This is a genomic window from Terribacillus sp. DMT04 (assembly GCF_019056395.1).
Taxonomy (GTDB): Bacteria; Bacillota; Bacilli; order Bacillales; family Amphibacillaceae; genus Terribacillus; species Terribacillus aidingensis_A.
Genome location: NZ_CP077639.1, coordinates 1,135,915 through 1,190,431, shown reverse-complemented (window position 1 = coordinate 1,190,431; position 54,517 = coordinate 1,135,915). Strand labels below are relative to the sequence as shown.

Genomic DNA, 54,517 nt, shown 5'->3' with positions numbered 1-54,517 from the left:
TAATCCATAGTTATCAAAGGGAGAAGATCCATCTCCTCTTTATCTTCTTTTAGATGTGAAAACTCAAGATATTCACTTCTATCATCAGGACCTAAGCTGTAACTTTCATCAACTATTATCATTCTTTCGGGGAAATTCATTGTAAAACTGTTCGACCCGGATTGGAAATGGTAGTATCCTTCTTTTACAGGCTCAGTGCTTTGTATAAAGTTACGAGTAAATTCATCTTGAAACGCAGGAACCTCCGGCAATTCATTTGGATACATTTCAGAAGGAGATAATGACTGATTATCGCCGCCCACACCGCACCCTCCTATAATCAATGTTGTTACGATAAGAACAATAACAAAATTTATTCTCACGCAGCCTAACCTCCAATGTTGGGTTATTGCTTATGTACTTGCAAATTATATAAGAAATATCCATTCATTCCCATTAATTTAAATGTTCAAAAACAAAAAAGCTCCTTTAGTCCAGGTACTTAAGTAATCATATTTTCTTGAAAAGTAGTATTTAAGACCTCTAAACATTGAAAACATAATATCGATTAGTTGGAAGAAGATTTTAAAAATCATTATCTTGTCCTTTATTTACTACTCCTTCCCAAATAAAAGAACTAGCAAAATATACAATAAATCCTGTATTTTAAAAAAGGATTGAACAACCCAATAATTATGTTTAACTTTAAGTTGATAGTACTAAAGGGGGACGCACATGAGGAGGGGTACAACCTGGAAAGAGCTTTAGAGTGGGATCACAGATTTCTAAGGTTTACAGAAGAAGAACGCAAGATGTTCGAAGAAATGTATATGGATCATGCAGCTCTAATCTTTGGAGATCACACTACCAAATAAAAAAAGCCTTCCAAGATAGACTAACCTAATCAAATGGGACATAAAAAAACACCCTTCAAGTGATACACTAAGATTAAGTGTAAATTTGGAGGGTATTTTTTATGGGGAAAAGTAGATATTCGGCAGAAACGAAATGGGCAGTGGTAAAAGATAAATTAAGTGGGCAGTATACCAACCAACAATTAATGGAGAAGTATGGGATTAAAAATGTTTCTCAGATTAAGACATGGATGAAATGGTACCGGGATAATCAGATGCATCGATTTGATCAGCCGATTGGAAAGCAATACAGCTATGGCCACGGCCCGGAGTATGCTTCTAAAGAGGAAAAAACGAACAGACAAATCGAGCACTTAAAAGTAGAAAATGAAATTCTAAAAAAGTACTTGGAGATCGAAAAGGAGTTGAAAAAGAAGTAGTCCTTCATTTAGTGGAGAGACTACGCAAGAAGCATACCGTTACAACGATCTTAAATGTCTTGGAGGTTGCCAGGTCAACGTATTATCGTTGGGCCTCCGAAGGCATTCCCCTAAGAACGGCAGTTGAGGAGGCAATCATTTCTTTGTGTACCGAAACCTCGTTTCGGTACGGGCATCGAAAGATACGGAAGCTGCTTCAGCGCCAATATGGTATCAAACGCAATCGAAACACGGTGCAGCGTATCATGCAGAAATTCCATCTCCAATGTAAAGTTAAACGTAAAAAGAGATGGAAATCGCAGGGAGAGTCTGTCATTATCGCCCCGAACCTTCTAAATCGGGACTTCACGGCTATAAAGCCTGATACAAAATGGGTGACAGATATAACGTATATTCAATACGGATCACGAACGTTGTATCTCTCTACCATCATGGACTTATACAACAATGAAATCGTCGCATACAGTTTGGATAATCATCAACAGACATCACTTGTCCTGGATACATTACGGAAAGCCATAGCGAGCCGACATAATCCAGAAGGAGTCATCGTGCATTCCGATCAGGGAAGTGTGTACACGTCTTATGCATACCAACAAGAATTGGCAGAACAGAAACTAACCAGCAGTATGTCTAGGCGTGGAAACTGTTGGGATAACGCAGTGATTGAATCGTTCCACTCGAGCTTAAAATCAGAGGAGTTTATGTATACAAGATTCAATTCCATAACAGAAAAAGAAGTTATCGAACGGATTCACCGATACATGAAGTATTATAATGAAGAGCGCATCCAAGAAAAATTAGGCTACCACCCACCAAAAGAATATGGTAGCATGGCAGCCTAATAAGGGTGTTTTCTTTGTGTCTCACATCGCTAGGTCAGTCTAGGTGCAGTTGACCCAGTAAATGGAGTGCTTGGTGAAGAGCAAACAGTAGAATTTGATTATTCTACTAAAGAAGAGGTTGAAGCAATGGAATAAAGCCCTATTCAGGGTTTTTATTTCAACCAAAAATAGAACACACGTTCCAATATTTAATGCTTGGGGGCTGCATCATGGGGAGAATCTATCATACTAGTCATCTGGAAGACTTTGTACAGGAGGTCTATCAGCGCATCGGAATCACAGAAGCTTCACATATCAGCAAGGAGACAATAGCCAATAGATTAGGAATATGGCTGCATTATTGGGATGGGAAAAGCAAAGGGATTGAGCGCAAAAATGGAATGAATTCTATTCTGATTGATGAACGACTGGACAGCACTGCTCAATGGCATGAGTTCGGACATGAATTATGTCATGTGCTCAGGCATGCGGGTAACCAGCTATATATGCCGGCAAGTTTCAAGAGATTGCAGGAGTCACAGGCGAATATCTTTGCATACCACTTCTGTGTACCTACATTTATGCTCCACAATTTAATGTTGCCGGGACAGTGTCACCAAGCAGCTATTATTATCTCTGACACTTTTAATGTTAGCTATAGCTTTGCTGCTGAGCGATATGAAATGTACATCAATAAAGTGAGGAGTGCTATTTATGCAATGTAACTGCCCTAGTCCCAACTATACAAAAGGAGTTGTTTGTAATGGGGTCATTTAAGCAGCGTACAGAAAAGTCCTGGACCTTATATGCAGAATTAGGTTATGACGCACGCGGAAAACGGATTAGAAAGACTAGGACAGTGCGTGTAGATGATAGCAAATTACTAAAGGCACCAACTAAATTAAAACGCCATCTAGAAGAAGAATTATTGAAATTCGAAACCGAAATACGGAACGGTGAATATGTTGATCCGGATAAATCGTCCTTCTCCGGCTTCGTAGAAATATGGAAAGATAGGCATGCTCAAAAAGCGTTGTCACCCACTACCTTAGAGGTTTTTGAAAGAAATCTAGATAATCATATTATCCCCTATTTTGGTGATAAGAAAATCTCTGCCATTAACACTGTCCAAATAACTGCCTTTCTAGATAAAAAAATGAAAGAGAAGTCTAAGAATAATCCAGAGAAAACACTCTCTCCTTCCACGGTAAAGTATCTGCATAGAATACTAAAGCATATATTCACTGTTGCTGCAGAATGGAAAGTAATTAAGGATAATCCAATGGTAGGCGTGAAAGCACCTACTTTAGAGCGCAAAGAAATGGAGTATTTCTCTGGTGATGAAATGCCGTTTGTATTAGAGATTCTGTACGGCCAGGAACCCATGTGGAAGATATTCTTTATCCTTGCGACATTTGCTGGACTCCGTCGCGGCGAGAATGTTGCTCTGCAATGGAAGCACATTAATATAGAAGAAAGTGAATTAACCGTCGAGGACAATCTAGTAATCGGTATTCGAGAAGATGGCACAAAAGGACCTGTTTATAAAAAACCTAAGTCAGCTGCGTCTGCAGCAACTATCCCCCTTCCCTACTTTGTGACTGATCTCTTAAAAGTTTATCGCAGAGAATGGATTAAGGAGAAATTGACAGCCGGCGATTACTGGGAAGGCGGAGATAAAGAGTATCTTTATCATGATGGTTTTGGAAATCACTTATATCCAGATACCCCATCAAAAAAATGGAGAAAAATTAGACAGAAACATGAAATGAAAGATGTTCGCCTGCATGATTTACGACATACAATGGTCGCGCTGTTAATGGAAGAAGATGATGTTAACTTGCTGGCCGTTTCGAAGCAGGCACGCCACACCAGCTCAAAATTTACTGCGGATGTTTATGGTCACATCTCTAAAAAACGTCAGCAAAAAACTATAAATCAGCTCCAAAAATACAAACCTTCATAAGTTGGTCAACAATTAGTCAACAATTCTTTAGTGTTCGTATTTTTACAAGAACAAATAAAAACCCTAGAACCGTTGCGGCTCTAGGGTTTATTTAGTGATTCCGATTGGACTCGAACCAACGACCCCTACCCTGTCAAGGTGATGATGGCTTTTATCTCCACTTATCAATATATGCTTTACCCCTTCTGTTATGCGGTTTTTAGTCTTTCTTCCATTCTTCTTTACACTCTCTTTTTCTCTCTCTTTCCTTCTTTTTATCCTAAGTTTCGTATCAAAAATCGTATCAATTGGTATCAAATAAAAAGCCCTTCATTACGAAGAGCTTCCTTGCAACCAAGCTATAAAGTTCTGTTTAGGTATCTTGAATCTGCGTCCTATCTTTATAAAGTGAAACGGTTTTGGTTCTTGATTAAGTAATTCATATGTCTGCTTTAATCCGATATCTAGTATTTCTTTTACATGCTTTGGATCAAGAACTTCCGGATATTTTTCAAATGGGTCATTACCATTCATGATTTCCCCTCCTGTTGAAGTACTGCAAAGTTCATATTCAGAGCCAGCTTATAAAATGCCTTCCACCTAATTTTTGCGTACGTTTTCTCACTAATTGGTGGCTGGAACACATGATTGTATATTTTTAAGTCAGTCATATACTCTGCGTCTTCAATCATGTACCTTTGCTCGATTAGAAATTTCTCCATCTTTGGAAGACGTTGTACTGATCTCTCTATATTCTCGCAATATCTTTTACGGTAAGCTTTAGCATCTGCATTATGGACGGCAATAGCTGCAGTCTGGTCGGAAGTACTATTGCTCTTTCCTCCGCCAATAGGATCATATGAAGCAGTTGTATTTGCTTCATGCTCGTCAAAGCTGATGTACTTATAAATGCGGTATTTCTCAAGCGCAGCTTCCACTCTTTTTTGAGTAGCTTTTCTATCTAACTCTGGTAATTCAAATTCCACTGTTCTACCCCCTTAAGAGGAGGCCCCATTGCTGGAGCCTAGCCCATTTAATTCAATGCATCGTCATCGTGAGCGGTATCGCCATCTTCACCAGTTGGGATATCCTCGAAGGATAGTTGCCCCTCTACATTGACTGATCCGTCATTTTCAACGGTATATTCGACACCCTCATGTTGCTCTGCTGCATCATGGAATTCCTCAATACTCATTTGTGAAGGCTGAATGTAAAGTGTTACGTTGCTGCCGGCAAATGGATATAACTTAATGACTTTGTCGTCACTTCCACCAGAGACATTAAATTTTAATGCCGTTTTCTTGCTATCGCGCTGAATGGATTTGAATTCTACATTGATAGGACCCGCTTCGCAGCCTTTTACTTCAATAAGTGCTATCGATCCTGCCAGCTGCACCAGCTCCTCAGAGTTAGGAAGCTCATCGCCTTGTACGTGATATTCAAGTACCTGCTTCTTATCGTCCTTCTGGATTTTCTTAAATAATACATTCAATTCAACTTTAGACATTTTTATTTCCCTCCAGTTATTCAATACTTACAACCTCGTAAGTTTTTCTGTAAAAATAATACCAATACAGCTGAAACGAATAACGCCTCTTAGATTGGCTCTATGGACTTCTGACGGACTATGCTAATTTTAGGTTTTCAACTACTGATAGTTGGTGCTCATATGCTACTTTCTTCGTGTGCATTGACTTGGCTATTTGCGCCATGATATATGCATCAACTACGTTATCGCTAGAATGGACAAATCCGTAATGTTCTTTTGCAGCATTCATAACTGCTTGCTTCTTTTCCTTACCCTTTAAGCGGCGCTTGTTTCCGGGCTCTCCTACCCATCCGGTAACAGCCACGAATTTCTTCACGGAGTTCGGCGCTACTTCGTAATAACGAATGCCCCGCTTCCACAGTTCGTTACGGATGCCGTGGTGCAGTCCACCTGCGAACATTGCGCGCTGCGTATCGAAAGGGAAACCTTCAATGCAGATGATGTCGTCTTTCTCGACCTGATAAATAATGTTATCAATTAATGTGGTCATGCGTTCAGGATCCTTGTCCGAGTTACCTGTAATCTCTTTTGACTTTACCGGCATTCCATCTGGACCAAGAGCTACAAATCCTGTTTTAGTTGCTGGGTCAATACCTACAAATCTCATAGCTGTTTACCCTTTCTATACATCTTGTCCAGTTGTTTTGATTTCTTGGTAACTGTAAGCCTTAAATCGACGATCGCATCAAGCATCTGATAAATCAATTGACGTAGTGATTTATTTGTCATTTCACCAAGAATCTTTTCACGGTTGTACGTATCCATGGCAGTAAGCTTGCGATAATGAATATTATTATGGAATCTACGCGGCATCCCTTTTAAGAAGCTAACAACTTTATCTGTTTGCTGTACGCTTAGCGTGGTTCCGTATTCTGGATCTATAAAGAGCCTTATAGTTTCAATGTCGCTTACCTTTTTCCCCTCATAAATCAAACGGGATTCTTTGGGATTATTACTGTTGTTCAATACAATAACATCATATTTAGCAGCCAGTTCACCTTCCATTGATTGCTTTTTCGATGCTGCAGCTGCTTCCAAATCAGCAACCATTTCAGCTAAATCTTGCTTTGTGTACTGAACACTCTCCAATTGTGCAATGCGATCTAATCTATTCACTTCGTTTCCCCTCCTAAATTCTATGAATAAAGAACATTCGTTCGTGTTATAATCTCCTAATAAGGAGTGATGAAATGGATGATCAAGTGAAACTCGTTCTTGAGTACATCGGCTTGTCCCTTGCATGTAAGAACTTTGAGAATGATATAAAGCTATATGAGAAATCCGAACTTCACGGAAAGCGTATCTACATAGCCAAAACTGAAGCTGTAATTGAAACAATCAAGCAACATCAGGAGCAGCTACGCCGTGCTAACCGCCTTTATGTCAAGGTTATACATTCAACTACTGTTTCTCGTGAATACCAGTGGCGTACCCGTTATGATAACGGTACTGTTCGTTTAACTAGCCAACAGCTGTATCGACTTACCGAGAAAGCTTGTCGCCTATACTGGGTAGATAAAAATATTGAATTTGAGCTTAAGCCGTTTTATTAATACTTCATTTCCTCCCCCTGATCCAGCTGCTCGTACTTGCGTAGCTGGTTTTCTTTTCTGATTGAGTACAGGTAAGTTGCTGCGACTGCGATAATGATTAATCTTTTCATTCGCACTCCTCACAACATCTTGGATATCCACTTTCTTCGCCGTCTATTACACCGCCACACGCTTCACACAGAACACCTTCAATAATTAATTCAGCTGCTTCTCCCATTGTTATTTCGTCCTTTCTGATATCTTTTGGTACAAATCCGCCATTATTATGCCTGTCTTTGTAAGCTCTGCATTATTGGAGAGCAAATCCTGTTTATTCAATGTAGCCAATTGTTTTCTTGATACAAGAAGTAAATTTTCAGCCACGACATTTTCCTTGTTCTGATCTGCAAAAAAGTATAACGTGGTTCGGCGGTATAGGGCCGTTGGCTTCTTCCCATACTATTTTGTGCTTATGTCTCCACCGCTTGTGCCACGGACCTTCATCATTTACTTTTACAAGGACGTAACCATAACAATCAGTACGCTCATAGCCTACAGGTTTGTAATTGTGCGCCTTCTGGCCTTTTTTGAAAGAAGTTTTATTTCCTCCCGAATTATATAAGCCCTTAGTCCCTTTATTTTTCGGGATATGCCCCTTGTTAAATGCGGTTGATATATTGCTGACTAACCGATGATTCTTTTTGTAGTAGTGAATTTGCTGTTTGCTCACAGATAAATTGAATTTGTTATTCATTATTTCTGCCAGCTCTTTCGTTGTTCTTCCTTCAACGTGTTCAACAAGGAATTCATGCTGCTCTTTAGTAAATAGCCTCATATTACTTTCCTTCTAGCATCTTGGGGACTGTTACATCTGCATTCATGCGGTCATCGGCTAACTTCTGCGCTTCTAGCACCAACGATCCATTTGAAATAATTCTTGCTGCAACATCGTTTATAGAGCGAGCTCTGTTAATTTCTTCTGACAGTTTCTCTCCTGTTAAATCCTCATCACTTAAACGCTCTAATTGAGCAAATAAATGATTGTTCAAGTCGCCAAGTGTATTTTTCATTTTACAAGCTCCTCCTATCGTCTCTTATCCAACTCGGCAAACTGCTGCTTCCAACCTCGGAAGAGTAACCGGAACTCGTTTATGCCGGTATCGCGCCCTTTGGCAAAAAGTTGCTGGATGACCTTTCCTTCCTGGACTCTGTCTTCTGGATCGTGCCAAAGGAACTCCACCACATCGGCGTCTTGCTCGATTGAAGATGATTCTTTCAGGTCGGCCAACGTCGGCTTTCGTGCAAACTTATCGCTTTCCCTATTCATCTGAGACAGCATCATGAAGCAGCATTTCAATTCTCTGGCGATTGACTTTGCTGTTGTTGTTACATTACCTATGGCAGTTGCACGGTTTTCGTTACCATGTTGAGGTATTTTCATGATCTGTAGATAGTCCACTACAACCATTCCCAAGTCTCCATATTTTCGTTTGTAACGCCGTGCGGTTGCCCTTACTTCCTCAATGGTGATACCTGCACTGTCCTGTATGAAGATTGGTAGTTTCTCAAGCTTCTTATATTCTTCTTCAACGATGCCGTACTGTTCAGGTGTCAGGTCTTTGTTCTTAATTCGGTTGTAAGGTATGCCGCTCATATTAGAAATAAGACGATCTGTCAGCTGTGTGTCGTCCATCTCCTGCGAGAACACAAGGACTGGAGCCGTCTGTGCTACGCCATGGATACGCTGTAAGGCTAATGCTGTTTTACCTACTGATGGTCTTCCGGCTGATATGAAAAGCCATCCCCGCCAAACTCCGTGCGCCCAGTCGTCAAACTGTGGGAAACCTGTCTCGATATACTCTACGTTTTTGGAAATGATGTGAGCAAAATATTTCTGTCTGTTATCAGCAAAGCTTTTCATTTTCCCTGAATCGCTAGGGCGAATTTCCGTTACCTTCGCTTCGACTGCAGCAAAGTATTCCTCATCAGTTTCAAAGTCTTCTCGAGCCAGTTCTTGAATCTGCTTCCCTACATTTGAGCCACGCCTGCGAAGAGCTTGAGATCGTACAAGGTTTGCGTGGTACACAACATTAGCTGTTGTCGGACATGATTCAGAAAGCTTTAGCAAATAAGTGGACGTCAATTCCTGCTGCTTATTTGCTTTCACATACAAGGACATTACGCTTACAAAGTCGATTGGTTCATGTTTATCTTCCAACCAACGCATTGCTTTATAGATGTCGGCATGTACCGGGTTGCTGAAATCTCTTGCTTCCAAAAAGCTGATGTCGTCCAGTACCTCTGCATCTAGGAAGACTGCCCCAAGCACTGATTGTTCTGCAGAGAGCTCAATATCTAATTCAATTCCATTTGAAGTCATTCGGGTCATTCCCTTCGTTTATCCATTTTTGAAGCGCGATTTCTGGATCACGCGGGTCAGGCTTTCTTGCTGCCGGCTGTGACTTGCTCTGCTCAGCTTTCATCTTAATTGCCAGCTCGGGAAACTTGTCGCGCAGCTTCTTTGCCGAAAGGATATTTGTCCTCCAGAATGAATCTGTAGTAACCCAATCCATCACTTCCCTAGCTTTTCGCTTGTCAACTCCACTAATCTCCACCAGTTTTCGCATATCATCAGCCCAGGTCTGCATATTCGACTTCCGCAGCAGGTGAGCAATGCCGGCCTCTTCCGCAACCTTCTCAACTCGTTTGAAGAAATAAACGGCCATTTTGTAATACTGGTTATCTTCGGTGTACTTTTGTTTCTTGGCAGGTTGCTCCTTGTCTGCAGCTGTCTTCTCTTTTTTAGGTGCCAATTTTATTTCCCCCTTGCTTGGTTCTTTTTCTAGCCAAGTTGTGTAATCCTTGTTGAATCCTATATTCCTGGTACCTCTGACGCTCGTTTCTCCGACAGCTACAATCTTTCTAGCTATCAAAACATCTAATTCTCTTCTGACTTGTGTTCTACCGGCCTCCGTGTTCTCCACAAAAAAGTTAATTGACATGGGATACATTTTTCTCTGGAAACCGTATGTGTAACGCCAGATCACAATCAGTAATCGAAACTGTGTGCCATTCAAATTAGTCTTGGCAATTTGTTGCATAATTTCATTGGCAACACCGGTATATCCATTTTCTCGCTGTGGTTTTGCCATGCCATATCATCCGTTCAATGTTGAAAGTGTTTGGTAATCACTCCGGCAAACTGCTCGATATCCTTGCGTTCATCATCCACGTACGGCTTGGCCATCCAAATTTCAATAACATTAGCCAAGTCTTTTTCATTTTCAATTCGTGGCTCGTAGCCGTAGAGAACTGCTTGCATGTATGTTTCAGGCTCTTTAATTGCATATTTTCTTAGTGTTTCAACTGCCGTTCCTTTCACTTCAGAGAAGGGCAAAGCCATGAACTGGAGTGCCTGCGTTTTAGATGAAGCCTTATCCCAAACTAACTTGTGTAAGTCCAACGCCTGAGCCACTTGCTTCGGTACAATTGCTTTTTCCATTTAGAACACCTCAATTTCATAATGTTTATCTTGCTTGAAACCCTTCTTCATCAGCTGCCGCACTGTTGTCATTAATGCCAGTGAAGGCATATTGTTGTTGCTGCTCAAGTGAGTAAGATAAATCTTTTCTCCCTCGCCCTGCACCAGCCGTGCAAGTGCTTCTGCTGTCTGCATATTGCTCAAGTGACCGACCTGCGAGACAATACGTGCTTTGACTGAATTCGGGTAATCGGAATGCTCGACCATGACTGGATCGTGATTGCTTTCAATGATGTACACTTGGCTACCTTTCATAGCTTGCAGCATGTCCTCATCAACGCGACCAGTGTCCAGGCAGATGGAGACCTTATGATTTTCCGTGTAGATTGCATAACCTTTCGGATCATATGCATCGTGATGCGTTTTGAATGGTTCAACACAAAACCAGTCATAATAACCTTCAAAGTCGAAAAGGATTTCTTCGTCATATACGTTTTCGCGTAACTCTTCCGGAACATTCTTAATCGACTTCCATTCCGCTTCACCGGCGTATACCGGAATATGATACTTCTCTGCGATTGGCAGCCCTTTGATATGGTCGTTATGGGCGTGAGTCACAAAGATGGCCAAGATGTTGCCTGGTTCGATGCCACATTCCATCAGGCGCTTCTCTATCTTTGTTTTAGCAATTCCGCAATCCACGAGAATAGTAGAGTTACCAGCTGTAAGAGCGATGCAGTTTCCTGATGAGCCGGATGCTAGGATGTCTACTTTCATATTCCTTTCACCACATTTAAAGAATAAGCGAGTTTATCAAGTTGCTTTTCTGCATTAATTAATTGACGTTTTAGATCATCTTTTTCTTTTGTAAGAAAGTATTTTTTTATGATTAGAAGTAGCAACGGATCATCAATCTTCTTAAACTCATCTTCATTCCACCAACATGAAGCACCACCACTTGCATTTAATGTTTGGGTTTCTTTGTTTACAGAAGCATAAGTGATACCGTATACCCACCCTCTAGATTCCGTGTAGGATCTGTGGTTTACTTGTACAAGCTCTGAGCCTTTTCTTGACACAAATTCTCCTACTTTGAATGCTGCGCCTGGCACTTCTCCCTTAATGCAGCCATCGATAAGGTTTAATTCATTCTTTATATATTTAAATCCATTTCCGAATTGATCTTCCATGAAGTTTTCATTGTCTAGGGTGTTATGAAGACCAGCGGTTATTTCAAGCGCGTAATTAGCAATATCTTCTTCCATCATTTCTCCCCCTCGTTGTCGTATAGCATCATGGCGTAGTTTCCAATGTCAGCACATAGCTCTGTTAATTCCTCACTATCGTCATACATATTTGCTGTGAGTAAATCAGATAATGCCATAACCTTTTGTCTCAGCTTTGTATCAATGTCTAATCTGTTTAATTTGTTCCATCCCAGCTTGCTGTCATTTAGACGAAGCTGCCATTCCATCTGTGTAGCAAATTGATACAATGGTTTCCTTAAGTGTGGCGCGCTTTTCAATTGTTCTGCGAAGAAGGCAACTTCCTCACCAAGATTTAGTACCTGAATGCAATCGCGTTCTACTCCGCGGCGTAGCGCAATTAAACCTAGTTCTTCGTTTCTGTATGTTGTTAAACCAATGTCATTATCAAAAGCTTGATTTGCTTCATTCAAAAAATCTAAATGCTCTTGCGTAATGTACGACATCTTTTCTCCCCCAATGTTTCCTGGCACCGCGGGCATATTCGGTACCCGCGGCTATAAGCTTCTTTACCAGGATTGATTTCATTTCCACAAATCTCGCAGTCAAGATCTCTCTCGATTACCTGCACCCTCGGTTTGTGCTTCCGATAAGGGTTATACATGGCTTAGTCCAACGCGTCATCATTAGATGCTTGCGCTTGTAGCATTTCCAAATTCGTCTCGAGCAACTGATTAATAGCAATTAACCCTTTCTGCGTGCCAGGGTTAGCATCCGGAGCATGCTTTTTAAGATAATCTTTGATTCCATCATTCGTTGTGATACCAAGCTGCGTGAAGAGCGTGCGCATCTGATCTTTTAACTGGTCAATCTTAGATGGCTTCTGTTCTTGCTGTGGTTCCGGATTATCATTTTGCTGTGAGCCGTGTTCGATAACGTCTTGATTCGGTGTAATATCCCTGCGATTTCGCTGGAACTCATCATTATCATTAGACCCTTGGCTTTCACCGACCGTTACCTCATCATCGTAATTAAGCTCGTATGCAGCCTTTAAAGCCCGACGTAGCATGTGTTTCTTGAACATGTCATTGAAATAATTCGTCCACATTGTCTTTTGCATGCCGATGTTAGACTTTTTGAAATGCTCAACCTCATCCACTTCCATAACAACTGTGAAAGGCTTCTTGTCTTCACGATAAGCAATGGCATAACCACCGATTACTTTGCCTCGAGGAAAAGCCCAAGAGTGTTCGTCGATTACAGCATAATAGCGACCTTCCTCATCCTGCTCTTGGTGCATCTTGAATTCGTCATTATCATGCACCAGCTGCACATCATGACCTGAGTATCCAGGTGATTCTTTCGCTTTACGTACAAAGTATTCGACAGCGAATTGTACCGTTAGCTGCCCGCTACGCACTGCTGGGTAGATCTCGTTCATAACCGGGTTAGCACCAGAACTCTTTGCGATTGACATGAAAAGCTTAAATTGAGAGTCGTTGCAATCCTTCGCCAGTGTCTGACGGATTGTTGTAATGTCTTCCTTTGTAAGTTCGCCGAATTCCATACCTTGTGTGATAAGTTGATTGTTATTTGCCATGTGTTGTTTCCTCCTCATATTTTTCAATTGTCGAGCTTCTATCTACAGAAACCGACTGTGTATAGCTAACACCTTTTCTGTGAAGCAATTCAGCTTCTCTGGCGTCTCTCGCCCGTACTCTAGCATTTATAGTGATTTCTTTGACCTCAGTGATTTCATATAAGCGCATCACTCATCCTCCTCGATTACGTACCATTTGTGGCTGTTGATATAAGCTATTTCTAGAGCACATCCCCGCCTGACTCAGTATGAGTTCCTCTGTTTAAGGAGGCAATCAGTCCCTCACTTCCAGGATTAATGATGATTGTTTCTTTCTTGTAATCACAGCCTATCTTCTTCCCATCAGCCAGATGCTGAATAGCCATGGCGAATGTGATGTACTGCTTGGCTGGTTTGATTTTGTCGATGATTTTCTGTACTTCAGTCCACATCTCAGCTTCTCTAAGAGAAGAAATCTCAGGCTTGTGAGCAGTGTTATAAACTTTATTTAGCTTCTTAAGCGATGCAGCCATTTCAGGTGCGGCAGCTATCAGCTTACGATCATCTTCGCGATGGATGCTTTCAGCAATAAGGTTGCCGCCGTAATGTTCTACTTGAAAACCTGAGTCCTCAATATCTCCCTCGATAGGAGAACTTGTTACAACGCAGCCTGCTTCTTTACCGATGTACCACGGACCTGGAGTGTGTGCCATTATTCATTCGCTCCTTTTATATTGAGTTCTTCTCCTGCAACAACCCGGCTAACAATAAGCTGGCCAAGTGGCTCTCTAAACTTCGTAATCGACTCCGCATTGTCCACAAATACAGGCGTGATAACATCACTCTGTTCCGACAGCACGTCTCGCAGTTCCAGACCGGCACGGATGCTCTCTGACAACGACAACTTGCGATAGTCCTTGCCGTCCATCTGAATCTCGAATGTTGTCTTAATCTCGCCATTCTTCAGCGTTTCAAATAGTTTGATAGATAGGTTGTCCAGCAAGTCGTCTACCTTAGCAGCTTGCAGCTCTGCTTCTTTCGCGTAGTAGGCTTTGACTGCATCGATAATGAAGATGGATTCGTTTAGGTCAGTTAGCGTCTGCTGCTCGGATTGCTCTGCATCTTTCACTTGCTGCTGTTTTCCTTCAAACAGCTTGTGATTCCGTATCTCTGCTTCAATTGGTGCTATTTTCTGCTGGAGCTCTTGGGCTTTAGCCATCTGTTCAGATACGTCGATGAATGTTAGTCCAGCAAGCTGTGCCTCTAATGCCTTACGGTCAGCGACAGTTTTGTCGTAAGTAGCCTTGAAGTTTGCCTTGCGATGTTCCTTATCTTCCTCGGCCGCTTTGACAGCATCACCTTTCAATGGCTGCTTACAGGTGCGACAAGTATCTTCGATCGTTTCTGCTTTCAATACCTTCCATTGCTCCTGCATGCGACTACGCTCGTCCAGTAATGCTTTAATGCGACCATTCAGCGTATTGATTTGATTGTTAGTGCTGCTGGCAGAATTAATCACTTCTTGCACTTCATTCAGCTGCTTTGTGAATATGCTTTTCTCAGCCTGCAGGGATTCCAGCGGCACTCTTGGCGCATCCTCTTCTAGTTGCTCTTTTAGTGTTTTTGTCTTGCTCTGTGCTGCGATGTATTGTTTATCAAGCTTCTTCTTTTTATCTCGATGTAGTTTGTCTATGTCGGAAAGAGAATGCTTTTTAACCAAGGCAGCCAGTTTATCTCCCTGCGCTTTCGGCAATGCTGCAAATACTTCTTTATTTGCAGGCGCTGTTACATACTGCAATACCATTGCTCGTTGGTCTGTCCATTTCATAGTGAAAAAGTAATTCGGGTTAAACAGACTAAGTAACAAGTCTTTATCGAACAAGTTATCCAGTAATTCGTTGTAATCACCGGCTTTGGACGGCACCTCGTTGATGTAGTAGGACGCCTTGCCTTTCTTTAATCCGCGTGATAAAAGAACATCTTTTTGACCATCGTTGAATAAAAGTGAAACCAATGTTTCATCAGCCTCGTATGTTACCGGTGTCGGGTCCAATTTGCTTCCGACCAAATCAATGCCGTATAATAGCCAAGATATAGCTTCGCCAATTGAGGACTTACCTCTGGCGTTGTCCGCCGTGATCTTTGTTACCTCGCCAAAGTTAACCGTAAGATCGCGGTGAGATTTAAAGTTTTGCAGTTTAAGAGATTTAAATTTTATTTGCATGTTACGACTCCTTTCGGTAAATGATTAGTGCATCGCTGCCCCAGTCTTCATGACTTGCACTAGATGAGAATTTAATATCGATGACATCGACATTTGGATTATCTTTAAGCCACTTATTTATGGATCCATCTACTGCTTCGCTACTGCTAAATTGCTCAACAGCGATTGATCCAGCTACTCCTAATTCCACTTCAATCACCTCCCTCAGTACTGGTTAATGTAGGTCTCATTTAAGCCGTCAATCGGTTCGTGGTCTCTTCGGTAATAACGAAAAGCTTCATGTAACTTATCATTTGCAGGCATTCCGATTCGGATATAACAGGATGTGCAGCAAAACAGTTTTGTTCGAGCATCATATGTGCCCTCACTACACCTGACTAACTCCTCCGGTGCTATCATTTCCTCCTTAGCTCTATTTACGAACTCTTGAATCTGATTTGGCGCCTTTTGGCAATATGGGCACTTCATTGATTTCACCCCCCTTCAGTAAGAATTGATAAGACCCCATGCCAGAAAGCCAGCTACAGCAACAAACAATATTCTGTAAGTCCAATTAGACTCCCTGATACGGTTAATCAAAACATGTGCCTCCTTATCGACTCAGCTTGTTCGATTTCAGAACGCTGGGTCTTTTTGTGATTCAGTGCATGCAATGTAGTGAGAGCTGTGTGCAATTTGATTTGAAGAGAAGCTTGCTGTTCGAAGTCGGCAGTTGTACCGATCTCAATAATCCTTAAGCATGTTTCGTGTAGCGCGCCCAGTGTTTCAGTTAGCAACTCGTAATCCTCAGTCAGATAATGTTCATACAATGACATCTTGTTCACCCCCTTAGCTAACTTCCGACTTGTGCCCTCGTAAGTTTTTTTCTAAAAAAAAGAATTGTTCAAACGGAGCGTCAAAAGCCGACATAACTCCTGCAATAAAAGCAGTGCCAGGTGCGTTGTAATTCGGGTGGTCTACTGGAAGAGTAGTCCGATAAAGCTGTGTGTAAGAAACACCGATTTTTGCAGCCATCTCAGTAACAGTGCCCAAATCAGCATCTATTGTTGCCTTCATGAACTCCTTTGTTCTTAACCTGATGACGGTTTTAGGCATAAATATCAACCTCCTTTCGTATACTACTTGCGAGGACGTAATTCGACTATAAAACATAACTTTCGAACTTGCAAGTAATATTTCAAATTAAATAAAACACCTTGCGCGCACGTAATAAAAGATATATTATTATGTGGAAATGAAATTTTAATAGATAACATTTATTTTTTAAAAAAATGAAAAACGGAGGAAAGAAATAAAAATGAGCAAAGATATAGGAAAATTCATAGCAAACAATAGAAAATTAAGCGGATTTAAAACAAAGAGAGAATTTGCAAATACAACAAATATTTCAGAAGCTACAATATCTAGAATTGAAAGAAATATACAAAAACCAAATGCAGAAACATTAAAAGTATTTGCTCGTTATTTAAAATCAACATCATTGGTTGAATTAATGGTTATATGTGATTATTGGGAAGAAGAAGATCTACTGGAGCCAATCAATTTTGAGGAAAAAATAAAAGAAACCCCTGTCTCATATGCAACTAATGAGAAGGAGTTCCTTAATAATTTAGAGCTATCCGATAAAGAACTTATGCAGCAATTTAATATTCAACTTGATGGAGAAATAATTACTGATGATGAAGCAAAGAATTTAATTACTTATCTTCGCTTTTTGCGTTCTCAACAAAAATAATTTTTTTAAGCATTTCTTTTTTTATGCCTAAAATTAAACAAACCTTATCTAGATCAACCACCTTTGCCATTCTATGAACCCACCTTTTTTGTAATTTAATTGTGTCGTATGAGTAGATTTATTACACGTATCGTGACATCATATTTAATTTGTTAATGCCCGCTTTATAATGTTTTAGAGAGCGGGTGTACATAGTGAAACTCAAAAGATTATATGAATTACGAAAGAATCATGATCTAACACAAGATGCGGTCGCTGAACTTCTAGGAGTGGGTAGGACAACTTATGCAATGTATGAACAGGGTAATCGCGAAATGGATTACACATCCTTGCTAAAGGTAGCTGACTACTACCAAGTTCCCCTGGATTACCTCTTTGAAAGAACAGACAACCCGATACACCTAGAATCTTACACACCTGATGAGGTTGAGTATCTGACTAATACTCTTGCTCTGTATAGATCAGTAAAGCAGAAATTTATGTAAGAGCACGTTTAAGTTCATCCTTGAATGTGCTTTTTTGTTTGGTTATATAGCGAACGCTTGTTCTTATATTAGCACACAATGCGAACACATGGAAATCCTTTTTTGGAAATTGGTAAAAATATTGTCATGACATATCTTAGGCGCCTGTTTTCATAATACAGGTATATCTTACCAATAATAAAGTGGTAATTTTGACCAATTAATCTGAGCCACAAAAAAAAGAGGAGCTGCAGTAGCCACTCTTTAGACAAATTATTGTTTTTCTATAATTTTTCCAATCAACATGGGTATTCCTGTTTCTTCTTCTTTTCCGTCATAAGACCCGTAAACTCTTAATTGATCATCTTCCTCTGGTAGTCCGTTCATTCTCATATCCCATATTAAGTACCACCCTGTGCTTCCATCACTTTCTTCGGTATTTAAGTAATACTTTGGAAAAGATTCGTTGGGGTCTTTGATCCTGGCTACAGTTCCATCTACATACAAGTTTTCATCGCTGCTAACTTCACCCAATTTAACTTTTTCATAATCGGCTTCTATAGATTTTTCTTTTAGCTGTTCATCTAATTCATCCTGCGTCAGCTCATCAATGCTTTCTTCCTCACCTGCTGGCTCTTCTTCTGAAACTTCTGTAGCAATCGGTTCGCTTTGTTTAGTCACATCTTCACCATCTGTAAAAGCCGTAACTATCCCAATAACAAGTAGTATAGGAGCGACAACAACCATTCCTGACGAAATCCAAATCCATGCTTTCTTCTTTAAGATAGCGAATGTAATTAATAGGCCGATGCCTGCAAGAAACAATAAAATGCTTAACAAAATCAACAAAGTCGCAAACATAATTTCCTCCTGATTCTATATTTCTTATTTTCCAATTCAACTAAATCATACCATCTAAAATGTATTCATCCCAGCTTGTATTTAATAGTTCCCTGCGCTGGCTTCTTAGATGGTTGCCTGCTTCTCTGTGCATTACGAATGAACTCATGAATAGATTCAGTTTGAAACACGCGAACATCTTGGCTCTTAATGTCATAACGCGTAGTGCTAATCATTAGGACGATTGGGAACTGCCTTGATCTAAACTCTTCAGAATACCGGAGCGCAGCATACCGCTCAATTTTCTGGTCCATAACTTTCTGTGAGTACACATTACGCTGCACCTCAACGAAGATTGACGTGCCGTTGAATTCTGTGTAGATGTCTGGCTCTGCTAATCCCTTTCTGAATTTCGGTTCTATCTGAAATTTACGAGGCGTGTAGTAGTGAGATATCTGTTTATATGCATCGACTAGGCTGAGAAAGTGGGGTATCTTAGTGGAGTTTCGCTTCATAATAGAGCCATATGGAAAATATACAAACGGGCTGAATGATTTGCTTACGTCAATTTGCCCGTCTCTAGCCAGCCGCTTCAAAACCATGTTTGCACTGGTGATGGGATTCTTCAGTTTGCCGAAGTGAATGGTTGCAATATCATCCCTGCTCATTACCCGGAATCGCTCTAAATCTTTTATAATAGCCATGTCACGCTTATTCATTATTAAACACTCCCGCATACTCGTCATGTTGTTCCTCTTCCTGCTGCTGCACTTCTTCCTTGCTTCGCTTATATGGAGCAAGCAGCTGCTTAGCCTTTTGGTTATCCAGCCACGGGCACTGTATCTCTTCTGCAGCTGAATTTACTTTCAGTATCATGCGCCCTGGTACACTGATATCTTCTGCACCCGGTGTCCCGATAATCCTTGAGTTAGTTGCATCCGCAGTCTGGAATCCCATACGCACAGTTAGGTTTACTTTTAGCTTTCCGTCCAGGAGCTTCGCATCCGGACGTTGCATCGATAAGATAAGGAACACGCCTAATGACCGGCCAATCGATGATATCTCCTCAAGAATATCCGTAACTGCAGTTTCGCCTTTGAGTAAGGCTACCTCATCTATGCAGACCACAATGTATGGCAGCTTCCTCTTCAACTCGCCTATACTGTTTACTTCTTCAGCATCAAGCATATCTCCGCGCTTTTGCATCTCTCTCTTCACTTTATATAACACTGGAATTAACTCTGCCGGTGAGTGGTAAACACCCTGCACATGGTCCAGCCGCTTAAATAAATGGAATTCAGATCGCTTCAAGTCACCAAGTATTAGCTGCAGTTCTTCTGGCCGCTTGTTCATAATCAAAGTCGTGAGTATGCTTCGCAATTCACTGGACTTACCAGAGCCCGTTTCGCCACTAATCAGCAAGTGCGGATTCTCCACCATGTCATATACCTTCAGTTCACCATCAAGGGACTGGCCGCATACAACAGGAACACGAATGTTTTGAATAGCTGCGGATGCTTCCTCCTTCTTGTATGTTAGCTTGTTTGGCAGTCCCTCTTTAAACACCTGGAGTATGCCACGCATAACGTCCAATTCTAATTTAATGTTTTTGCCAAAATGCTGTTTAAGGACGTAGTAACGCTTTTCAATGTCATCTGGATTCATACCCTTCGGAACGCTGAAAACAAGCGTCATCTTGTCTCCCTGCTCTTCTGCTTTTAAAACGTATGGGTATTCTCTTTTCTCCCCTCTGCTCTTGTACAATTCTCCATTCGTAAATGCCATTTCAAGATTCTCGCGCAGCTTCCTTTTCCGATACCTTTCCTTCAAACAATAGCGTTCAAATATAGGATAAGCCCCTCCTGCAACAGAACTGCCAATCAAAGCACAACCTATTAGTGTGATCACTTTAATCACTCCTCATACAAATTAGAAATTTATTTAAAAAATATTTGAATTCCATGTATAAAACTATCCAAGATGGGCACCAGTCTCCACTCTTCCCTCTCGCTCTGCTCGTCGTTCCGAACAAATGGATTGTGAGGTCTGATCTAACCAATGACGAAGTGGCAGCAAAGCTTTCTGTGTCCAGAGAGTCTGTTTCTAAGTGGTGTAATAACAAGGCAGTGCCATCTCTGGAGAATGCATATAAGCTTTCTGTCTTATTTAAATGTAAAGTGGAAGACTTATATTTCTACAATGCTGAGAATTTTTTTAAGTGATTGTAAAGATGGGAATATGTATCACACCTTTTAACTTCTAGATGCGATTATAGGGGTAAAAGGAGGAGATAATTATGTTAAGACCAATCAGAATTGAATTGTATGGAGAGTATGTGTTGGCAAGAATGGATATTTCACAGCAGGCTTTGCTGGACTTCTTGGATAGTGAGGATGATGACAAAGAGGTAATGCCTGAGTTGACGCCGCAGCACCCGAAGCTTACACAATTCACGCAGGACGAAATTGAGTCGTTTGAGTTTATTTATAAGAAGGATATGAAAGCACTGCACGGAAAAGGTATTGACCCATCTTATTAAAAGTATACACTTTTACAAGATTCTCCTATTAAGATAAGCTATAGCTAGAATACCAGTCTTGATTGGAGGATTAAATTTGAACGCATCGACGATATTCACTACGGTTTTCCCTATTGTTGTAGCAATATTAACGATTTACTTCAACAATGTTTTTTCTGAAAGAGCTAAAAAACTCGATTTCTTTAGAAATAAAAAGCATGAGCATATTCCTTACTTGTACAAAGAAGTAAACGTCATTTTAAACCAAACAAGAACCCTAACTTCAGGTAAAGTACACTTTAATTTACCTAATCCCAAAACCCCTTTTTTCCAAGTAGCAAAATACCTAGCTGATAAAGGTTTTGAACAAGACGAAATTGATTGGGCAGAAGAATTATGGGAAAAGGACTATGCTAGGCTTAAATCAAGTCTTCAAATCAGTTATAAAGACATCTTAATAACTGACTTACTCAATCGAGTTCAGAGTCTAGATGAATATTTCTTATCGGTTGAACTGTACTTAGAAGATGGTATTAGTGAGATACTAAAGCAAATATTGAATAAGAGTAAAGAAATTCTTTTCCATGAACACTTAATTCACTGGCTTGATGAAGAAGACCAAAACTCGAAGTTATATAAATCAAATAAAACCGATCGCGATAAAAAAATGGAGTCCTTACCCTCCTTACTTAGTGATTTCACTTTAAAATGTAAGGTTTATCTAAGGAAGAGTAAAGATTTAAAATTAAAAAGAAAATAGCCCCTCCTTAATTGGAGGGGCTATTTTTATGCTGCTTTGAACATTTCTGTAAATGTGTTAGGTCCAGTAATTCCATCATCTGTAATGCCTCTGGATCGCTGGAATGCACGCAGTGCTTTATCGGTATTCCTTCCAAAAATACCGTCCACCTTTAACTTATAACCATACAAGCAAAGCGTAGCCTGCAGCAATCGCGTCCAACCAGGAGTATGATTGTCCTTGTCCTGGATAACAGCTGCAGCACGACTCTTCGGACCCCATTCTCCATCGATGCCAGTCTTGCCAAAGTATTGATAGATACGAAGGAAAGCATCAAAAGATAATGGTCCAGGTAGGCCGTCCTCGTCCAATTCTTTGAAGCGCGCCTTACTTGGATAGTCACGGCTGTTTGCCCACTTCTGCGCATCTTTAACCCAGTCGGTACCTCCAGATGCAGGCTCGCTAACTACTTTACTCGGTGCTGCAGTCTTGGTTCCAGTCCGATCTTTAAGACTCGGACGTCTGCCAGCACGCAATTGCGCTGTAGACAATCCGCCCGTCATCTCAAGATGTGGATAGTCTTTAAAGCTTCTCCAATCCCCGCCCCACTCGAATCCAAGTGACTTACCAATAGCAGCAACTCGTCTCCAATCGCTGTTTACTGACCATGTAGCTTTACTGCCGTCCCATGTGGTGAGGAAGTAATCGACAGCCAAACCGAAATTATGATTTGATTGACCACCGCGGGCATTTGTAACGATGTTGCCTGGCTTCGTTCGTCCTTGCGCATACAGTGCGTTTTGCTCTGCATAAGTCCTCATTCCGTGTGAAATTTGTACGTTAATTCCTTCCTTGTATGCACGTCGAATAACCTCCAACGCGCTCTTCTTTACGATGGCATTCATGCCAGAACCTATGTTTCTTTCAGAACGGCTTAGCAACGTGTCTAATGATACTCTACTCATAATTATTTATCCCCCTTTGGTTTTCTGTAAGATAAAGCTTGCTTGCTATCGCTGAAACCTTTTGTGGTATTGTCCACCACTGAGTTATACAAACTGACTGCAACAGTAAACAGCACGTACGGGTTTCTGACAGCATCAGCGAACACGTTGAAAAGTGTTGGCCATGTTGTAAGGTCCTGTGCTGTAAGCCCGGCATAAGCTAAGATTGGAACGAGGATTGCTAGTGCCAGTTGAATGTAAAACTGTGGATTTTTGAAGCGAACTTTCCAGTTGATTTTCATGTGAACCTCTCCTTTTTTGTGCATAATAATAGCCCGCCGGCTAGTCCCGACAGGCCTTATTTGAACACGTATTCAATAACTAATTGGATAATCGAAACGCTACCTCCGACAGTTATAATTAACTGCCAGATGTTTTTTCTATCAAGCAGCTTAATGTCATGTTTTCTGTCTTGCGCCCTTGTGTTAATCTCGATGACCTTCTCAAGAAGCAAATTGTTTTGATCGCGAAGTATCTTGTTGTCCTGCTCTATTTTTGAGTTACCCTTTTCCACTGTTCCGGAAAGGTCATCAACCTTCGTCATTAACACTTCTTGATTTTGCTCAAGATTTTTTATTCGTTCTTCGTGATCCTGCCACAATGGTACCCCCTCCATTTCTTTTCTCGCCCCCTTTCAAAAGAAAAAGCACCCCTGTTGGGATGCTTTAACTATTTAACCTTAATCAATTTTATAACCAACTCTTTTATCAAGTTTTGGGTCTTCTATAACAGATACCCCTTGAATATACGCCCAAGGGATTAATACATGATATGGCATATCCTCTACGACTTCTTCCCCGTTCGGTAACGGCTTTAAATTCTCGTCAACAAACAAAGTTGTTGTTTTAAAACCATCAATCCAAATTCCTATACCATCTACTCCATGAAGTTTGTTCATTATCATACCCTTATCTTGCGATGAGGTATTGTAGAACATTTTCATCATCTTGTCCTCTCTTGCCTCATCATTTAAGTTTACGATAACATTATTACCGATATATTTTTCTAAATACATAGAGTTATTCCTCCTTTTCCGTCTTTATTCGACAGATTAAGAGTATATTCCTGCTACTATGCTTGCAATCTTGCAACCAACTTATCAGAAATAAGCGTACCCAGCGTAGCGATGTCAGATGCATCATACTCTTCCTTGGTTACTGGCGTAATTCCGTTACCGTAAAACTGCTGCGTCGGATCCACAAGAGTGAAGTTTACGTTCACTTTTTCAATGGCTGTGTTGTCCTCGTTGTACTCAAAATTCACACCAGTAACTCGTACAGTAATTTTGTCTTCCATGTTTACTCGCTCCCTTTGTTAGTTTCTTCTTCCTCAAATGCATCACACAAGTAGTCGTAGATAACAGCTTTTTGGCCACTTAGTTCTTCATCATAATTTAACAGTACTTCCTTTACAGTTTTCAGCATCCCCTGGGCATCACCCCCATCAATGACGTATTCTTCTTCGAAAAGCTCGTCCTGCTGCTGTCTGAACTCTTTCGGATTATCAATAGCAAAGCTACCATCTTCCTTACGTTTTGGGTTGCCTTCCTCATCCTCTCCAGCAAATTCTTTAATAAGATCCAGTTCCTGGTCGCCCACTTCTTTCAGTCGCTCCTGCAGCAGTTTAACCAGCTTGCTCCGATGACGCGACTTCTTCCCTTTTAATGGCATATTAAAGAGCAGGTCGATTGCCTGCCCCAGCTTTGCATTTTCAATTTTTACTTGCATGAACTATTCCTCCTGTTATGCTGCATTGTTTTTTAAGTCTTGAATTTGCTGTTCTAAAGTGCTCACTCTTAATCGTAAGAAGTTTATTTCTTTTGCGGCACTCTCATATTCCGAAGACAGTTCCTGAATAGCTTTCCAGCTTAGTGTGTTCATGGCATATTGGTCAATTGCATCTCCATCAGGATTAATAACTTCCTTAGGGGTACTATAATCTCCACCAATGATAAGACCAACTTTGTCTACAATATGTCCTTCTTCTAAATCAGCTTTCAGATTGTACTTTGTCAATGTGGTGCTGTTTATTAGGTCTAGCGCATCAACAGATAGCCTTTCGATATTAGTCTTATATTCAATTAAAGATACCTGATTAAATGCACTGGCCCATATAGGCTTATGGACTAACCCTCTGCCGTAATTGTAACCCGCGCCATTTGTAATTTTAGTACCGCCATCTGATCCGATATAGAAGTATTCAGCAGTTCCTCGCACACCATCAGCCATTAGAGGGGTTTGCGGGTTAGTGGTAAGCAGAGTTCCGCCACCTGTGCCGTTCCAATAGACACTAGCACTGCCGTCACGCTTATCAATACTGTTTGCTGAGATGTTACCTACATCAAACCATGTATTTCCACCACGCGCATAGTTTCTGTCAACGACAGCTATTCGTGGATCTCCGTCTCCTCTATAGAATCGTAAACCGACATTTGGCGCTCCTGTATTTCCATACATTAAATAACTATCGGCGCTATCACTTGATGGAGTGAATGCAAAAGTCATGTCATAAGGCTGTAAACCATGTCCTGCTCTGATGTATACAGGGGATATACGACTCTCAATTCTCGCTGATGCATGAGAATCAATAATGACGCTGTTATTCGCTGATTTAACACCCGTAATACCGTATTGACTACCTAACGTTATACCATGTGTATTACTCTCATATTCTTCAGAGAAGAATTCCAACATCCCTGAACTAGTACCATCACCATAACCATCTGCGAAAGTTGACAATCCGTAAGGCGTTAGGAAAATTGATCGTTCATCTGTCCAGTTCGCAACTCGAAAATTGCCATTAGCTAGGTACAGACTGGCATCAATTGTGCTTGACCTATTCTTCCATCTCATACTGTAACGACCACGAGACTCTAAATTAGAGCCTTGTATATCCATATAGTCAACCGAGCTGCCTCCCCGAATTTTAATCTTATTCGCATCAAGCGTACCAGCTCGTAATTTGTTAACTGATAGACTCGCTATCTTCGCATCATCGACAGCTAAGTTTGCAATCTTAGCATTGGTAATAGCGCCGTTCTCAATTTGCGCAGTTCCTATTGCCGCAGTTCCTATTTTCGCTTTTGTTATAGCAGCATTGGCTATTGCTGCATTGCCTACGGCAGCATTGGCAATATGCGCTGCTTTTATAACACTTCTGTCAATCAGGGTAGTGCCGGTGATATGGTGCAGTCTGCCGTCGATACGGATACCTTCAGACGAAACATTTAAAGCAGCTACGATACCATCTTTGCGGACACGCAGCTCGATGTTGTCGGCTTGCTGTTTAATCTCAGATTCGGCTGTAGAAAGCCTTTGTGTAACTTCACCGGAAGGAACACCATTTATATTTTCAGTATCTCCAGCAACCAAATTACGCTTAGCCCAAACATAATCACCTGGAACCGGGCTCACAAAACCGGTATTTTCATAAAAGTTAGGCGTAGTCTGACCAGCAATTGAAACAGGGCTAATGTAATAACTCTCGTATGAATTTGATATTTTCATATAAACAGTCATAACAGTTTTGCTTGAATCATTTTGCGTAACTACATAGACGAAATCATTTTCGCTAATGCCAGTTGATTCTCTAATTTCTAATTGACATAAAGGCGGGCTCCCCATGCTATTTTGCTGTTTTAACCTCGCAAAACCTGTTCCATATCTTGTCTTAGATCCACCATCTGCACCACCTATAAATGAAAAATCTAGCGAAACCCACGAGTATCGATTATATATGTCAAGATCAAATATCTTTGTCCATTTCCCATAATTACTCGAGCCAGTTCCTGATGTGATGTACTTCTTTGTAACACTATCAATAGCACTCTTCAACTCTGTACTAGTAATCCGCTGCGATATTTGAGTTGCCTGCTGCTTGATCTGGCTTGTGTGACTTTCCACTGTTCCTTTTAAGTTATTGAACATAGACGAATCAACCTTCTGTCTAATTAGCCCAGCCTGCTGTTCAATTGTGGCTGCCTGTTCGCTTACAGTTTGCTGCAAATTATTGAAGGTACTGGACTCAACCTTCGATTCAATCTTCTTCGCTGTCTGCTCAATCAAGGATGTGTGATCTGCCAACTGTTCGACGACTTTATCTTGGTCGGTTTTGTACACTGTTTGGCTTACCTTTTGGCTGATTAGCCCAGCTTGTTGCTTGATGTCGGACTCATTCCTCACAAACCTATCCAGGTAGTCCTCTGGAGCTGCCGACCAAGCAGAAGGTTTGTTTGCACGTTCTAACTTAATCCATTCAATTTCTAGATACCATCCATCCGGTCTTCCAGTTGAACTCGTTGCAAGCGTTAAATCACCATCATTTACAGGGGTAAATTGAGAAGTTAGTATCTCGAACACATCTGGTTGCGAAAAATCAGGAACATTCATAGAATCAAAAAATACCCCGCCATTTGAATCTGCTAATACAAATGATGGAGAGCCTATGTCACTTGACCTTGCTTTCATAGTTAAAGTGTAAGGAACACCTTTTTCTATATCCTCAGTTATTTTCGTCCAAAAATGATGCGCTGTAACGGGAGTGATAATCTCAACTAGAAGATTACCGTTAGCAGTAACAGATACAGGCATCTGAGTTGACCCTACCCAGCCCTCGACATTCTTAAAATAACGGGAATTCCGGATTAAATTTGTACCGCCAATCTCAATGCCCTCAATAGCCTGCCGCAGCCCGCTAATACCTTCGTTGTACTTCGTTTCCGTAACCCGCTGCTGAATTAATCCCGCTTGCTGGGAGAACTCACTGTTTACATTCTCGAATCTCCGATTTATAGTAGCTGCATCTTGTTGGTAGGTGTCCGTGCTGACCTTGCTACTGATGCCTTTTGCATTCTGCTTAATCTGCAGCTGCTGGTCTTTTACGGTATCATCAATGCCATTAACCTGCTGAATTGTTGTTTCAATGGAGCCTTTCACATCATCAACGCTCTGTTTTACTTCCACAAAGTCTTGATTATAAGCGATTGTCTTGTTTGTAAGCTCCACAATCTCGCCATCTAACTCCTGCAGCTTTTCATCCGAAAATTTGAACTTACCATTCACAAATTCCAAATCGGCTTTAGCAGCGATGTTCTGGATAAGAGCATTTCTTGCAGTAGTAATTTGCTCATCCGTATACTTGGTAGAATCCTGCTTAATCTGCTCCCTAGCCGTTTCCGATATCTGCTCAAAATTGATACTGCCATCAGCAAGCAGTTGGGCGGTCATACTCAGTTCCCGGAGTTGGGCTGCAATGTCTTCACCAAACAGAATATCGTCGCTGATAACACGCAAGGTGCTTGCTGATACTTCCTGGCTGTAGTCGCTTGCTCGCTCTTGGTGATTAGCTGCTCTTACTCGGTAATACCATTTCTGTTCTGTCTCTACAGCGTGCGAGAAAGATGAGACATTACCTCTATACAGCAAATGTTGCGGTTGTGGCACGAATCCTTGAACTTGAGACCCGTACACTTCGTAATGCTTTATATAAATCTCACCAGTATAGTCCCATTGCAGTAGGATGGACTTAAACAGCCCCTCCGCTTTTATATTTGAAGGTACTGCCGGCACAACATCCGGAAAATGGTCATTTGATATATGCTCCCATTTACCACGGTTGCCATCGATGGTCTCGATTACGCGTTGAAGCCGATTGTCCGAATTAACAGAAAGGAACTGCCCCATTTCTACGGTAGCAGTTCCTTCAATATCAACTAGATCATATTCCATTGCGATGATGCGTGCCTGTATTTCAATCGGTCGTGAAAAGTTACGGTCAATCGCTCGAGAAGTGTCGCCCAGCTGCACGTACTCATGTTCATAGCCCGCCAGATGCTCCAGCAGTTCCACAGACAGGCTGTAATTAACCTCTGGTTCCTTTGCTTCCTGCAGTGCCTGCCACGTTGCTTGCAGCAGTTCCTCCGCCGTCTCGTAATCTTGATTGCTAAAGATGCCTTCACGGTGTAGTAGCTTACCTTCATGGACACGGCCATACTCTTGCAAAGCCTCCGGGTCCCCAACCCATTTCTTTCCTTTCGGCTTATCTACCGGATCACCATTCTCTTTCTTCCATTCCACTTCTGCAAAATCGAGATAGCGCGTATATCCGCCGCCTTCTGTCTCGAGGGAAGCGCCGCGGCCGTACATTGCAGTAACCGGGTAAGACAAGACTGTTCGCTGAATTTCTGTGATGTTATGGTCAATTTCAAAGCGCTGGCCGCGATCAACGCCCCGTCGCTGCTGCAGCTTGATAACTCGCCGCTTAATCTGGTTGGTATCCTCCACAAATTCGACTACATCTTTAAAGTCGCCTCCCCATGTTTCGAGGATGTTCCAGATAGCGTCAATACTGGTCATGTAGTAGAAGTTCGTGGAATAGGTACCCAGCGATACTTCCACTTCTCCTGCCCAGCGCGAACCTTCCAGTGCAGCATCTAATGCGACCTGCGCCTCTTTGTCGGTGAAGCGTCTGTCTACAATGATGTGTTCTTTGAGTTCCATGAACGCCGGCTCGCAAATAGCTGTTGTTTCTGGACCATCCGCGCCGTCACTGTCATCTAGTTCCTTGATAACGCACAGCCGCAAGTCGCCATCCTTGTCTTTGAATACGACTTGATTCTCTTCTTTTACATGCTGGGATTCTTCCGTATCAGCCTCGACGGTAAAAGAAAAAGGCGTATCAGACACCTTGTTTAATTCCTCTCGGAAAGGTGCGCTGACAAGCCCTGTGGATTCTGTGATAACTGTAAGCAGCTGGTCATCTTGGCCGAAAATATATAGTTCTGTCAAACTATGTCCTCCTTTCTTGTAAAGTATTGAATTTTAGTAGACAAGAGCTCAATATGCCGAATAAGCGACCAAGGAAATTTATATAAACACATATAATAAAGGTGGTTTACAATTAATCACTTTTTAAGTGTTTACTGTAAAACTTAAGAACATTAAAAGGCCGTATGCCAATTTAAGCATACGGTCTTTTAATTAAAAGTTATTATTTAATTTGTAATCCTACACTTAAGTGCTACCCATGTAAGTGAACCGGCAATACCCCAAATGCTACCTTTTGCTCCAGCTTTCAACAAAGCTCTTGCTGTACCTGTATAATTTTTATCCAAGAAGTATTGATATGCTGTAGTTAATACCGTAGTTGGTACGAGATCCACAAAAAAGGAACTAAAACCATCTTGAACGCACTCAAATTCTTCCATATCATGAAATCCAATAGGCATAATTACACCGGATGTACTAAATGTACTAAATGTTGATGAAAATGCACATTGTTGAGAATCCAATTTTGGATTTTTGATATCTTGGACGGTTGCTTGCTGATCCTTTTTGATTTTTTCCAATACTGGAGAGCTGCCGTATTTTTGTTCGATTTTTTCAATATCTAAGCCAATTATGTTCCCATTTGAATCTTTTATAGTAGCTTCTTCGGCTACAAATTTTATTTGTTCAGCTGCTGCTTTTACCTTTTCTTCTTCTAATGATTCTGATGATTCTGATGACTTTGCTGCTACACTAAAGGGAGCTAATAGACACGTGAACAATGCTACTACAGTTACAAGCGACAATACTCTTACAAAATGATTCTTCATATTTCCATCTCCTTTTATATGTATTCAAGGAGTATGCTAACTTAGTATACTAGGAAATTCAATGGTTTTTATGGAATTTGTTACTATAAATGTAATATAAACACAAAAACTATCTCTTTAGTTTTTCTTTTTTAATTGTCCAGTTAACCATGTAACAATTTTTATAAATAGAACTATATAGATAGTTTGTAAGAGGTTCTCCCAAAAGAAAAGGGCACCATTTTTAAATAAATCGTATAGAGAAAGCCAACCAAAAAATAATATCCCTAAAATGATGAGTATTTTCACTTCTCTCTTCATATTTAGCCTCCATTTTATTTAACTTAGTTCGATTATATATGAATCTAAGTGTAAGGAAAACCGATACTGTATAGATATAGTTAGCGAGATTTAAGTTTATTAGTTTGTGAATTAACCTTTTCTCTTTAATGAAATCTCTCAACATAAGTCATAATCGTATTTTCAGTAGCATTTATGGTCATGGCGCCTGGACGCAACGGAAACCATACTGTATTGAGCGCAATGGCTGTTGCTAGACTCTTACCATTCAGCAACACTTTTCGTTTATGGTAATCAATCGCGAGGACATCGCCGGCAATAAAATTATAGTTAAGAACGATGCGACCACCGCCAGCCTCTTCAATGATGTATTTGCTAGTTGGTGCTTCGAATGTTGTTTTACTGGTCCAGTCCGTTTCGCGCTGCCCTGTTATGAAGTAAGAGCGTCGGTCAGGTAGTAAATTGAGCTCTATTTCTTTGCCGGCTGCGTGCAGCGCTGTAAAGCTGAGTGTGCCTTGCCGAAGCGTAGCCATCTTTTCAAAGTCGCTCATATCGTTCTGCAGTACAGCCGGATAAACTCTGCCTGGCTCGTCATCAAACTTTAGCGGGCACCAGTCTTCTATAATAAGCCAGTCTGTCATCCATTCCACAATCTGCATTTGCTCTTCATCATTCTTCACCTTGAATCCTACTGGCTGGCTGATTTCAATTAACCCTCGCGTTGTTTTCTTTAACCGATGCCCTCCAGGATACTTTACAATCTCTCTTTCTATCGAAGAGAACGGGGATTTACTGCGCCCCCGCAGCATGTGAATTTTGTCATTCCTCTGTCCGTTAAATTCAAATCCCTTTAGGGGCATAGCGTCCACCTCTTCCCTTTTTCCTGTTTTGCTGATCAGTTATATACTTTTCAAGCAACTGACCGGCTTTCTTGCCATCAATCTCTAAGATATGGCCGTTCATGATAGCTTGCAGTTGTTCCTGTTGGATACCTACCATTTCTCTTAGTAAATTGATGACATCTGCCATTACGCCGTCACCAGTACCGCCAGTGGGATTCGGTAGCTGATTAGGACGCTTATTCCCGGTTATCTCCCTGCCGGCAAGAGCAAGAAGCTTCATAGCCTCAGTACGTCTCTTTGGATCCGTAGGGATAACCCATTCCGGATGTCCTTCTTCAGACAACTCATACAAGCCATGCTGAGCAATACGCGCGCCTGTAGCATACCCAACATACGGACGTCCTTGCCGCAACGCCTTAATACCAGGCACATTAAACACATTACCGTATCTTCTCTTGATGTAATTGATAGCAGCTGCAGCATTGTGAACTGGATTCATAATGTCATTCCAGCCATTTTCCTTGAAAGCATTGAACGTTGGTCCAATTGTCTGCATGAGACCCATGGACGGAATTCCACGCTGCCAGTTAATATCCCACTTATTTATGGTAGATGGACCAGTACGGCCACCGGATTCTTTCATGGCAATTGTAGTCAAGGGACCGAGCCATGATGATGGTACACCCGTTCGAGCAATGGCTGCTGATATCCAGCTCTTTACGTTGCCGGGAGCATCGCTATCGAATGAACCAAAACTACTTATTTTTCCTTTAATGAAATTTGTAGCTCCTGAAAGCATCTTGTTAAGTGCCGGCATTGTTGCAGCTGCGAAACCACCCGGGAATTCCGGCATTTCAAATCCTGTAGTTTCCAACGCTTTCTTAAGCAATTCCTTTGGATCGGATACATAATCCCATACGTCTAACGCTGTATCTTTTAAAGAACTCGCTGCTTTCTTACCCTTTCCTACTAAATAATCTTTAGTGAGGCCTGCAGCTTTCTTTAAATCTCCAATTCCCCAAGCATATTTAGGAATATTGCTAAATAACCTTTTCGTGTCAGATGCTGAGAGGACGCTTGTTCCCTCTGGAAGGTTGACGAGAGTATCTTTTGCTGGACTCAATCCGACTTTTCCGTCTGGTGTCTGGATAAGTTCTTGACCGGCATTGGCGCCTTTTCCATCGCCAACGATTGCCAAGCCTCCAGGATGACCGTCTGTGCCATGCGCATATTCAGGAACCCACTTAGCCAGCCGATTCTCTTCTTTTACACCTACATGCTTCAGCACCCAGTTGATACCTTTTACGACTCCGTTGACGCCACCTTCCAGTCCGCCGAGCATTTTGCCTTTCAAAGTGTCAATTCCGCCAGTAACTTTCCCAGCCATCTTAGAAATTCCTGCGCCTATCTTGCCCGGTAAGTCCTTAGCACCTTGAACAACATCATCAAACACTCCGCTAATCCAACCGCCCCAACGCTTAAAAGTCCCGAAAGTATTTGACGCCATATCTGTAAATCTTTTAATCGCTCCGTTCTTCATATCAGAGAATTTACCAAGTGCGCGATCTTTTAGATTTGACGCAACGTTTTGTACTGAGTTCTTCCAGCGTGAGACGTTAGAAAGGGTATCGGCTGTCATCTCAGAGAATCTCCCAATTGTTGCACCTTTTAAGGCCGAAAATAAACTAGAACCCTTGTTTTTCAGGTCTAGGAACTTATCAATAGCCATGTCCTTCATTTCGCCAGCTTTACGAGGAACATATTCTTTCAGTAGATTCCAAGTATTAATTGCATTGGCATACATCTCAGCCTGCTTTAAACCAACATCGTTCTGCAATTTCTGCCATTTAGAGAGGACTTCTCCTGTTTCCCAATCGACTTCGCTTACATGCTCTTCCGCTTGCAACCTCGCTTCTGAGACCACGTTTTCATGCATATCCTCTGCATGTCCGACGGATTCATCTCTTTGACGTTTCGCTTCTTCAATAAGAGCATTAGCTTCCTCAGCTTTAATTTCTCCAGTTTCATCGCGCATCATTTCCCAAGTAGCAACAGTATCGCTGTATTGCTGCTCAGCATCAGCGATAACTTTATTTCTAGCCTCAGCCGAGTTCTTAACGGTATCTGCCGCTTGTCTAGCTGATATTTCTGATGACTGACTTTGCATGTTCCTTAAGATTGCTTCTTGTTCTTCTTGATTTTTGGTCAATGCTACTAACATTTGATCCTGAAATGACTGCTTGATTTTGTTCATTTCCTCATCTTCAGCAGCAGTTGTTTTCCGGTTTTCTTCATGAGCTGTACGAAGTATATCGTCGATTCGATCTTGACCCTCTCGAACCTTCTCTTCGCGTTTTTTATATCCTTCTTCCAGTTTTTGAATGAGATTTTGCTGATCCTCATCGGATATCCCTTCTGCTTCAGCGAAGAACTCATACAATGCTTGCAAACTTTCATCTTTCTTTTCTTTCAAACCCTCTACAATCTGTGTTCCCATCTCATCGAACGTAGCTACCAAACTATCACGCATATCCTCGCTTACAGATTTTCCGCTCCACGCTAGCTCGTTAAGTTGAACAGTCGCTTCGTCATTTAGCTTCATGAAGCCACCTACAGCCTGTTCAGTAGAACTGGAAACTTCATCACCAAATAAGTCTACTTCAGGAATAGCATCCTGTTTCAAGTGGTTATATAGCGCAATTCCTCCAGCTGTCAGCGCAGCTAAAGCTCCAATGGTTATACCAACTGGACCAGTTGCGAAGGCTGCTAAGGCTGCTCCTAATCCACCAGCGCCAGCAATCATTCCGGACAGTGACCCAGCAATAGTAACCACGCCTGCCACACTGGAGACAAGGCTACCAAGTGTCATGAGCACAGGCCCAGCTGCAGCTACAAAAGCACCAAATTTTAGAATGTTTTTCTTTGTGGAATCATCTAGGTTTCTTAACCAATCCGTAACACCAGCAATACCTTCTTTCACTTCCGGCATTACGTCTCGCGCGAATTCCAGAAGTGTTTTCCCTAGTGGAACCAGCGCAGCTTTCGCTTCACGCCAAGTAGACTTCCATTGTTGGGATAGGGATTGCTCTGCATTATTAATCATCTCATCCATCGTGCCATCAACGTCTTTTAATCCACCATCGATACCGCCCAGTGAATACATAGCATCTGCTTCTAGGTCTTCCCATTTGGTTCCGTAAAGATCTACGCCAATTTGGTTAGTAGCTACTTGGTCGTCCATTCCTTCTAACTCTGCGAGGACTGCGTTGGAAACATCCTTGACTGTCTTATCGCCTTTAAGAAATTCTTTCCAAACTTTTTGAGTAGACGAGGAAAGCTTCTCCATAGCCTCTGATGTTGTTTTTGAACCATCTTTTAAGCGAAGCTGATTCTCTTTCATAACATCGTTTATATAATCAAGATTGTAAACACCGGCTTCTGCCCCATTGATAAGCAACTCAAAATATTCTTCTGCCGAATAACCCATCTTACCGAATAAAGGCGCGTACTCGGAAAGGTTATCGAACATTTCATTAGAGAAGTTGAGACCTTTTTGAGCTCCTACAGCCATTAAATCGAACGCTTCGTCTGCTTCAAGACCAAATGCCTTCATGACATTGTTTCCAGCTCGTGTGACCTCGTTTACGTCCGCCTCGAAAGTGTCAGCCAATACAAGTGCTTTGTTGGTAATACGCTCAAGATCTGCTTCGTTTAAATCCCGTATATTTTGACGCGTTTGTATAAGTGCAGTGTCTATTTCCTGAGTGGATTCACTGAATCCTTTTTTGTAGATGTTACGTGAGGCTTCAGTTAGATTCTTCGCTTCACCAGTGGTTAGACCTAATGAATTCTTCATCCGGACAGTCGAATCTTCATAACTAGACGCAGCCAACCCCATTGCAGTGCCAAGACCAACTGCTGATGTTGTAACAAATGCTGTCATGGAAGAACCTAGACCTTTAATACCATCGCCCATAGTTTTCATATGGCCGCCAGCAGTCTTCATATTACTACTCATCTTGCTCCAACCGTAATCTGCTTCTTGCTGCGACTTCTTGAGCTTTTTCATTTCTTCTCGCAGATTTTTTGTATATCTCTCCGTATTGTTGAGAGCTGCGACCTGATTGTTATAAGCTTTTGCCGCTTTGTCTGCTTGCTTGGAGCCTTCTCCGTATTCTTTGACCATCTTTTCATACTCGGCTTTATATTCGCTGACTAAGCGTTTTTGAATGGAGATCTTTTTATCGAGTCCACGAAGACTTGTTTCATATCTTTCGACTGACTGTTCACTCTTATCGAAAGCAGACATGTTTGCTTTCATCTCACTGTTTAATCCAACAAGCTTACTTTTTAATCCGGGAATGCCGCGCTCTAAGGCTGTTGCGTCCAAATTAAGCCCAATCGATAAACCCTCTATGCGTTCCATTTAGTTCCTCCTTTCCTCGAAAATTTAAAAAGCCCCTAACCGCCGAATGTGGCAATTAAGGACTTTTCTTCTTTTGGCTTTGCTTCTTCTGCTAATAGATCCAGTACAAAGTGATAAGGCATATTCAATATTTCGTTTATGTCCTTTCCACTTTTCATCATTTTTCTGATTAGGTTATTCAAGTATTCTTTTTGCTTCTCAAAAGTAAAATCTTCGTCAGTTAGCGTTTCTTCGCCAGGTACTTTTTTGTGAAATCATTCTGCACCCCGCGCGCAACAAATAGCACTTGGTCAAAAAGTACCTTGTTTACATCAGGTGCATGCAGCCCATTGAAAATATCATCTGGAGTGAATTGCTTGCCGTACACTTCATTCGCCACAAAGTTCATTACACGAGTATAAAGCTCAATCTCTTTCTTTGGATTAGTTCCTTCACTCGTTTCGTTCTTTTCGATTTCAGCGTATACTTCGATAGCTTCATAAACTACTTTCATTGGCAAAAATGCAGGAGTTAGATAAGTTTCCTTAACGATTTCCCCTTCTTTAACATCCTTGACCAGTTCGATTGCATGTCTTTTTAATTCACTCATTGTAATTCTCCTCTATTGATTTTTTCGATTTTTATTTATGCGCATAAATAAAAGGACGAGCCGTAGCTCATCCTCGGTTTTATTCCATTTCTTTAATGACAGATCGTTTTTGATTGTTGCTCGCAGTAAGAAGTTCTTGCAATCGTTCTTCACTTACGTTTTTATTAGCTGGCTTAGGGAAAGAGTCACCTTTGTGGTACACCTTTCCGCTATCCTGCAAATCCTTGAAATCTTGTACCGCAACAAATTTCCGTTTTTTCTGCTTAGGCGCTGAGTCCTCAGTAGGCTTTTGGGCTTCTTCTGTTTTCTCCGGTTCCTTTGCAGCCGCTGCAGTTACTTCACCGGCAGTTTCTTCTTTCAACTCGTCTTTCAATTCTTCTTTCTTAGCCATACATTACACTCCTTCCGGGGTAGTTTCTGTTCCGCTTTCTACAACGGAAGGATGAGCCTGTCCGAAAATGGCTTGGAACAGTGCATCTCGATTTGTAGTCTGTCCCTTAGCATCGCGACCAAAGATAGCTGACTTTTCGTTTTCGAATCCTTCTACGGTACGATCCATGAATTCAGCTGTTACCTCTTCGCTGCTGAATTCTACACCTTCACCTTTTGTCTGCCCGGTGATGTTCGAACGCATGAACATTCCTTTAGGCAAACCAACCCATTCTTTTGAACCGTCTTCATAAGTTTTAGCAAAAACAACCGCCACATAAGGCGGTGTATCTTCGGAGCCGTAAGCAATCAAACCTTCGTTCTCTTCCAAACCGAACAGGACCTTTTTATCCTGCTCAGGTACTTTATGAAAACCAGAGGTAACAGACGTGTTACCGCTAGATACAGCTAGTTCAGCAGTGATGTTATCCCCATATGCACGAACTGGCTCTTGAGGCATTTCTACTGTAATAGTTTGCAAGAATTTCACCCGTTCTACAGCAGCGGTTGTGTTTGTAATTTCGTCAAGTACACCGTAGTAAAATTCGTCAATACCAGTGGAAGCTCGGTAATTTTTTTCTTCAGCCATTCTTTATCACTCCTATTTTTGGGTATAAAAAAGACACCTTCTCAGGTGTCAAAATCAGTTGTGTATTCTTTTCCGCGGTATCTGCGGGCATCGCGATAAATGCCATAGTCACCGTCATATTCATCAGCGCCACCGCCATATTGAACTAGGCCTATCTCCTTTAGAACCTTGCGTATCCTTTTAGCCAGCTCATCCCGAATGCTTATGTCCTTTGACCAAATATCCACTTGATAAAGAAAATCATCAGTGAGGATTTCATTGTCACCATAGTCACCCGGCTTAGGAGCATCCAGGGGATCTATAACAATATGAGATTCTTCCATGTTCGCTGCTTCTGGATACTCATAATACTTAATTCGGCTGCCGGCATGCGTCACTATAAATGTATCGGCCATCATAGCTTGATAAATTTTATCCAGCATTATAGCCCTCTCCTAACAGCCTCAACGATTGCAGCACGATACGCATTTTCTGCATTACGCATAGCGCGAGCAATTGCTCCTTTACCTTTGGGGTTCGGATTTTTAACGGTACCGAATTCATTCAAGTGAATAATGCGGTACCGGTTATCCGGCCCTTTCCAGTGAACTTTAATTGCTCTTTCCTTGCCAATGGTCATTGGTTTAGAAACCGTGATCTCTCGCAGAGAAGCGCCAGTGTCTTTGAAAGATTCAAATTGACTTTTTAACTCTCTAACAAAGACTTCCGCACCTTTTTCCAAAGCTCGGTCGCTTACACGCTGCACGTTATCTTTTCCATAACGGCCTTCTATTTCTTTAAGTAATTTATTAAGCCCCGTTACTTCTACACTCATCCTGTCACCACTTCCGCCACAATATCAATAAAGCGCCGGTCTTTCAGGTTAGGCTGAGCCGTTCGGATGTTATATCTCAAATGCTCATATTCCGGCTCATGTACCTGTACATAATGCTTGTTCATTGGCCGGTAATCTGCGCCCGGATCACGGATAGTAATGGTCAAGTCTGACAATGTGCCATTGGCTTTTGCTTGCTCCATATCTCGCAGCCATACTTGGTCAACCGCCGCCCAACATTCAAATAAAGTACGTTTTTCACTCTCGCCCGGATATGGTCCAGGATTATCTTCGTATTCATAGAACGTAACAGCCGTTCTCAGCTCGCCCGAGTGCTTCCGAGGCTCTTTATACTTGTTCGGTCTCATCGACTGCCTCCTCGTCCGGAAGGTTGCTCAGAGCAAAGCTATTAATCTGTGACAAGAAATTGTCATTGAAATATTCAAGCGCATCGTTATACGCGTACCTTGAACGCTCGAGCACTAGCTCTTTGCCGGGATTTGCTGTCTCTAAGCTGAATGAACCGCACTTATCTGAAATATCCGCATAAGAAAAGGACAGCAACCTTTTAAGGTGACTGTCCTCGCTTTTATGAGATATATGAAGGCGATCTTTAAATTCCTGCAGCAATTCTTCTGTGACATTAGACATCTATGCCACCTCCTAGATTAGACGCCGGCTGGCTCCTCTGGTGTAGTTGGTGCAGCTGTATCTTCTTCAATTGCTAGATTCAAGTCATAGACCTGTGCAGCGTAGTTATCTACTGGTTTACCTGTAGCAAACTGCTTAGCGATATACAATGTCGCATCCTCCATGGCCATTGTTTCAGTGAACTTATTTACTGTCATAGCCCCACCAATTGCAGCGATGTACTGATCACGGACAAAGAACAGCACTTTATCTTTTGGAACGAATGATGATGTTGTAACAGTTGGATTAAATGGCAAGCTTTGTACATAAGCACCGGCAGAGTTTTGGATAGTGGAATTCGCTTGAATTCCAAAACTATCAAATGGGTTAACAACCATGACAACCTTGCCCGCAATATTACGCACTTTTTCTTCTCCATCTTTACCAACTGGTCGAATAGACAATTTTTCTACTACGCCTTTCAATTCATTTATTGTTGTGCGACCAGGACGGAATGTAAGTGTTCCGGCTGTCTCTTTAAGCGTCACTGCCCCGTTTTCTGCTACTTGATACAAGAGGCCGACCGGTTTGGACTGACCATCACCAGCTACATAGCCGCGCTCAAGACCAACAGACATTGCTTCGGCAATCATTGTACGAACATAACGCTCAACCCACACTGGTCCAAGCTGCAGCATGTCGTTCGCAATAGGAATGAACGCAGTTAATTTAAGCTGCGTAATTTTTTCTTTACGGAACGTAGCATTAAGCTGCCCTTTGATATCTCCGAACAATTCTCCCCAGACTGCTGCGCCTTCCGGATCAGAATAGATAAACTCTGTTACTGCACCAAGGTTTTGAATACCAATAGCTTGCAGCAACGGATGAGATTCAACAAGGTCTTGGAATACTCGTTCCTGCGTTGTTTTAGGAAGAGTGTCCTTGTCTTTAAATCCACCTTCTTGGATAACGGCATTGAAAAATTCTCTTTCTTCGCTAGTAATCATGTTAGTGCCACGAGCCTGCAAAACGGATTGATCCTGCATATTGCTTTGCACCTGATTAAAGATATCAGCGCGAACATCACTGGAAAGCGCCTCAATCATTTCGCTTAATGCGGATGCCTGCGCCTCCTGATCACCGTTTTGTACAGCTTCCGCAAAAGCTGTTTTTTTATCTTCAAAGTTCACAAATTTAATTTTCGGCATGTTTTGCCCTCCTATAATTTCAATTTCAAAAAGAGACTAGCCACGTTCTGCACAGAAATTTCTTCCGCAGGTTCAGCGTTAGTCTCCTTGGGTTTATTTTTATTTGTTTGTGCTGCCATTCCATATTTTGCGAGTAGCTTTTCCTTGCTGTTCTCATATTCATCTGGTTGTTCTTCCGGATTATCTGCTTCATCTTCGAGCTCTGGAATTTCGATTTCATCACTGACTGTATCAGCTAAACCAAAAGCCACAGCCTCCTCAGCAGTCAGCCAAGTTTCGTCATCCAGCAGCTGCTCCAGTTCACCATCTTCTCCGATGAAACGTTTCTTATAGGAAGCTGCTAATGCTGTGTCAATCTTACGTAGGTCTCTCGCAGTCTTCTCGAATGCTGCTGCATTTCCCCATTCAATTGTTGATGCTCTATGAATCATTAGCATTGTGTTCTCAGGCATAATGATTTCATCGCCTGCCATTGCAATTACAGATGCTGCAGATGCCGCGAAGCCATCAACATGTACGACAATTTTCGCTTTGTGATTTTTTAGAAGCGTTCCAATCGCCACACCATCGAAAGCCGAACCACCCGGTGAATTGATATGCACATGAATGACATCGGCCTTAGTATTGGTGAGCTGCTGCTGCATGCTTTTTGCGCTTGTACCGCTCCATGACCAGCTGCTTATTGGACCATAAATATATAAACGAGCTTCCTTGCTGTCGGTATTTGCTTCAAATCGAACATCAGATTTTTTTGTCATCATATTAATGAGCTGTTCCTTGAGCTCTTTACTCATCTTCTTCCTCACCTCCTTCACTTGATGTGCCGATTTTATCAATGGACTCATAGTTCTTCGTCATTACATACTCGTCCATCTTTGGATCATCCACCATTTCATCACCCACCTTGTCGCGCAACTCATTTCGATTCCATCCGCCAGAAGCGATAAGCTTGTCTATACTGTTGGCCAAATCAAAGATATTACTGTACGTCGGCGTGCGTATCTCCAAATGTTCACCGCGAAGGAATGCACGACGATCAATGACGGTATAATTAAGCGCATCACTAACGTTTTTCGCTAGTGGTTTTATGCAGAAAACCATGTAATTCCGCGTAGGTTTCTCCAAATCTTTTGTGTCACCTTTCAGCATGACTACTGGAATGCCTAGAGCCGCTGCCAATTGCGACATAAAGCCATCCGTAATCTTATTAATCTCGTCTACACTTGGGCCGACTGCATTATCTTTCTGGTGCTCTTTGTAATCAAAACCTTTTTGCTGAGGTATCAAGGCAACAGCCTTATCCCGAACGCCCCCGTAGACACGATCAATGAAATTCTGTACTTTTTTCAATATCTGTTCGGCAGTACCCGACACACCAGCTGTATCGATGGTGGCTCGAATCTGGTTCTTTCTCATTTGAAATTCCAGTAGCCGACCGAACAAGTCTCCGTAATCGTAAAAAAGCTCATCGATTAATTTCGAGAGCTTTTCATTTGAGTATTGTATATAGATGACCTCGCTCATCAGGAAGCTGCGCTTGAACTCATAATCTTTTACGATGACGTTCTTAAATACATCCTCCATCACCGCATATTCATTCTTAGCGAAAGTATCTGCAATGAGTAAATCGCCTGAATCGCTTTGAACAATCAAGCATTCATTTTCGTATATCAGCTTTCGAACAACCTTTTGCCAAAAGTATGAGGCTGTCATGTTCTTATTTGGTCGAAGGTTCAGCTTGTAATACATTTCATCTTTTATTGTTTTTTTATCTTTCCGGACTCGGAATTCTGATTGGCTAATGGTCCTACTGATTAAACCTATACAGGTTTCAATAGCAACTCTTTTCAGATGTGCCTTATTAGACTTCTCTTCGAAAAGATCAAGATCAAGCATCACATCTACTTCTTCATTTCTTTTAAAAATTCGACCAAGGTCTAAAAATCCCACTTATTCACCCCCTTCGTTAAAATACTAATTCATCTAAGAAAAACTCTTGATCATCTTCGATTACTTCATCAGCCTGCCACAAGGCGTGTATGAACGCCTGAAACCCGTCCGTCTTTCGCCGGTATTCGTCCTTCTTCAGATATTCTTTGTTTCCATCAGCTTTGGTTTTTACAAGCACATTATTCGTGTACCAGCGCATGAGCGGGTTATCACCAAATACAATGTTATGTTTAGCAAATGCTGTTTCCACCCGGGGTGCAAGCAGCGAATGTATTGCGCGAGGGTTCCGGATATAAATAATTTCGAATCCTTCTGCCTCCAGCGCCGATTTCACCAAATCAAGCCTGAAGGTATCTGCTACTATTCTTGATAAGCCGTGGCTTTCACGCATCTCAACAAACCAGTTAACGATATGCTCTATATCAATTACTGGTCCATCTACAACGGTAAGCAGTCCAAGATCTTCCCAATCTCGAATCGGCGCCTGCAGCTCGACTGAATCCAGGAAACCTTTTCGAGCAAACGAGTGTGTCTTCCAGACGTAGTCGCCATCAACGTAGAACAGCAAGCCGACAGCAGCAAAATCCTTTATGCGGCCATAGTCTAAGCCGCCAATACAAGCTCGGTGCTGCAGGTCAGGCATTGGTCTATTAGTGGCTTCGATTTCTTCCCACGTGGCAACTGACTTCTCAAGGTCCACTTCCGGAAAGTTCATTCGCTTCGTGATAAATTCCATGCGGCTGGAAGGGTTCGTTTTCAACTGGCGATACTGGGTCTTAACTTTTCTGAGCAAGCCTTTCGCATATGCCGACATTTCGTACTCGAACATAGGATTTGCCTTGCCCCACTTGTCCGGGTCGTGCATTTCATCGACATTATCGATTCTGCAGATGAACGGGAATAGCGGATCGTCCAACTCTTTGCCTTCAAGAATGTCCATGGCTCTTTGGATTGTTTTATCCAAAAAACCATCACGGACATATCCATCTGAGCCGATGAAGAACTCTCTTGAATTGCGTACCTTCCCGAGTCCAGAAGAAAATACGTTTACAGTATCGAAAGTGGCATAGGAATGAATCTCATCATAAATAACGCAGCCATCACGCAGACCATCCTTTGTACCAGCGTTCGATGTATGGAATTGCAACTCGCTTTTTGTGTCGTATCCCATTATCATGACTTTGGTGCGGTAGAACATATCTTCCAAAACTTCTCTGGACCCGATAGTGTCATAGATTTCCTTAAATGATGTCTTGGCCTGCTTCTCATTATTGGCCACAATAGACACGTTATATTTCGGTATGCCGTGCAGCGGGCTAATAAAGAAGTGTGCCAGGGCGGAGATGAGACCGTTCTTCCCAGCGCCCCTACCCATGAGTAACAAAAATTGCTCATAAAAATTGGCGTCATCTTCCTTGTATAAAAGAAAGGCAAACGCCGAAAAGAATTTCTGAAATGGTTCTAGTGGAAAGTACCATCGTTCAGCAAACTTTATGAAGTTTTCAAGCATGGTTTCGTCAAAGTACAAGTCATCCCGGGTGAGGATGTGTCTCTCCAGATAAGCAATGAGCATTATGCGCTCTTTATTTAGCTCAATCTTGCCCGTCTTCCAGAGTTTAATGTACTCCGTGACATATTTGTTCTGTATCATACCAAGTCTTCCGCAGAGCGCTGTTTCTTAGCTTGTACTTTATCGATATCTACCGGAGCGTTCGGCACCATTGCAAGCAGCTTATCGCATGCTGCAGTGTATCGATTGATCATGGTGTTATAAGATTTCTGGGAGGGGTTCTCCACATGCATCTTTTGTGAACCGTTTACGAATCTGTAAGTTGGCCCTTTGGCTTTTATGTCTTCTTCCAATATGCGAAGAGTGACAGTCATAAAAGCAACCCGCTCGACAAGTACCTGTGCAGCTTCTCGCTTGTTTGATGGCATCTTGCTCAGTGTCACATTCCACTTTTCAATCTCAGCAGCTATTTGTTCATCTTGATTTTTAATCGGATTTTTCTTAGACATTCATGGGTACCCCCCTCCCTCATGCGCCCACGCGCGATAAATCTGGAAAATCGACCCCCTGCCCCGGTTCCCCGGGCATAAAAAAAGCCCAAAACTTTTAGGCGGGGGGTGTCTTGTGTATTTATTTCTCTTCTTTTTCTTCCTGTTCTTCCTGCTTTCCTTTTTTCACAAGACTGATGGAATATTCATCATCCTGAACACGGTAATCAATGTATTCGACGTCATATTCCTGAAACAGATTTAGTACCTTCTCTTTCGATTTATCTTGTACACTCATTTCTTTTCCCTCCACAATAGTAAAATAAATGCCGTCCTCACCTGCAAACAAGTCAATGATTGTATCAACATTAAAAAAGTCTGCCCAATAAACTTGTAGTCCCAATTGTTTCTGTGTATGCAATAAATAACCATTGTCACCAAACACCTTCATTGGTGTCTCTATTGGAAGTCCAAGAACAAACAATGACTTCACATCTTCCTTTGACAAGTGTGGATACCTCATCATCAAATGTTTCTCTGTCACTTCAGATACAATAATGTTTGGTTTACCATCGCTCATCATTCCACTCCTTCCTATCCTTCTTCGTGCCAATGTTATTGAACGTCCTCTTGTGTTCCTTGTTGTGGCAATCGATGCACAATGTCTCAAGGTTATCCAACTCAAGCGCCAGCTTAGGATGATGATAGATCTCTTTAAGATGGTGAACGTTCTGTCCCTTGCTGAACTTACCCTTGCGCTTGCACTGTTGACATTCATGGTTGTCACGCTCTAATGCAACGAGCCTTAACTTTCGCCATGGTCCTGACTTGTAGAACCTTTGCTTCTGCTGCTTTGTCTTGTACTCAGTCGCCATAAACAACAGATATCTCTCTGTCCGTATCTGATTGAGTGTACCTTACTCCTGTTGCAGCATTAGATTCAGATTCTGAATGCCAAGCAATATCTAACTCATGAATACCATCGACCTGTTTCCCTTTGAAAATAATCTTAGGAATAGAATCGATATCATCCAGCTCAATCACCAGCAGCTTCTCTTTCTTGTTAGGACCATACTTATGGATATACTTAGACACTTCAAGTTCGTCCAACTTTCTAGCCTTCTCGATTGCTGCATCCAATTCAGCTGTATCTACTTCGACTTTAATCTGCAAATCGTTGATCGGTTTAGTTTCTGCAGCTGCTTTATATTTGTGAATATAGAACACATCCACCATTGCACCATTGCATACCTCGCACACTATTACTTCTCCATATTTTCCTTTAATGGTTGATCTTGTTGATTTGCAATTTAAACACTCATACCTTATCGAACCAGGATGATCAGTCATCTTAACGCCTCCTTGTATTCCGTATTGCTCCACCCTTACCACGCTTGTAAGTATCACGATTAGTTCCCATCAGTTCCATCCAGTCCTTCCGAGTCATCGGCTTGTCTACTTTCTTAGCAGCTGCAGCCTTTTTATTCTTCATCTCATCCCATCACCTTCTTTTTAAATCTAGTAATCCTGACTAGCAAAAACATTTGCTAGGTAATTTCTTTAAACTTTTCTTTAAACTTTTCTTTAGCGTCTTTGCATTATATGAAGAAACTATTTTTAGGGGTCTCTACGTAGAGCACAGTACTGGACACTACGTAGAGCACAGTACTGGACACTATATAGAGCCCAGTCAAACTGGACACTACGTAGAGCACAGTCACTCATTCGGACGCTGCTATTACACGCCGTTCCATGTCCCAATAAGCTTGTTTCCTCTGCTCAAATGGGAGTTTCAAATAACAATCGGTGCAGATGATATTGCCGTAATACTGAATCATTGTCCGGTAACTGGACTCACATCTGGTACAGTTCATTTCTTCCTCCATAAAAAAAGCCAGCCAAGTATCTCTTGGCCGACTGTCGATAATACAAATATACAAGGAAATAAACATAACAACTTGTACTTGATTAGATAAAAACAAGAAATATTTTCTATAAAATCCCGTATCTCCCTCTATGTACATGAAACAAACATTTACATATGCAAACATTTAATTTTATAATATGCACATAACGCTATAGAAAGTAGGTCGTTTAATGTCGTTTTCTTATGCACCATTATGGAAACACCTAATTGATTTAGAAGAAACGAAGTCAAAGATGCGCGAAGACTTAGGTATCTCATCTGCCACTTTAGCTAAGATGGGTAGAAATGAATATGTTGCCATGGAAGTGTTGGACAAGGTATGCAGCCATTATCAAATACCAATCGAAGAAGTTATCACCTGGAAGGAAGATAATTAATGCCGGTATACAAAGATGAAAATGCAAAAGCAAATAAATGGTACTATTCATTTAGTTATAAAGATAACGGTAAATACAAAAAGAAACTGAAGCGAGGATTTAAAACTAAGAAAGAAGCAGAAGCAGCTATGACAGAGGCAAAGGACGCTATGAATAAAGGTGTATACGTAGAACCTTCAAAGACATTGTACGCTGAGTTTATGAAGTCCTGGCTTGAAGATAAAGGATTGAACGTTCGTAAGAGTACTTTTCAGACTTATAGTTACTATGTAAATAGCCATATAGTGCCGGCGCTAGGTCATTTGGAGATTAGCAAAATAACTCCGCGTGACATCCAATCATTCTATAACGAAGTGAAAAGTAGCGGCAGCCTTTCTTCTGAAAATCTACGGAAGCTGCATACCGTTATTAATGACTCTCTAAATAAAGCGCAAAAATGGGATATGATCATTCGTAATCCAGCCTCTCTTGTTGATCCACCAAAGGTTAACAAAAAAGAAGTTGAAGTTTGGGATGAGGATGATATTAAAACATTCTTGGATGCTGCTAAGAACTCAAGATACTACGCGGTATTCTTGCTTGCATTAACAACAGGTATGCGTCGTGGCGAAATATTGGGCTTGAGATGGAAAGATATCGATGAGGAAAATGAGACAATCTCAATTGTACAAACAATGGATATGAACGGAGAATTAAATATTGGAGCAAAGACTAGCGCTGGTAACAGGAGGTTGTCTGTCGACAAGAACACTCTCAACCAGGTGCTTAGGTTGAAAGCTATATATAAACAAGAACTAATGGCAAACAGACCTGTTTATAACAGCGAGCATGACTTGGTTATCCGAACAAGCGTTGGAACCCCTCTGTATCCTCGAAATCTTAACCGAGCTTTCTACGCCATGATTAAGAAAAGTGAAGTCAAAAAGATACGGTTCCATGATCTGCGTCATACACATGCCAGCCTCTTATTAAAGCAAGGTGTAAATCCTAAGATTGTGTCAGAACGACTCGGCCATGCAAATGTTCGGATAACACTAGACACGTACAGTCACTTGCTGCCTAACCTGCAAAAAGATACTGTCGCAGAGTTCGGGAAAATGTTCTACGCACAAAACGAATAAGCATTCGTATCAAATTCGTATCAAACATCCTATAAACGAGAAAAACACCACTCTTTTGAAAGTGGTGTTTTTCTTATGAAACGCTTCATATCAACGTTTCTGAGTAGTGATTCCGATTGGACTCGAACCAACGACCCCTACCCTGTCAAGGTAGTGCTCTCCCAGCTGAGCTACGGAATCATTATGTAATGTAACGTCTTGTATTATTTTATTCTAGATGCTGGGGCTTGTCAACGCTTTTAGGAAAAGGGAATTCGGGTACCCTATAGCATATGAATTGACTTTCGATTTTTAGGGGCGTATAGTTCCAATAGTGACCTGACGGTTTTTACAAAACCAATGAGTTTTTTGAGTGAGGGAATGTGGATGGATCGGAAGACAAAAATCATATTGGCTGCGAAACAGAAGTTTGCGGAATTTGGTTTCCAGCAGGTGTCAATGCAGTCGATTGCGGAGGCTTGTAAAATATCAAAAGCTTCTATTTATAAGCTGTTTGATTCCAAGGAGTCACTATTGGATGAGCTACTTCAATATAATCATCAGCAGCTGACAAATATGGCTGCTTTAATTGAGGTTGATAAAAGTTTATCTGATGAAGCGCGGTTTGAGCGTAAGATTGTGTTGGAGATTGAATCTTTTAAAGAAAACAAGCATTTGATTCAGATGTTGATGTTCTCCCCTCCTTTTAAGGAGTCATCTGAATTGCAGCGACATATGAACAATGTGCGGGCTATACTTATGCGATGGCATCAAGAAATGCTTCTCAATCTCTATGGAGAAAAGGTGGAACCACTTAAGTGGGATATGACGCTGAATCTGCTCGGTTTGCTAAACCCTTACTTAAAGATGATGGCGGATGGCGTGATTATCCGTGACCCAGCTGAAGTAGCGCATGAGCTGAAGCTGGTGATGGATGCGATTGTAACAGATAAGCTGCAGCGGGCTCCGCTTTTGGATGAGCAACATATCCAATTGCATTACCATGCAGACTTGCCCGAATCACCTGGTAAAGCTGAGTTAATGCATACAATATTTTTGCAAATCCAGGATGTTACGACGAATACGCTGCAAGATGAAGCTTTGACAGAGGCGGCAGACCATTTAGAAAAAGAATTAGCAAAAGATAAACCAGCCGCCTATCTTGTGGAAGCTTTGCTGACGTACTTAGATCAACAATCATTACTAAAAGAAAGTATCCGATCCATTCGGTTACTCATGTGAAGGAGGAATACATATGGCGGAACAGAATATGCAAATAAACAGAAAAGCGACAGTGACGATCTTTATAATCGGAGCTTTCGTGACGATACTGAACCAAACGTTATTGGTTACAGCGCTTCCTCATATTATGAGTGACTTTGATATTACCGCGGATGAAGGGCAATGGCTGACGACTGCCTTTATGCTGACGAACGGGATTTTAATTCCTATTACGGCCTTCTTAATTGAAAAGTATTCGACCAGAAGGTTATTCTTGTTTGCCATGACAACCTTCAGTATCGGAACACTTGTGGCAGCGGTTGCGCCGGCTTTCAGCGTTCTGCTATTAGCTCGTATTATCCAGGCCATTGGCGCCGGTATTATGATGCCGCTTATGCAGACAGTTTTCTTAACTATCTTCCCTCCCGAAAAACGCGGGACGGCAATGGGAATGTTCGGGCTTGTTATTGCGTTTGCACCGGCAATCGGGCCGACACTTAGCGGTTGGATTGTAGACAGCTTCTCTTGGCATTACTTGTTCTATATTGTACTGCCGATTGCGGTTATTGATTTGATTTTGGCAATTTTCATTATGAAAAATGTAACAACACTCCGTGAATCAAAAATCGATGTGCTGTCTGTCGTGTATTCTTCCATCGGTTTTGGCGGTATTTTATACGGATTCAGTTCTGCTGGTACGAGCGGCTGGGTCAATCTGGAGGTTATGGGCACTCTCGGAATAGGTGCGCTGTCACTTCTCTTATTCATTCTTCGCCAGCTGCAGCTGGAAAGACCATTGTTGGAGTTTAGAGTATTTAAGAATTTTACATTTGCGATTACTACCATCATGGGGATGCTTGTATTCGGTTTAATGATTGGTACAGAAACTATATTGCCGCTGTACACACAGAATTTACGCGATATTAGTGCATTCCATTCCGGTTTAATGTTATTGCCGGGAGCAGTTGTCATGGGCGTGCTGTCTCCATTTGTCGGAGCTATCTTCGACCGGATCGGTGCTAAACCGCTGGCTATTGTAGGCTTCATACTGATGACTGCGACAACTGTTCCGTTCGCTTTCCTAGAGCTGGATACGTCGATTACCTTTATCGTCATCATTTACGCATTACGAATGGCAGGAACAGCACTTGTTATGATGCCGCTCACCACTGCGGGCATTAATGCCTTGCCGAATCATTTGATACCGCATGCGACGGCAATGAACAATACCTTCCGTCAAGTCGGCGGTTCAATTGGTACAGCTATTTTGATTACGATTATGACGAATACGATTAAATACGGTGATTTCACCAACCCTGCGAAAGCACAAGTAACAGGCATGGATGCAGCATTCCTTGCGGCTGTCATCTTGTCAGCCATCGGTTTGGTCTTGTCATTCTTCTTAAAAAAAGGAAACAATACAGGTGGGAAGCAAGCTCAATCAGAAACAGTAAGTACCGAAACTTAATTTTCATTTGAAATAAAGGCAGAAGCAATATCCATAAAATTGCTTCTGCCTTTTCATATCCTCAGTTTTCCTTTATTGTTAAAATTATGATAAATAACAAACAGAATGTATTATAATACTTTTGTACTTTATAACTAGAGTGGAGCAGATTATTATATCTAAAAAAACGAAAAAGCTGCTAGTCACGCTATCACTCGCAGCACTTATTCTCATCGTGATCTTTATCGTTGTGCCTCGTACATCTGTAAGTCACGATAAAACATTAGAAGCAAGTCTTCATGAACAGCTGCAAACAGCGAGTTCTGATACTTTTGATTTTGGAGATCATATTGATTATGAGTGGAAGGAAATTATTATTTTCCCGCCCTACACAGATGAAGCATATATGAAAGAAAAGCTTGGAATGCGATTCCACGATCCAGCAGATATGTCGTTAAGAGATGATCTTGAACTTGTTGTTGTAGTGAAGAATGATGGGACATTCGCATATGCAGAAACAGCTACTCAACACGGTTACTTAGCGCCCCAAGCAAACAGCATTACTCCTGAAAACGATGTAATTGGTATCTCCAAGCCTAGTTAAGCTTACATACTCGACCAACAAAAAACCGATCAGCAGCTGCTGATCGGTTTATCTGTTTACTTAAGCTTAAATTCAGCTTTCTTCCCTTTTGAAACATCTTTTGCATTATCGTCATACAATGGTCCAAGCTCGATATCGAATGCTTTGTTTTTCCAAATCTTATCGTATTGCTCTTTATCCAGCACGTATACTTGGAACAGTTCAGCAGTTCCTCCTGCTGAAGCTATATCGCCGAATTCATGAGGTGACAGCATCCCTTCGTTCATTTGATATTGAGCGCCGTCATTCACATAAAGGTTGGAACGCAGATTGTCTAGTGCGATGTTTGCAGAACCTTTGTTATCCACATTGAATTTCACCGTTAACAGAACGATTCCGTTTTTAAAATTCTCGAATCGAGGTGCTTCCATTTCATTCGGTTTAAATTCAGTGAACTGGTAGCCATCTAATGTGATCGTTGCATCACCAAGCTCTTTGCTTTCTCCAACACCTTCTTTTTGATCAATTATCTGCTTGTCGCCCATATTCTCTATAGAAACTGCATCTTGATAAAATTCCTTATTACTTTCCGTTTTCTTTGCTCCTGCTTCATCAAAGTTGATTGTAAACTTGCCTTTCTTTCCGATTGGGTTGTCGAAAGCATCTGCTTTTGCTTGTGCAGCTGGTACTTCAATTAAAGCAGAACCTTCATTCACTACTGTTTCTAACTCTGCTGTTCCAAACGGATATGCTACAAATCCTGTTACAGATTCACCAGCTTCTATCGCATATTTAGTATCCGGATTTAATTTTTCAAATAACTGCTGGTCTTCCGGAAGAAGTTCTTTATAATCACTGTTATAGACAAGCCCGCTTGAGTAGCTTAAATCAAATCTAGGCATATAGAATACTTCTTTGTCTGAATCATTCTTTACTGTGTATTTAGCCAGAATTACTGCACCGCTTGTTTCATCATCGAAAGGGATGCTGAAATCTGTATGGAAATCTTTAATTCCCACAAACGAATAGGCATCTAGAGAGACGGCTACGCCTTCCATTTCGTGTGTTTGCGGTTCCTTATGTTCATAGAAGACATTAGTTTCTTCCGCATCAGTTGTTGTTTTCATATAATCAATTAGTTCAGGGAATGTTGCCGCTTTTGAATCAGCTTTTGTTTCATCCGTTGATTTATCTTCATTATTTTCACTCGCTGCTGATTTTTCAGCAGAACTTTCCTCTTCGTCTGCGCTGGCTTCCTTACTATCAGACCCACAGCCTCCAATGACAAATACTGCAAGCAGCGCTCCAAGAAGAAGCATCCATTTTTTATTCATTTGTTCATCCTCCATTCAAAACTAATCCAATGGTAACACGTTCAAAATATTTACAATACCAGTAATAAGTAGCAAAAAAAGAAACCTTTTCTGAAGCGAAGAAAGGTATAGTATAAATGACACTCCACCTGAAACAATTATGTACTGCCAGGATTCATAACAGGAAATTAGTACACAAAGAGACGTTGAAAAAGGATTTACAACGCCCGGACTAGATTACTCATTTGATTATTACTATACCTATTTGTCTTCACCTTATGGATAAATAAGGAATTTTTTAATCAAATTTACAAATTAAGAGGATATATTTACTACAGGACTGAATTCCCTTTCACGCAGAAATAGCATATAAAATGACAGCACTGGCTTCTCGTTTATAAAAGTTTAGTCTCACTGCGTGTGTTAGAAGCGTTGCTGTCTAAATTTATCATTCAATCGTAATCGTAAATGATTATAAATACCTAGTTAATTTACTATCACTTACAAAAACTAACAAAATACTTCGTGCTTTTTGTCTTTCCTTCTATTATAATTTGATAACGCAATTGCGAATTAATGAAGGTAGGCAAGAATTTGTTCAATAATATCTTTGTACCAGGGCTTAACGGTATTGCTAGTTTTGTCTTTTGGTACCCATTTGTGATGTCGCTGTTTTGGATTGCCGGTACGCTTGTTTATATTTGGTTTCGAGACAAAGATCAAAAAATTGATTTCGCAAAGGTTGATTGGCCGCTGATCAGTTTCTTAGTTCCGTGTTATAACGAACAAGATACCATAGAAGAAACATTGGATAATCTGCTTGGCTTGGATTATCCACGGAAAGAAATTATTTTAATAAATGATGGCAGCAAAGATAATACAGCAGCCCTTCTAAAAAGGCTCAGTCAAGAACATCCGAGCATTCGGGTTATTCAGTTGTATGAAAACCGCGGAAAAGCGAATGCACTGCACCTTGGAGCACATGCTGCCCGCGGTGAATACCTGCTTTGCTTGGATTCAGATGCCATTCTTGATAACGATGCGCCATACTACTTGATTCATCATTTTCTTCATAAAGGAGAGCGTTTGGGTGCTGTAACGGGAAACCCGCGTATCCGGAATCGTAATACGCTGCTTAGCCGGATGCAGCTGGTGGAGTACTCTTCCATCATTGGAGCAATCAAGCGGACGCAGCGAATTCTAGGTAAAGTAATGACTGTATCTGGAGTTGTTGTGGCCTTTAGAAAACGCGCTTTGCTGGATGTTGGGTTATGGGATCGCGATATGATCACAGAGGATATCGCGGTAAGCTGGAAACTGCAGCAGCGCTTCTGGGATATTCGCTATGAGCCGCGCGCGCTTTGCTGGATGCTTGTACCAGAGAGCCTGAGCGGTATTTGGAAGCAGCGTGTCCGCTGGGCACAAGGCGGCCAAGAAGTCATGCTTCGCCACTGGCGTGTGCTTTTCCGCTGGAATCAGCGCCGTATCTGGATTGTGTATATAGAGCAATGGATTAGCACCTTCTGGGCATTTGCTTGGGTGTTCGTTACGGTTTCCCTTCTGATTACAGCAGATACTTTCCAAGAGATGCTCATTTGGCTAACGTTTACTTCATTTGCACTTGTATTCATGAGTTTGATTCAGCTGTTTATTTCCATACAAATAGATTCAAAGTATGACAAGGTAAAAAGGTTTTACTTATGGGCCTCTTGGTATCCGGCAATCTATTGGATCGTCAATACTGGCGTTGTCATCAGCGCGTTTCCTCGCGCTATTGCATCACGCTATAAAGGAGGCTATGCGACATGGAAAAGCCCAGACCGCGGGATCGGCAGGAACAAGTAATAATTCTCGAAAAACAGCCGCTGCCTCGTTTTCTTGTTAGTCTGTTTTTCACATTACTAATCTGGATTTATAGTGTGTTTGTTGTATGGTTCTTTGCTTCTGCTTTGTTAAATACAAATGACAGATACAGCGGTGTACTAAAAATTGCATTTAAAACTTCAAATGCAGAGGTGCGTACCTTTATGCTAATTGGTGTGAGTATTTTCCTGGCCTTTCTTCTCTATTTTCTATTCTGGCGGACGTATAATAAAAAACGCTTTGGCAATAAGTCCCGCCGCAAACAGCCAATGCCCGTCACGGTAGATGATTTGGAGAAGTTGGAGCTCATGCCGCTGGAAACGATTAAGAAACTACAGGCAAGTAACTACATGGAGTTCCACAAAAATCCAGTGCGGGATCTGGAAAAATGAAAAAGTCCTTGCTATTCCTTGCCGCAGTATGTAT

General features: G+C 41.5%; 70 protein-coding genes and 1 tRNA gene (2 of these 71 running past the window's edge). 17 read left to right on the top strand and 54 right to left on the bottom strand.

Going from position 1 to position 54,517, the window contains the following annotated elements; all coding sequences use genetic code 11:
* Positions 1 to 302: the beginning of a hypothetical protein gene (locus KS242_RS06440; protein WP_217323525.1), read on the bottom strand. The gene continues 313 nt to the left of window position 1, outside the view; the window shows 302 of its 615 coding nt (coding positions 1-302); its start codon is at positions 300 to 302; its stop codon lies off the left edge, out of view.
* A gap of 653 nt (positions 303 to 955) precedes the next feature.
* Here KS242_RS06440 and KS242_RS06435 point away from each other — a divergent pair.
* From KS242_RS06435 to xerC, 3 genes are all read left to right on the top strand, one after another.
* A protein-coding gene (locus tag KS242_RS06435) for an IS3 family transposase (RefSeq protein WP_217323524.1) occupies positions 956 to 2,118 on the top strand; the annotation gives its coding sequence in 2 pieces (ribosomal slippage) (positions 956 to 1,232 and positions 1,232 to 2,118; 1,164 coding nt in all).
* A gap of 209 nt (positions 2,119 to 2,327) precedes the next feature.
* Positions 2,328 to 2,822 (top strand): ImmA/IrrE family metallo-endopeptidase, encoded by a 495-nt coding sequence (locus KS242_RS06430; protein WP_217323523.1) that lies wholly within the window; start codon positions 2,328 to 2,330, stop codon positions 2,820 to 2,822.
* A 38-nt stretch (positions 2,823 to 2,860) separates the two neighbouring features.
* On the top strand, positions 2,861 to 4,063 hold the full coding sequence (gene xerC, locus KS242_RS06425) for a site-specific integrase (protein WP_217323522.1): 1,203 nt from the start codon (positions 2,861 to 2,863) through the stop codon (positions 4,061 to 4,063).
* A gap of 312 nt (positions 4,064 to 4,375) precedes the next feature.
* Here xerC and KS242_RS06420 read toward each other — a convergent pair whose 3' ends face one another.
* The 5 genes from KS242_RS06420 to KS242_RS06400 all read right to left on the bottom strand — a co-directional run bounded on the left by KS242_RS06420 (position 4,376) and on the right by KS242_RS06400 (position 6,707).
* Positions 4,376 to 4,576, bottom strand: coding sequence for a helix-turn-helix domain-containing protein (locus tag KS242_RS06420; protein ID WP_217323521.1), 201 nt, complete (start codon positions 4,574 to 4,576; stop codon positions 4,376 to 4,378).
* A complete protein-coding gene (locus tag KS242_RS06415) occupies positions 4,573 to 5,028 on the bottom strand; it encodes an ArpU family phage packaging/lysis transcriptional regulator (RefSeq protein ID WP_217323520.1) in 456 nt (151 codons plus the stop codon). The genes KS242_RS06420 and KS242_RS06415 overlap by 4 nt, the downstream gene beginning before the upstream one ends.
* 47 nt (positions 5,029 to 5,075) lie before the next feature.
* On the bottom strand, positions 5,076 to 5,549 hold the full coding sequence (locus KS242_RS06410) for a hypothetical protein (RefSeq protein ID WP_217323519.1): 474 nt from the start codon (positions 5,547 to 5,549) through the stop codon (positions 5,076 to 5,078).
* A 118-nt stretch (positions 5,550 to 5,667) separates the two neighbouring features.
* Positions 5,668 to 6,198: a RuvC family protein gene (locus KS242_RS06405; RefSeq protein ID WP_217323518.1), complete on the bottom strand. Its 531-nt coding sequence runs from the start codon at positions 6,196 to 6,198 to the stop codon at positions 5,668 to 5,670.
* Positions 6,195 to 6,707 (bottom strand): hypothetical protein, encoded by a 513-nt coding sequence (locus KS242_RS06400; protein WP_217323517.1) that lies wholly within the window; start codon positions 6,705 to 6,707, stop codon positions 6,195 to 6,197. The genes KS242_RS06405 and KS242_RS06400 overlap by 4 nt, the downstream gene beginning before the upstream one ends.
* A gap of 74 nt (positions 6,708 to 6,781) precedes the next feature.
* Here KS242_RS06400 and KS242_RS06395 point away from each other — a divergent pair, with 74 nt between their 5' ends.
* Positions 6,782 to 7,144 carry a YhjD family protein gene (locus KS242_RS06395; RefSeq protein ID WP_217323516.1) on the top strand — a complete coding sequence of 121 codons (363 nt, stop codon included), beginning with the start codon at positions 6,782 to 6,784 and terminating at the stop codon, positions 7,142 to 7,144.
* Between the two features lie 355 nt (positions 7,145 to 7,499).
* Here KS242_RS06395 and KS242_RS06390 read toward each other — a convergent pair whose 3' ends face one another.
* The 15 genes from KS242_RS06390 to KS242_RS06320 form a co-directional block, all read right to left on the bottom strand.
* Positions 7,500 to 7,958 carry an HNH endonuclease family protein gene (locus tag KS242_RS06390; protein WP_254391825.1) on the bottom strand — a complete coding sequence of 153 codons (459 nt, stop codon included), beginning with the start codon at positions 7,956 to 7,958 and terminating at the stop codon, positions 7,500 to 7,502.
* A gap of 1 nt (position 7,959) precedes the next feature.
* Positions 7,960 to 8,193, bottom strand: a complete 234-nt coding sequence (locus tag KS242_RS06385) for a hypothetical protein (RefSeq protein ID WP_217323515.1) — start codon at positions 8,191 to 8,193, stop codon at positions 7,960 to 7,962.
* A gap of 14 nt (positions 8,194 to 8,207) precedes the next feature.
* A complete protein-coding gene (locus KS242_RS06380) occupies positions 8,208 to 9,503 on the bottom strand; it encodes a replicative DNA helicase (protein WP_217323514.1) in 1,296 nt (431 codons plus the stop codon).
* On the bottom strand, positions 9,484 to 10,275 hold the full coding sequence (locus KS242_RS06375; protein ID WP_217323513.1) for a replication protein: 792 nt from the start codon (positions 10,273 to 10,275) through the stop codon (positions 9,484 to 9,486). Before KS242_RS06375 ends, KS242_RS06380 begins: the two co-directional genes overlap by 20 nt.
* Before the next feature lie 14 nt (positions 10,276 to 10,289).
* Entirely contained in the window at positions 10,290 to 10,625 is a 336-nt protein-coding gene (locus tag KS242_RS06370) for a hypothetical protein (RefSeq protein WP_217323512.1), read from the bottom strand.
* A complete protein-coding gene (locus KS242_RS06365) occupies positions 10,626 to 11,381 on the bottom strand; it encodes an MBL fold metallo-hydrolase (RefSeq protein WP_217323511.1) in 756 nt (251 codons plus the stop codon).
* A complete protein-coding gene (locus KS242_RS06360) occupies positions 11,378 to 11,869 on the bottom strand; it encodes a hypothetical protein (protein ID WP_217323510.1) in 492 nt (163 codons plus the stop codon). Before KS242_RS06360 ends, KS242_RS06365 begins: the two co-directional genes overlap by 4 nt.
* Positions 11,869 to 12,315 carry a hypothetical protein gene (locus KS242_RS06355; RefSeq protein ID WP_217323509.1) on the bottom strand — a complete coding sequence of 149 codons (447 nt, stop codon included), beginning with the start codon at positions 12,313 to 12,315 and terminating at the stop codon, positions 11,869 to 11,871. The genes KS242_RS06360 and KS242_RS06355 overlap by 1 nt, the downstream gene beginning before the upstream one ends.
* A 161-nt stretch (positions 12,316 to 12,476) precedes the next feature.
* Positions 12,477 to 13,409, bottom strand: a complete 933-nt coding sequence (locus KS242_RS06350) for a RecT family recombinase (protein WP_217323508.1) — start codon at positions 13,407 to 13,409, stop codon at positions 12,477 to 12,479.
* On the bottom strand, positions 13,399 to 13,578 hold the full coding sequence (locus KS242_RS06345) for a hypothetical protein (protein ID WP_217323507.1): 180 nt from the start codon (positions 13,576 to 13,578) through the stop codon (positions 13,399 to 13,401). The genes KS242_RS06350 and KS242_RS06345 overlap by 11 nt, the downstream gene beginning before the upstream one ends.
* A gap of 52 nt (positions 13,579 to 13,630) precedes the next feature.
* Positions 13,631 to 14,101 (bottom strand): hypothetical protein, encoded by a 471-nt coding sequence (locus KS242_RS06340; protein WP_217323506.1) that lies wholly within the window; start codon positions 14,099 to 14,101, stop codon positions 13,631 to 13,633.
* A complete protein-coding gene (locus KS242_RS06335; RefSeq protein WP_217323505.1) occupies positions 14,101 to 15,612 on the bottom strand; it encodes a coiled-coil domain-containing protein in 1,512 nt (503 codons plus the stop codon). The genes KS242_RS06340 and KS242_RS06335 overlap by 1 nt, the downstream gene beginning before the upstream one ends.
* Before the next feature lies 1 nt (position 15,613).
* Entirely contained in the window at positions 15,614 to 15,802 is a 189-nt protein-coding gene (locus tag KS242_RS06330; protein ID WP_217323504.1) for a hypothetical protein, read from the bottom strand.
* Positions 15,803 to 16,187: 385 nt separating this feature from the next.
* Positions 16,188 to 16,427, bottom strand: coding sequence for a hypothetical protein (locus tag KS242_RS06325; RefSeq protein WP_217323503.1), 240 nt, complete (start codon positions 16,425 to 16,427; stop codon positions 16,188 to 16,190).
* Between the two features lie 13 nt (positions 16,428 to 16,440).
* Positions 16,441 to 16,707 (bottom strand): hypothetical protein, encoded by a 267-nt coding sequence (locus KS242_RS06320; protein WP_217323502.1) that lies wholly within the window; start codon positions 16,705 to 16,707, stop codon positions 16,441 to 16,443.
* Positions 16,708 to 16,909: 202 nt separating this feature from the next.
* Here KS242_RS06320 and KS242_RS06315 point away from each other — a divergent pair, with 202 nt between their 5' ends.
* Positions 16,910 to 17,347, top strand: a complete 438-nt coding sequence (locus tag KS242_RS06315) for a helix-turn-helix domain-containing protein (protein WP_217323501.1) — start codon at positions 16,910 to 16,912, stop codon at positions 17,345 to 17,347.
* A gap of 185 nt (positions 17,348 to 17,532) precedes the next feature.
* Positions 17,533 to 17,832, top strand: a complete 300-nt coding sequence (locus KS242_RS18310; RefSeq protein WP_371747604.1) for a helix-turn-helix domain-containing protein — start codon at positions 17,533 to 17,535, stop codon at positions 17,830 to 17,832.
* 252 nt (positions 17,833 to 18,084) lie between these two features.
* On the opposite strand, the gene KS242_RS06305 is transcribed toward KS242_RS18310, so the two are convergent.
* The 3 genes from KS242_RS06305 to KS242_RS06295 all read right to left on the bottom strand — a co-directional run bounded on the left by KS242_RS06305 (position 18,085) and on the right by KS242_RS06295 (position 20,559).
* Positions 18,085 to 18,672, bottom strand: a complete 588-nt coding sequence (locus tag KS242_RS06305; RefSeq protein ID WP_217323499.1) for a hypothetical protein — start codon at positions 18,670 to 18,672, stop codon at positions 18,085 to 18,087.
* Positions 18,673 to 18,737: 65 nt separating this feature from the next.
* A complete protein-coding gene (locus KS242_RS06300; protein ID WP_217323498.1) occupies positions 18,738 to 19,370 on the bottom strand; it encodes a hypothetical protein in 633 nt (210 codons plus the stop codon).
* Positions 19,363 to 20,559: an FtsK/SpoIIIE domain-containing protein gene (locus KS242_RS06295; protein WP_217323497.1), complete on the bottom strand. Its 1,197-nt coding sequence runs from the start codon at positions 20,557 to 20,559 to the stop codon at positions 19,363 to 19,365. The genes KS242_RS06300 and KS242_RS06295 overlap by 8 nt, the downstream gene beginning before the upstream one ends.
* A 53-nt stretch (positions 20,560 to 20,612) precedes the next feature.
* On the opposite strand from KS242_RS06295, the gene KS242_RS18305 reads away from it, so the two are divergent.
* The 3 genes from KS242_RS18305 (at position 20,613) to KS242_RS06280 (ending at position 21,929) form a co-directional block, all read left to right on the top strand.
* Positions 20,613 to 20,873, top strand: coding sequence for a helix-turn-helix transcriptional regulator (locus KS242_RS18305; RefSeq protein ID WP_217323496.1), 261 nt, complete (start codon positions 20,613 to 20,615; stop codon positions 20,871 to 20,873).
* Positions 20,874 to 20,947: 74 nt separating this feature from the next.
* Entirely contained in the window at positions 20,948 to 21,190 is a 243-nt protein-coding gene (locus KS242_RS06285; RefSeq protein ID WP_217323495.1) for a hypothetical protein, read from the top strand.
* 76 nt (positions 21,191 to 21,266) lie between these two features.
* Positions 21,267 to 21,929 (top strand): hypothetical protein, encoded by a 663-nt coding sequence (locus tag KS242_RS06280; RefSeq protein WP_217323494.1) that lies wholly within the window; start codon positions 21,267 to 21,269, stop codon positions 21,927 to 21,929.
* Positions 21,930 to 21,955: 26 nt separating this feature from the next.
* Here KS242_RS06280 and KS242_RS06275 read toward each other — a convergent pair whose 3' ends face one another.
* From KS242_RS06275 to KS242_RS06145, 28 genes are all read right to left on the bottom strand, one after another.
* Positions 21,956 to 22,873, bottom strand: coding sequence for a M15 family metallopeptidase (locus KS242_RS06275; protein ID WP_217323493.1), 918 nt, complete (start codon positions 22,871 to 22,873; stop codon positions 21,956 to 21,958).
* 2 nt (positions 22,874 to 22,875) lie between these two features.
* On the bottom strand, positions 22,876 to 23,154 hold the full coding sequence (locus tag KS242_RS06270; RefSeq protein ID WP_217323492.1) for a phage holin: 279 nt from the start codon (positions 23,152 to 23,154) through the stop codon (positions 22,876 to 22,878).
* A gap of 56 nt (positions 23,155 to 23,210) precedes the next feature.
* On the bottom strand, positions 23,211 to 23,528 hold the full coding sequence (locus KS242_RS06265; protein WP_217323491.1) for a hypothetical protein: 318 nt from the start codon (positions 23,526 to 23,528) through the stop codon (positions 23,211 to 23,213).
* A gap of 63 nt (positions 23,529 to 23,591) precedes the next feature.
* Complete coding sequence (locus KS242_RS06260; RefSeq protein WP_217323490.1) at positions 23,592 to 23,927, bottom strand: hypothetical protein; 336 nt, start codon at positions 23,925 to 23,927, stop codon at positions 23,592 to 23,594.
* Positions 23,928 to 23,983: 56 nt separating this feature from the next.
* Entirely contained in the window at positions 23,984 to 24,208 is a 225-nt protein-coding gene (locus KS242_RS06255; protein WP_217323489.1) for a hypothetical protein, read from the bottom strand.
* Positions 24,209 to 24,210: 2 nt separating this feature from the next.
* Complete coding sequence (locus KS242_RS06250; RefSeq protein WP_217323488.1) at positions 24,211 to 24,639, bottom strand: DUF1617 family protein; 429 nt, start codon at positions 24,637 to 24,639, stop codon at positions 24,211 to 24,213.
* Positions 24,640 to 24,654: 15 nt separating this feature from the next.
* On the bottom strand, positions 24,655 to 29,697 hold the full coding sequence (locus KS242_RS06245) for a phage tail protein (RefSeq protein ID WP_217323487.1): 5,043 nt from the start codon (positions 29,695 to 29,697) through the stop codon (positions 24,655 to 24,657).
* Positions 29,698 to 29,903: 206 nt separating this feature from the next.
* Positions 29,904 to 30,506 (bottom strand): hypothetical protein, encoded by a 603-nt coding sequence (locus KS242_RS06240; RefSeq protein WP_217323486.1) that lies wholly within the window; start codon positions 30,504 to 30,506, stop codon positions 29,904 to 29,906.
* A gap of 117 nt (positions 30,507 to 30,623) precedes the next feature.
* On the bottom strand, positions 30,624 to 30,806 hold the full coding sequence (locus tag KS242_RS06235; protein WP_217323485.1) for a hypothetical protein: 183 nt from the start codon (positions 30,804 to 30,806) through the stop codon (positions 30,624 to 30,626).
* Between the two features lie 125 nt (positions 30,807 to 30,931).
* Positions 30,932 to 31,645 carry a distal tail protein Dit gene (locus KS242_RS06230; RefSeq protein ID WP_217323484.1) on the bottom strand — a complete coding sequence of 238 codons (714 nt, stop codon included), beginning with the start codon at positions 31,643 to 31,645 and terminating at the stop codon, positions 30,932 to 30,934.
* Positions 31,626 to 36,053, bottom strand: a complete 4,428-nt coding sequence (locus tag KS242_RS06225; RefSeq protein WP_217323483.1) for a phage tail tape measure protein — start codon at positions 36,051 to 36,053, stop codon at positions 31,626 to 31,628. Before KS242_RS06225 ends, KS242_RS06230 begins: the two co-directional genes overlap by 20 nt.
* Before the next feature lie 35 nt (positions 36,054 to 36,088).
* A complete protein-coding gene (gpGT, locus tag KS242_RS18200; protein ID WP_256444532.1) occupies positions 36,089 to 36,211 on the bottom strand; it encodes a phage tail assembly chaperone GT in 123 nt (40 codons plus the stop codon).
* A 62-nt stretch (positions 36,212 to 36,273) separates the two neighbouring features.
* On the bottom strand, positions 36,274 to 36,642 hold the full coding sequence (gpG, locus tag KS242_RS06220) for a phage tail assembly chaperone G (protein WP_217323482.1): 369 nt from the start codon (positions 36,640 to 36,642) through the stop codon (positions 36,274 to 36,276).
* 79 nt (positions 36,643 to 36,721) lie between these two features.
* Entirely contained in the window at positions 36,722 to 37,033 is a 312-nt protein-coding gene (locus KS242_RS06215; RefSeq protein ID WP_217324220.1) for a hypothetical protein, read from the bottom strand.
* A 3-nt stretch (positions 37,034 to 37,036) separates the two neighbouring features.
* The gene (locus tag KS242_RS06210) at positions 37,037 to 37,660 is read right to left on the bottom strand and encodes a major tail protein (protein ID WP_217323481.1); all 624 of its coding nucleotides are present in this window, start codon (positions 37,658 to 37,660) and stop codon (positions 37,037 to 37,039) included.
* Positions 37,661 to 37,701: 41 nt separating this feature from the next.
* Entirely contained in the window at positions 37,702 to 38,082 is a 381-nt protein-coding gene (locus KS242_RS06205; protein WP_217323480.1) for a hypothetical protein, read from the bottom strand.
* Positions 38,082 to 38,474, bottom strand: coding sequence for an HK97-gp10 family putative phage morphogenesis protein (locus KS242_RS06200; RefSeq protein WP_217323479.1), 393 nt, complete (start codon positions 38,472 to 38,474; stop codon positions 38,082 to 38,084). Before KS242_RS06200 ends, KS242_RS06205 begins: the two co-directional genes overlap by 1 nt.
* On the bottom strand, positions 38,471 to 38,842 hold the full coding sequence (locus KS242_RS06195; RefSeq protein ID WP_217323478.1) for a phage head completion protein: 372 nt from the start codon (positions 38,840 to 38,842) through the stop codon (positions 38,471 to 38,473). Before KS242_RS06195 ends, KS242_RS06200 begins: the two co-directional genes overlap by 4 nt.
* Positions 38,823 to 39,125, bottom strand: a complete 303-nt coding sequence (locus KS242_RS06190) for a phage gp6-like head-tail connector protein (protein WP_217323477.1) — start codon at positions 39,123 to 39,125, stop codon at positions 38,823 to 38,825. Before KS242_RS06190 ends, KS242_RS06195 begins: the two co-directional genes overlap by 20 nt.
* Positions 39,126 to 39,142: 17 nt before the next feature.
* A complete protein-coding gene (locus KS242_RS06185) occupies positions 39,143 to 40,312 on the bottom strand; it encodes a phage major capsid protein (RefSeq protein WP_217323476.1) in 1,170 nt (389 codons plus the stop codon).
* An 11-nt stretch (positions 40,313 to 40,323) separates the two neighbouring features.
* Positions 40,324 to 41,106: a head maturation protease, ClpP-related gene (locus tag KS242_RS06180; protein ID WP_217323475.1), complete on the bottom strand. Its 783-nt coding sequence runs from the start codon at positions 41,104 to 41,106 to the stop codon at positions 40,324 to 40,326.
* Positions 41,099 to 42,262, bottom strand: coding sequence for a phage portal protein (locus KS242_RS06175; RefSeq protein WP_305852602.1), 1,164 nt, complete (start codon positions 42,260 to 42,262; stop codon positions 41,099 to 41,101). The genes KS242_RS06180 and KS242_RS06175 overlap by 8 nt, the downstream gene beginning before the upstream one ends.
* Before the next feature lie 16 nt (positions 42,263 to 42,278).
* Positions 42,279 to 43,913 carry a terminase TerL endonuclease subunit gene (locus KS242_RS06170; protein ID WP_217323474.1) on the bottom strand — a complete coding sequence of 545 codons (1,635 nt, stop codon included), beginning with the start codon at positions 43,911 to 43,913 and terminating at the stop codon, positions 42,279 to 42,281.
* Complete coding sequence (locus tag KS242_RS06165) at positions 43,910 to 44,281, bottom strand: hypothetical protein (protein ID WP_217323473.1); 372 nt, start codon at positions 44,279 to 44,281, stop codon at positions 43,910 to 43,912. The genes KS242_RS06170 and KS242_RS06165 overlap by 4 nt, the downstream gene beginning before the upstream one ends.
* A 121-nt stretch (positions 44,282 to 44,402) precedes the next feature.
* Positions 44,403 to 44,840 (bottom strand): hypothetical protein, encoded by a 438-nt coding sequence (locus KS242_RS06160; protein ID WP_217323472.1) that lies wholly within the window; start codon positions 44,838 to 44,840, stop codon positions 44,403 to 44,405.
* On the bottom strand, positions 44,827 to 45,135 hold the full coding sequence (locus tag KS242_RS06155) for an HNH endonuclease (RefSeq protein WP_217324084.1): 309 nt from the start codon (positions 45,133 to 45,135) through the stop codon (positions 44,827 to 44,829). The genes KS242_RS06160 and KS242_RS06155 overlap by 14 nt, the downstream gene beginning before the upstream one ends.
* On the bottom strand, positions 45,125 to 45,610 hold the full coding sequence (locus KS242_RS06150) for a hypothetical protein (RefSeq protein WP_217323471.1): 486 nt from the start codon (positions 45,608 to 45,610) through the stop codon (positions 45,125 to 45,127). Before KS242_RS06150 ends, KS242_RS06155 begins: the two co-directional genes overlap by 11 nt.
* 1 nt (position 45,611) lies before the next feature.
* Complete coding sequence (locus KS242_RS06145) at positions 45,612 to 45,752, bottom strand: hypothetical protein (RefSeq protein ID WP_217323470.1); 141 nt, start codon at positions 45,750 to 45,752, stop codon at positions 45,612 to 45,614.
* 605 nt (positions 45,753 to 46,357) lie between these two features.
* Between KS242_RS06145 and KS242_RS06140 the strand changes: the two genes are divergently transcribed.
* Positions 46,358 to 46,564 (top strand): helix-turn-helix domain-containing protein, encoded by a 207-nt coding sequence (locus tag KS242_RS06140; protein WP_217323469.1) that lies wholly within the window; start codon positions 46,358 to 46,360, stop codon positions 46,562 to 46,564.
* On the top strand, positions 46,564 to 47,685 hold the full coding sequence (locus KS242_RS06135) for a site-specific integrase (protein ID WP_217323468.1): 1,122 nt from the start codon (positions 46,564 to 46,566) through the stop codon (positions 47,683 to 47,685). The genes KS242_RS06140 and KS242_RS06135 overlap by 1 nt, the downstream gene beginning before the upstream one ends.
* Before the next feature lie 107 nt (positions 47,686 to 47,792).
* Here the strand turns inward: KS242_RS06135 and KS242_RS06130 are convergent.
* A tRNA-Val gene (locus tag KS242_RS06130) sits at positions 47,793 to 47,865 on the bottom strand.
* A gap of 186 nt (positions 47,866 to 48,051) precedes the next feature.
* Here KS242_RS06130 and KS242_RS06125 point away from each other — a divergent pair.
* The 3 genes from KS242_RS06125 to KS242_RS06115 all read left to right on the top strand — a co-directional run bounded on the left by KS242_RS06125 (position 48,052) and on the right by KS242_RS06115 (position 50,936).
* Positions 48,052 to 48,906 carry a TetR/AcrR family transcriptional regulator gene (locus KS242_RS06125; protein ID WP_217323467.1) on the top strand — a complete coding sequence of 285 codons (855 nt, stop codon included), beginning with the start codon at positions 48,052 to 48,054 and terminating at the stop codon, positions 48,904 to 48,906.
* 13 nt (positions 48,907 to 48,919) lie between these two features.
* The gene (locus KS242_RS06120; RefSeq protein WP_217323466.1) at positions 48,920 to 50,353 is read left to right on the top strand and encodes an MDR family MFS transporter; all 1,434 of its coding nucleotides are present in this window, start codon (positions 48,920 to 48,922) and stop codon (positions 50,351 to 50,353) included.
* Between the two features lie 121 nt (positions 50,354 to 50,474).
* Positions 50,475 to 50,936, top strand: a complete 462-nt coding sequence (locus KS242_RS06115) for a hypothetical protein (protein ID WP_217323465.1) — start codon at positions 50,475 to 50,477, stop codon at positions 50,934 to 50,936.
* A 56-nt stretch (positions 50,937 to 50,992) separates the two neighbouring features.
* Here KS242_RS06115 and KS242_RS06110 read toward each other — a convergent pair whose 3' ends face one another.
* Complete coding sequence (locus KS242_RS06110) at positions 50,993 to 52,249, bottom strand: DUF5068 domain-containing protein (protein ID WP_254391824.1); 1,257 nt, start codon at positions 52,247 to 52,249, stop codon at positions 50,993 to 50,995.
* A 573-nt stretch (positions 52,250 to 52,822) separates the two neighbouring features.
* Between KS242_RS06110 and pgaC the strand changes: the two genes are divergently transcribed.
* The 3 genes in view from pgaC to KS242_RS06095 are tightly spaced (each overlapping or abutting the next) and all read left to right on the top strand, a layout consistent with a single transcriptional unit that may run on beyond the window.
* Positions 52,823 to 54,073 (top strand): poly-beta-1,6-N-acetyl-D-glucosamine synthase, encoded by a 1,251-nt coding sequence (gene pgaC / locus KS242_RS06105; protein WP_254391823.1) that lies wholly within the window; start codon positions 52,823 to 52,825, stop codon positions 54,071 to 54,073.
* Complete coding sequence (pgaD, locus tag KS242_RS06100; protein ID WP_217323463.1) at positions 54,034 to 54,483, top strand: poly-beta-1,6-N-acetyl-D-glucosamine biosynthesis protein PgaD; 450 nt, start codon at positions 54,034 to 54,036, stop codon at positions 54,481 to 54,483. Before pgaC ends, pgaD begins: the two co-directional genes overlap by 40 nt.
* Positions 54,480 to 54,517, top strand: partial view of a polysaccharide deacetylase family protein gene (locus tag KS242_RS06095; RefSeq protein WP_217323462.1) — the beginning only. Its footprint extends 832 nt past the window's final position; only the first 38 of its 870 coding nucleotides appear in the window; the start codon lies at positions 54,480 to 54,482; its stop codon lies off the right edge, out of view. The genes pgaD and KS242_RS06095 overlap by 4 nt, the downstream gene beginning before the upstream one ends.

Excerpts from the sequence above, each read along its gene's own strand:
- KS242_RS06320 (WP_217323502.1), bottom strand. The coding sequence starts at position 16,707 with ATGCCTAAAACCGTCATCAGGTTAAGAACAAAGGAGTTCATGAAGGCA.
- KS242_RS06420 (WP_217323521.1), bottom strand. The coding sequence starts at position 4,576 with ATGAATGGTAATGACCCATTTGAAAAATATCCGGAAGTTCTTGATCCA.
- KS242_RS06215 (WP_217324220.1), bottom strand. The coding sequence starts at position 37,033 with ATGGCTAAGAAAGAAGAATTGAAAGACGAGTTGAAAGAAGAAACTGCC.
- KS242_RS06300 (WP_217323498.1), bottom strand. The coding sequence starts at position 19,370 with ATGAATAAGCGTGACATGGCTATTATAAAAGATTTAGAGCGATTCCGG.
- gpGT (WP_256444532.1), bottom strand. The coding sequence starts at position 36,211 with ATGAAAAGTGGAAAGGACATAAACGAAATATTGAATATGCCTTATCAC.
- KS242_RS06350 (WP_217323508.1), bottom strand. The coding sequence starts at position 13,409 with ATGGCAAATAACAATCAACTTATCACACAAGGTATGGAATTCGGCGAA.
- KS242_RS06165 (WP_217323473.1), bottom strand. The coding sequence starts at position 44,281 with ATGTCTAAGAAAAATCCGATTAAAAATCAAGATGAACAAATAGCTGCT.
- KS242_RS06120 (WP_217323466.1), top strand. The coding sequence starts at position 48,920 with ATGGCGGAACAGAATATGCAAATAAACAGAAAAGCGACAGTGACGATC.
- KS242_RS06405 (WP_217323518.1), bottom strand. The coding sequence starts at position 6,198 with ATGAGATTTGTAGGTATTGACCCAGCAACTAAAACAGGATTTGTAGCT.
- KS242_RS06210 (WP_217323481.1), bottom strand. The coding sequence starts at position 37,660 with ATGGCTGAAGAAAAAAATTACCGAGCTTCCACTGGTATTGACGAATTT.
- KS242_RS06355 (WP_217323509.1), bottom strand. The coding sequence starts at position 12,315 with ATGTCGTACATTACGCAAGAGCATTTAGATTTTTTGAATGAAGCAAAT.
- KS242_RS06285 (WP_217323495.1), top strand. The coding sequence starts at position 20,948 with ATGTTAAGACCAATCAGAATTGAATTGTATGGAGAGTATGTGTTGGCA.
- KS242_RS06225 (WP_217323483.1), bottom strand. The coding sequence starts at position 36,053 with ATGGAACGCATAGAGGGTTTATCGATTGGGCTTAATTTGGACGCAACA.
- KS242_RS06190 (WP_217323477.1), bottom strand. The coding sequence starts at position 39,125 with ATGTCTAATGTCACAGAAGAATTGCTGCAGGAATTTAAAGATCGCCTT.
- KS242_RS06140 (WP_217323469.1), top strand. The coding sequence starts at position 46,358 with ATGTCGTTTTCTTATGCACCATTATGGAAACACCTAATTGATTTAGAA.
- KS242_RS06150 (WP_217323471.1), bottom strand. The coding sequence starts at position 45,610 with ATGACTGATCATCCTGGTTCGATAAGGTATGAGTGTTTAAATTGCAAA.
- KS242_RS06340 (WP_217323506.1), bottom strand. The coding sequence starts at position 14,101 with ATGGCACACACTCCAGGTCCGTGGTACATCGGTAAAGAAGCAGGCTGC.
- KS242_RS06255 (WP_217323489.1), bottom strand. The coding sequence starts at position 24,208 with ATGGAAGACAAAATTACTGTACGAGTTACTGGTGTGAATTTTGAGTAC.
- KS242_RS06125 (WP_217323467.1), top strand. The coding sequence starts at position 48,052 with ATGGATCGGAAGACAAAAATCATATTGGCTGCGAAACAGAAGTTTGCG.
- KS242_RS06235 (WP_217323485.1), bottom strand. The coding sequence starts at position 30,806 with ATGAAGAGAGAAGTGAAAATACTCATCATTTTAGGGATATTATTTTTT.
- KS242_RS06250 (WP_217323488.1), bottom strand. The coding sequence starts at position 24,639 with ATGCAAGTAAAAATTGAAAATGCAAAGCTGGGGCAGGCAATCGACCTG.
- KS242_RS06240 (WP_217323486.1), bottom strand. The coding sequence starts at position 30,506 with ATGAAGAATCATTTTGTAAGAGTATTGTCGCTTGTAACTGTAGTAGCA.
- xerC (WP_217323522.1), top strand. The coding sequence starts at position 2,861 with ATGGGGTCATTTAAGCAGCGTACAGAAAAGTCCTGGACCTTATATGCA.
- gpG (WP_217323482.1), bottom strand. The coding sequence starts at position 36,642 with ATGAGTGAATTAAAAAGACATGCAATCGAACTGGTCAAGGATGTTAAA.
- KS242_RS06430 (WP_217323523.1), top strand. The coding sequence starts at position 2,328 with ATGGGGAGAATCTATCATACTAGTCATCTGGAAGACTTTGTACAGGAG.
- KS242_RS06315 (WP_217323501.1), top strand. The coding sequence starts at position 16,910 with ATGAGCAAAGATATAGGAAAATTCATAGCAAACAATAGAAAATTAAGC.
- KS242_RS06275 (WP_217323493.1), bottom strand. The coding sequence starts at position 22,873 with ATGAGTAGAGTATCATTAGACACGTTGCTAAGCCGTTCTGAAAGAAAC.
- KS242_RS06200 (WP_217323479.1), bottom strand. The coding sequence starts at position 38,474 with ATGAGTGTAGAAGTAACGGGGCTTAATAAATTACTTAAAGAAATAGAA.
- KS242_RS06205 (WP_217323480.1), bottom strand. The coding sequence starts at position 38,082 with ATGCTGGATAAAATTTATCAAGCTATGATGGCCGATACATTTATAGTG.
- KS242_RS06230 (WP_217323484.1), bottom strand. The coding sequence starts at position 31,645 with ATGCCCCTAAAGGGATTTGAATTTAACGGACAGAGGAATGACAAAATT.
- KS242_RS06385 (WP_217323515.1), bottom strand. The coding sequence starts at position 8,193 with ATGAAAAATACACTTGGCGACTTGAACAATCATTTATTTGCTCAATTA.
- KS242_RS06325 (WP_217323503.1), bottom strand. The coding sequence starts at position 16,427 with ATGTCATTGTATGAACATTATCTGACTGAGGATTACGAGTTGCTAACT.
- KS242_RS06335 (WP_217323505.1), bottom strand. The coding sequence starts at position 15,612 with ATGCAAATAAAATTTAAATCTCTTAAACTGCAAAACTTTAAATCTCAC.
- KS242_RS06145 (WP_217323470.1), bottom strand. The coding sequence starts at position 45,752 with ATGAAGAATAAAAAGGCTGCAGCTGCTAAGAAAGTAGACAAGCCGATG.
- KS242_RS06365 (WP_217323511.1), bottom strand. The coding sequence starts at position 11,381 with ATGAAAGTAGACATCCTAGCATCCGGCTCATCAGGAAACTGCATCGCT.
- pgaD (WP_217323463.1), top strand. The coding sequence starts at position 54,034 with ATGGAAAAGCCCAGACCGCGGGATCGGCAGGAACAAGTAATAATTCTC.
- KS242_RS06380 (WP_217323514.1), bottom strand. The coding sequence starts at position 9,503 with ATGACTTCAAATGGAATTGAATTAGATATTGAGCTCTCTGCAGAACAA.
- KS242_RS06110 (WP_254391824.1), bottom strand. The coding sequence starts at position 52,249 with ATGAATAAAAAATGGATGCTTCTTCTTGGAGCGCTGCTTGCAGTATTT.
- KS242_RS06180 (WP_217323475.1), bottom strand. The coding sequence starts at position 41,106 with ATGAGTAAAGAGCTCAAGGAACAGCTCATTAATATGATGACAAAAAAA.
- KS242_RS06135 (WP_217323468.1), top strand. The coding sequence starts at position 46,564 with ATGCCGGTATACAAAGATGAAAATGCAAAAGCAAATAAATGGTACTAT.
- KS242_RS06195 (WP_217323478.1), bottom strand. The coding sequence starts at position 38,842 with ATGAGACCGAACAAGTATAAAGAGCCTCGGAAGCACTCGGGCGAGCTG.
- KS242_RS18305 (WP_217323496.1), top strand. The coding sequence starts at position 20,613 with ATGTATAAAACTATCCAAGATGGGCACCAGTCTCCACTCTTCCCTCTC.
- KS242_RS06260 (WP_217323490.1), bottom strand. The coding sequence starts at position 23,927 with ATGTATTTAGAAAAATATATCGGTAATAATGTTATCGTAAACTTAAAT.
- KS242_RS06170 (WP_217323474.1), bottom strand. The coding sequence starts at position 43,913 with ATGATACAGAACAAATATGTCACGGAGTACATTAAACTCTGGAAGACG.
- KS242_RS06160 (WP_217323472.1), bottom strand. The coding sequence starts at position 44,840 with ATGAGCGATGGTAAACCAAACATTATTGTATCTGAAGTGACAGAGAAA.
- KS242_RS06270 (WP_217323492.1), bottom strand. The coding sequence starts at position 23,154 with ATGAAAATCAACTGGAAAGTTCGCTTCAAAAATCCACAGTTTTACATT.
- KS242_RS06305 (WP_217323499.1), bottom strand. The coding sequence starts at position 18,672 with ATGTTTGCGACTTTGTTGATTTTGTTAAGCATTTTATTGTTTCTTGCA.
- KS242_RS06390 (WP_254391825.1), bottom strand. The coding sequence starts at position 7,958 with ATGAGGCTATTTACTAAAGAGCAGCATGAATTCCTTGTTGAACACGTT.
- KS242_RS06155 (WP_217324084.1), bottom strand. The coding sequence starts at position 45,135 with ATGGCGACTGAGTACAAGACAAAGCAGCAGAAGCAAAGGTTCTACAAG.
- KS242_RS06375 (WP_217323513.1), bottom strand. The coding sequence starts at position 10,275 with ATGGCAAAACCACAGCGAGAAAATGGATATACCGGTGTTGCCAATGAA.
- KS242_RS06395 (WP_217323516.1), top strand. The coding sequence starts at position 6,782 with ATGGATGATCAAGTGAAACTCGTTCTTGAGTACATCGGCTTGTCCCTT.
- KS242_RS06185 (WP_217323476.1), bottom strand. The coding sequence starts at position 40,312 with ATGCCGAAAATTAAATTTGTGAACTTTGAAGATAAAAAAACAGCTTTT.
- KS242_RS06360 (WP_217323510.1), bottom strand. The coding sequence starts at position 11,869 with ATGGAAGAAGATATTGCTAATTACGCGCTTGAAATAACCGCTGGTCTT.
- KS242_RS06345 (WP_217323507.1), bottom strand. The coding sequence starts at position 13,578 with ATGCGCTTATATGAAATCACTGAGGTCAAAGAAATCACTATAAATGCT.
- KS242_RS06265 (WP_217323491.1), bottom strand. The coding sequence starts at position 23,528 with ATGGAGGGGGTACCATTGTGGCAGGATCACGAAGAACGAATAAAAAAT.
- KS242_RS06370 (WP_217323512.1), bottom strand. The coding sequence starts at position 10,625 with ATGGAAAAAGCAATTGTACCGAAGCAAGTGGCTCAGGCGTTGGACTTA.
- KS242_RS06410 (WP_217323519.1), bottom strand. The coding sequence starts at position 5,549 with ATGTCTAAAGTTGAATTGAATGTATTATTTAAGAAAATCCAGAAGGAC.